Below are 57,671 nucleotides of genomic sequence, written 5' to 3'. Positions count from 1 at the left end.
TCCAGAAAACCGGCAAGCGCGTCATCGAAACGGCCGAGCTGGAGCTGGGTCAGACCGAGATTGTAGAGTGCTGCGCCATCCCAGGGATTGACGGTCAGCGCCCTGGCACAGGCGACGAGGCTTTCGGTGAACTGGTTGGTGACGGTCAGGAAGCGGCAATAGGCATCGAGCACCGGCAGTGAATATGGCCGCGACGCGAGCGCACTTTTCAGCAGGGCGTCCGCATCGTGCTCGGCCGCAGCACTTTGGGCCGGATCGTACCAGTTCATCTGCACTCCGCGCAGGTGCAGCCCGGCAAGGGCGATCTGCAGTTCGACATCGTCGGGATCCCCGGCAAGGTATTGTTCAAGAATGGCCCGGGCGGTGCCGAAGCGTTCGCGCGTCGTCTGGTTGATCGATGCGACCGCCTGCCGAATGGCGACATCGGATGTAGCCGCCACCCGTCCGTCGGGCTCCTGAAGGCCACTCAGCCGGACGCCCAGCGGGTAACCGATGCCGGCTGCGAGGCGCTGGACGAGACGTTGCCGGTCGGTTTCGCCCGCACTCGTCTCGACCTCGGCAACCGCTTTGATCTCCTGGTTTTGGGCATCGATGAGCCGGGCCTGGAGGACCCAGCTGCCCCGGCCGCGCTTCAACGCGCTCCGCATGTCCAGTCCTGCCTGGCCTTGCCGCGCCGCTTCGACCTCCGGCACGATCAGATCGATACCGTCGATCCGGGAAAACCCCTTGACCAGTTCCGATGTGAGGTCGCGCGCGAGCGCCACACCCTCAGGACCTGCCTCCACAGTCGCAACCGGCTGCAACACGACCACCAGCCGTGACGGCGTAGAGAGACGGCCGCCACGAAGCGCAAGGCCGGCTACGGCAATGACGACAAGCAGGAAAGCCGCAGCCGCGACAAGGAGCCGCCCGGTGTGCGATCTGCGATCGTCCTGCGTTTCCGGCTTCTGCGGTCCAGCTATACCGCCGACAACGTGTTCGCTGGTGACATCAAGGGCAAAAAGATAGCCGCGCCCCGAGACCACGCGAACCATCTCTCGCCTGGTATCGCCGAGGGCAAGACGGATTTCGCGGATACATTGGAAGAGGCTGTCTTCACCGACATGGATGCCGGGCCAGATCGCCTCCATCAGCTCCTCCTTGGTGAGGACACGATGGCTGTTTTCTGCCAGGAGCTTGAACAGCTCAAGGGTCTTGGGACGCAGATGCGTCACGGATCCGTCGGCGTGCCGCAACTCGGCGCGGTCCGTATCCAGAACGAAGTCCGCAAAAACGTACACGGATCCCCCGAACCCTGCCATCGAACGCAGCGCACCATAGTGAGCGCACGCCCGGGCCGTCAACAGAATGCTGAAACACCAGGCACAGCCCGGCGACGCGCTTCAGAAAAATATCAGAAAACTTTAGAACCCAGCCGCATAGCCTTCAGGACGCACGCCATCCCAGCCGGTTATCCATTCGCATGGATACCCCGAGGACGAAAGATGCTGACCGAACTGGCCGTGACGAAAGACGAAACCAAGGAAAGGGTCGATCCGCCGGCTTTGCATGCACCGGCGGCTGGCGCCGACCGCCTGATGGCGGCCCCGACCTTCCCGGACGCGGTCGGGTTCCTGGCGCAGAGTTTCGTCGCCGGATACGAGAGCGCGCCCCGGGCGTCGGCCCTCTTTGCCACGCAACAGCGCTGGCTGCTCTCCCTTGCGGCGCTCTCCGGGCATTATGGCGCCGACGGAGCGGGCATGTCCCGACGGTCCATCGCACAATCGGCGCTCAAACATCTGATCGCCAGCCGCAACACGGCCTACGCCTTCTTCGACGAAATCCTCAAATACGGCATCGTCCTTCCCATGGCCGGAAGAGACCTCTCGAAGGAGTTGGTCGTCATCCCCTCGCCGGACGCGCTGGCGATCCTCGTTCAATGGTGCGACATGCATCTCGCCGCCCTCGACCGCGTCGACGCGGGCACGCGAAGCGAGCGGTTTCGCGCAGCGCCCGATCGGCTGCTTCCCCTATTGATGCCGCCGCTCAGCGAGGGGCTGCTGGCAAACCCGCATGTCCGCATGCCGGGACCGCTGTATCGCATCTTCGCCTGGACCGATGCAGGCGGGCTCCTGATGGACCGGCTCGTCGCCGGCATCGACCGGCAGACCCCGTGGTCCGGCGGCTATCTGACGGATGTCGTCACGATCGCGCAGCTCGCCCGCGCATTCAGCCTTTCACGGGCGCATACCAGCCGCAAATTCGCCGAGGCGGAAGCCATCGGCGGCGTCGGCTGGAGCGGCCGCCGCGGCTACTCGCCCCTGTGGTTTTCGCACGGCTTCTTTTCGGAATACGCGATGATGCAGGCGCGCAAGCTCCTCATTTTCCAAGCCGCTTTTGCAGCAGCAGAGGCATAGCAGTCAAAAATGGACGGCGAAAATCACGGTCCGGCACGTTAAAAAACGCACGAATTCCCGAACGCGCATTGCCTGAAGACGAAATGCCGGGGCCTGTCCCCGCATCAGGCGCGCGAAAGGGCCAACCTGGTTTTACCCCTATCACGACTGGCCCTCTGGCCTATTCGGGAGGCTATAATGAGCACGAGCTTTACCAGACAGGACGTCAGCCTCGACGCCTATCCCGACGACCTTGCTATTGCCGACGTGAATGGCGACGGCAATCTCGATCTTGTCATAACCGCCGCCAGTTCAACGAACGAATTTCTGGTGCTTCTGGGTGACGGCACCGGCAGTTTCACGACATCGACCGCTCTTGATTTGACGAACACCGGCTCCAGCAGCGGATTGGCGACATTGGCTGACCTGGACGGTGACGGCGATCTCGATGTCATCTATGCGAGTTATTACGACTCTGTCGTAAGGGTGCTCACCAACAATGGTGCGGGTGGATATCAGGCCGGAAGCCCGCTCTACGTCTATCCGGGTCAGGTATCGATGACCACGGCCGACGTGAACGGCGACGGCCACATGGATGCGGTGTCGGTCGGCAACAACTTCTCGATCACGGTCTTTCTGGGGAACGGCCAAGGCGGTTTCCAGTCCATCACCACCAATACATCCCTTTCAAGCCTCTATTTTGGGTCTCTCGCGCTTGGCGATATGAACGGCGACGGCAAGCTTGACCTCGTGACGTCCAGCAGCGGCCATTCCGCAGTGTTCGTGCTGCTGGGGGATGGTGAAGGCGGTTTCTCGACCGAATCGGGCTACGATCTCGATCCGTGGAACTATCCGAACGTCGTCACCCTCGCGGATGTCAACGGCGACGGCAAGCTCGATGCGCTGACCGGTAACTATAATACTGTGTCGGTATTGCTCGGCGACGGCACCGGTCATTTCACGTCGGCAACGCATGTCAGCGTCGATAGGGATCCCAAATCCGTCGTCGTGGCGGATATCAACGGCGACGGCAAGCTGGATTTGATAACCGGGAACTCCTTTTCCAGCAGCGTTTCGGTTCGTTGGGGCGACGGCACCGGCGGGTTCTCCGGCGGGATGGATATCGCCGTCGGCTATCGCCCCGAAACCCTTAAGGTGGCCGATGTCAACAAAGACGGAAAGATGGACATCGTCGTCACCAATCTGAGCGGTCGCTCCGTGACCGTCCTCCTGGGTGGCGAGAGAACCGCCGCGACGGAGATCTCCGTCAGCACCGATCACACCGGCACGCTGAAGATCGGCGACAAAATCACGTTCACGCTCTCCACCGAACTGCCCGTCACCGTGACAGGCGAGCCGGAACTGGTGCTGAGCAACGGTGGCCGTGCCGTCTTTGCCGGGTTCGACACGAATGGCCGACCGACATTCGTCTATACCATTGCGGAAGGCGATGGCGACACAAGCGACCTGTCCGTCACCGGTGTCGACACGACCGACGGGACGGTGGACGGGCGTGATGCTGAACTGAGTTTCGGGACGCCGACAAGTGTCGATGTCGGTTCTTCTCCGGGCTCGGTCAGAGCGGTCGATGTGAACGGCGATGGCAAACTCGACCTCGTGACAGCGAACTACAGCAGCGGCACTGTCTCGGTTCGGCTGGGCGACGGCGAAGGCGGCTTTTCCGGTTCGACCAATATTGCTGGGGGAAACGGTCTGCGCTCCGTTGTCGTTGCCGATGTAAACGGCGACGGCAAGCTGGATATCCTTACGGCAAATTTCAACAGCAGCTCCGTATCCGTCCGCCTGGGTGATGGTGACGGCGGCTTCTCCGATGCGACCAATATCAACGTCGGTTACGGTCCTTTTTCCCTCTCCGTAGCCGACGTGAACGGCGACGGCAAGCTCGATCTCCTGACCCCGAATTACGACTATACGATCTCGGTGCGATTGGGTGACGGCACGGGCAACTTCTCCGGTTCGACCGAGATCCCCATCGGCACGGCGCCGTCTATCTGCATTGCTGATGTGAATGGCGACGGCAAGCTCGACATCCTCGCTCCAAATATGGAAACCGACACCATTTCGGTGCGGCTGGGCGACGGCGCTGGCGGGTTTTCCGGCTCGACCGAGGTCGTCGTGGGCAGTGATCCGTATTCGGTTGCCGCTGTCGACATGAACGGCGACGGCAAGCTTGACATCGTGGAGGTGAACCAGGCCGGCGCCACCGTTTCGGTGCGGCTGGGCGATGGTGCCGGCGGCTTCTCCGGCTCGACGGAAATGAGCGTGGGCGGCGGTCCGATTTCCGTCGCGATTGGTGACATGAACGGCGACGGTAAACTCGACGTCGTGACGGCCAACCAGACCGGCAAATCCGTCTCCGTCCTATTGGGCAACGGCACGGGTGGTTTCTCCGGTTCGACGGAGATCGCCGTGGGCGGCAGCTACCAGGTGTATTCCGTCGCCGTTGCCGACGTGAATGGTGACGGCAAGCTCGATATCCTCGCAACGAGGGCGAACGCCTCCGTCGCGGTCCTCCTGAACACGTCACACGGCAGATCGCCTTTCGACGGCTCGACGGTTTCCACCGCCGACGGCGCGGACACCGGGCGCGGCGTGGATGCGACCCGGCCGGCAGCGCCAACGGTCGTGCTAACCCACGACAGCGGCACATCCTCATCGGACGGCCTGACCAATGACGGCTCGCTGACGATAACAGGCGTGGAAGACGGGGCGACCCTGAGCTACATCGTCAATGGCGGCGAAGCCTCGAGCACCTACGATTCGAGCACCTTTGACGACGGCGACTATGTCGTACAGGTCCTCCAGACGGACGCGGCCGGCAATGTTTCCGAAGCCGGCACCGTTTCCTTCACATACGACCTCACGATCGGCTCGCCGGAGCCCTACCTCGCCAATGACAACGGCAGCGCCTCAAACGACTTTGTGACCAATGACGCCACGCTCTCGCTCGCGGGCGTGGAGGACGGCGCAACCCTGAGCTACATCATAGACGGCGGCGCAGCGACGGCGACCTATGATCCGACCGCACTCAGTGACGGCGAGCATACGATCAAGATGAAGCAGACGGATGCAGCCGGCAACGTCTCCTTCTTTTATGGCACCATCACCTTCACCCTCGACCGAAGCAAACCGACGACACCAACACTCACCTTGACCTCTGACACCGGCAAGTCCGCCACCGACAAAATCACCAGCAATGGTGCCTTGACGATCACAGGCAAGGAAAGCGGTGCGACGCTGAGCTACATCGTCGACGGTGGAACGGCATCGAGCACCTACGATCCGAACACGCTTGCCAACGGTAGCCATACGGTAAAGGTCCTTCAGACCGACACGGCCGGCAACGTCTCCTCGGCCGGCAGTCTCACCTTCACGCTCGACAAGTCCATCGCAACGCCGACGCTGGCCCTGACCTCCGACACCGGTAAATCCGCGACCGACAAGATCACCAGCAACGGTGCTCTGACGATCTCGGGCAAGGAAAGCGGCGCAACGCTCAGCTACATCGTTGATGGCGGAACGGCCTCGACCACCTATAACCCGAGCGCGCTTGCCAATGGCACCCATACGGTGCAGGTCATCCAGACCGACGCGGCCGGCAACGTTTCCACAGGCAGCATCACCTTCACGCTGGACCGCGCCAAACCCGCCACGCCGACGCTCGCCCTGACCGCCGACACCGGTAAATCCGCGACCGACAAGATCACCAACAACGGCGCCCTGACGATCACGGGCAAAGAAACGGGCGCGACGCTCAGCTACATCGTCGATGGCGGCACGGCATCCAGCACTTACAATCCGAACGCTCTCACCAATGGCAGCCATACGGTAAAAATCCTCCAGACCGATCTGGCGGGCAATGTTTCCTCGGCCGGTAGCCTCACCTTCACGCTGGACAAGGCCGCGCCGACGGTGACCAAGATCACAACGTCAGGTCCAGGCATCAGCGGCGGTTCCGGCACGCTGACGACGGGCGAAACTGCACGGTTCAGCATTGCCCTGAGCGAAGCGGTGACGATCACCGATGCAAGCAAGCTGGTGCTGACGCTCGGCAATGGCGAGAAGGCCGTCTACGACGCGGCCGCCTCCACCGCCACGAAGCTGGTGTTCAGCTATACGGTCGGGCTGGAGGAGACGTCGAGCGATCTCACCGCCAGGGGGATCAGCCTCAATGGCGCGACCATCCGCGATACCGCCGGAAACAATGCCAATCTCAGCGGCGCCATCGTCAATCCGACCGGCATCCTGGTCATCGACGGCTATACCGGCACGTCGGGCGCCGATGCCTTCAAGGGCACGGCCGGCGCCAACACCTTCCGCGGGCTCGGCGGCAACGATACCTATGTCGTCAACCACAGCGGCGACAAGGTGATCGAGGCGGAAAAGCAGGGCACCGACACGGTCTTCGCCTCCGTCTCGCATACGCTTGCCGCCAATGTGGAAAACCTGACGCTGACCGGCTCGAAGGCGATCAACGGCACCGGCAACGGCCTTGCCAATATCCTCACCGGAAACGGGCTCGCCAACATCCTGAAGGGTGCCGATGGGACCGACACACTGAAGGGCGGCGCCGGCGACGACAAGCTCTATGGCGGGCTCGGCAAGGACCTGCTGGTCGGCGGTTCCGGCAAGGATACATTCGTATTCGACACCAAGCTCGGCACGACGAATATCGACACGATCGACGACTTCTCCGTCAAGGACGATACGATCTTCCTCGACAACGACATCTTCACAAAGGCCGGCAAGGTCGGGGACCTCTCGGCAAAGGCATTCTACATCGGCAGCCAGGCGCATGCGGAGACGGACCGGATCATCTACGACACGAAGACCGGTAAGCTCTGGTACGACGCCGACGGGTCCGGCAAGGGCGCGGCCATCCAGTTCGCCACGCTCGATACCGGCTTGAAGATGATGGCGACGGATTTCGATATTATCGGGTGACGGACGCAGGCCGGGAAGCACCCCGGCTGCCGCTTAACCCGATGAAGGCAGACAGTATTTCGGGCAGGTACTGGGATTTTACACAACAGCGCTCATCATGGAGGACATCGTCATGAAATATGCCATCCTTATCGCCACGCTTCTGGCCGCCGGCACCGCACAGGCTGCGGAAGTCAAGTTCCCGGCCGATGAGCCGGTTGCCTCGATCACCATTCCCGATGGCTGGAAAACCACCCCGACAGAAACCGGCATCGAGGTCCAGGCCGACGATGACTCGGTCTATTTCGCAATCGACGCCCAGGACGGCAAGGATACGAGCGAGACAATCAAGGAAGCCGTCGAATATCTGGCAAGCCAGAATGTCACGGCCGACGATTCGACCAAGAAGGAAGAGGAAGGCAAGCTCAACGGCATGCAGGCCTACAATGTCTACTGGTCGGGCAAGGACAGCGACGGCCCCGTGACCATTGGTTTGACTGCTCTGGTGGCTGGCGCCGACAAGACCCTGGTCATTACCTATTGGGGCGGCACCGAAGAACAGAAGGCGCATAGCGGAGAGATCGGCGCGATCTTCAACTCGCTGAAGCCGATCGCCCAGTAAAGTTGGTTCGACCATCTTGAAGGTTTCGCGGCGCGTCCCGGCTTGGGCGACGTGCCGCAAACGTCCCCTCGTGGAGCCCGGTCACATCGTACGCAGTCCTTCCCGATAGCGTGTCGGATCGGGGATCGGGACAGCGGCCATCAGGTTGCGGGTATAGTCGTCGGCGGGGCTTTCGAACACCTGTCGGCGCGTGTCCATCTCGACGATGCGGCCACCGCGCATCACGGCCACATGATGCGACATCTTCTCGATGACGGCCATGTCGTGCGAAATGAAGAGATAGGCAAGGCCCATCTGCTCCTGCAATTCCAGCATCAGGTCCAGCACGCGGGCGCGCACGGAAACGTCGAGCGCGGCCACGCTCTCGTCGGCGACGATCAGCTTCGGCTCCAGCGCAAGCGCCCGGGCAATGCAGATGCGCTGGCGCTGGCCGCCGGAAAATTCGTGCGGATAACGGCTGCCTGCATCCGTCGACATGCCGACGCGGGTGAGCAGGGCCGCCACCCGATCCTGCCGCTCGGACGCATTGCCGACATCATGGATGACCAGCGGCTCGGCAATCGCCGCACCGACCGTCATGCGCGGGTCGAGCGAGGCATAGGGATCCTGAAAGATCATCTGCGCCATGCGGCGGACCGGCCGCATGGCCGCCGGCTTCAGGCCGGCCGTTTCCCGCCCGTCGATCTCGACGCTGCCTTCGAAGGGAGTGAGGTTCAGCACCGCCTTGCCGGTGGTCGATTTGCCCGAGCCGCTTTCACCGACGAGGCCGAGCGTCTCGCCCGCCTTGATGGAAAAGGAGATGCCGCTGACCGTTGCCGGCGCGGCAGGCGACCGGTTGAACCAGCCGGTGCGCGCGCCGTAGGTGACACTGAGGTCGTTCACCACCAGCACCGGCTTTTCGGCGGCAGGCGCTGCGGCCTTCGTCAGGCGCGGCGGCGCATCGGTGCCGGCATGCGCACCAAGGCGCGGCACGGCGGCCAGAAGTTCGCGCGTATAAGGCTCGGTCGGGCGCGCAAAGATGTCAAGCGCATCACCCTGCTCGACGATCTTGCCCTGCTGCATGATCGCCACCCGGTCGGCCATCTCCGCGACGACGCCCATATCGTGGGTGATCATCAGGATGGACGTGGAGAATTCGCGCCGCAGCTCCCGCATCAGCGTCAGGATTTGCGCCTGCACCGTCACGTCAAGGGCGGTCGTCGGCTCGTCGGCGATAAGCACCTTCGGGCGGCAGGAGAGCGCCATGGCGATCATCACGCGCTGGCGCATGCCGCCCGAAAGCTCGTGCGGAAACTGCTTCAACCGGCGCGCCGGCTCGCTCATGTGCACAGCGTCGAGCATGGAGCGGGCAATGTTCTCCGCGCCCTCGAAAATATCCTCGCGATGCTCGCGGATCGCCTCCACCATCTGGTCGCCGATGGTCATGACCGGGTTCAGCGAGGTCATCGGTTCCTGAAAGATCATCGCGATCTCGCCGCCGCGGATTTTTCTGAGCGCGCGATGCGGAATGCCGAGAATGTTGCGGTCTTCCAGCCGGATTTCACCGGAGGAGACCTTCAGCGACGCTTTCGGCAGTAGCCCCATGATGGCCAGCGAAGTCACGGATTTGCCCGATCCCGATTCCCCCGCAAGGCAGAGCGTCTCGCCGGCGGCGAGATCGAAACTCACCCCGTCGAGGATGCGCTTCAGCCCTTCGGGCGTGCGCGCATCGACGCAGAGGTTGCGGACAGACAGAACCGGGGCGGCATTGCTGGAAGTCACGCGAAGACGATCCTCGGGAAGTAGAAGGAGACGACCCAGTTCGGCATGTCGACGATCTCGCTGATCCTGAGATCGCCACAGACCGAGCAGAGCATATAGGCGTCGACGGGGCTGTAGCCGTGTTCGGCGACGAGGAGGTCGATCATGCGCATCAGCGCCTCGCGTGCGCCCGTCATCAGGTCGGGGCCGATGCCGGTCGTCACCTCGTAACCTGCGCCATCGAGATGGCGCGTCACGGGTTCGGTCGTGGTAAAGCGCGGCGTCTGGAGATTGGCGCCCTTCACGAGGTCGAGCGTCAGTTCGACATTCATCTGGCTTTCGATGGCCGTGCCGCAGACCTCGCCGTCGCCCTGCGCGGCATGGGTATCGCCGACGGAGAACAGCGCGCCCTCCACCTCGACCGGCAGATAGAGCGTCACACCGGCCGTGAGATCACGGATATCCATGTTGCCGCCGACGCGGCGCGGCGGCACGACGGAATGCAGGCCGGCTTCGGCGGGAACCACGCCGATCGTGCCCGTAAAGGGTTTCAGCGGCACGCGACCGCCGGGGCCGAAGGCCGAGGGCGCCATGGAGGCGGTGTCGTAGGACCAGATGTGCAACGCCGGGTCCTTGAACTGGTCGGCGAGCAGGCCGAAGCCGGGAATATTCGCCGTCCAGCCGTGGCCGGAGGGATGAAACTTGCGGATCGTCACCTTCAGCGCATCGCCGGGTTCGGCCCCCTCGACATAGACAGGACCGGAGACCGGGTTCACCTTGCCGAAATCGAGCTCGGCCAGCGTTTCCAGCGTCGCATCCCTGCCGAGCTGGCCGCCGGAGGAATCGAGGCATTCGAAGAAGATGGTTTCGCCGGGCTTGGCCGTCAGCGCCGGCGGAAAGTCGCGGTTCCAGCCGAAATTATGCTGCGCGCGGTGGATGGTATGGGTGCAGGCGACGCACATGAAAGCCTCCCGTCGTTTGTTGTTCTTGGAAGGCTCTCCCCACCGAAGCAGGGAGAGCGATATCAAAGGCTTACGGCTTCACGAAGATCGCGTCGTAATTGATGACGCGCGTCGGATCGATATAGATGTTGTCCGGCCCGCCCATGCGGAGCGACTTTGCCACGACGCGGCGCTCGTTGATGACGGGCACCCAGGGAGCATCCGCCATGACATCCGTGAAGATCTTGCCCCAGGCCGCCTGGCGTTCCGCAGCCTTCGCCGGATCGGACATGGCGTCGGCCTCGCCGGCGCGCTTGTCGATCGCCTCGTTGCAGTACCACGGCCAGTTCCAGCCGCCCGATACGGCACCCGAGCAACCGAGGATCGGACCGTAGAAGTTGGACGGATCCGGGAAGTCGGCGATCCAGCCCATACCGCCGGACCAGATCATCGGCGCTTCGCCTTCCGTGCCGCCGGCGGCGATCACGTTGCCCTGCGCCAACGCGCGGACCTCGGCCTTGATGCCGATCGCGGCGAGGTCCTGCTGGATCGCCTGGGCGATGCGCGGCTGCGGATCGGTGTTCGTGGAATAGAGCACCGTCTCGAAACCATCGGGATGGCCGGCTTCGGCGAGCAGCGCCTTGGCCTTCTCCACATCATAGGTATAGCCGGTGAAGGCCTTGTCGTAGCCCGGCATCAGCGGCGGCAGGATCTGGTTTGCGGCCGTCGCTCGACCGTTCAGGATACGCGTGATGCGCTCCTTGTTGATCGCCATGTTGACGGCCTGGCGCACCTTCACGTCGTCGAAAGGCTTCACCTTGGTGTTGAGCGTGATGTAGCCGGTGTGCAGCTGCTCGCCGTCGACGATCATCGCCGCCCCCTCGGGCGAGTTCTTGATCTCCAGGAACTTCGCCGGGGGAATGCCATCACCGGCAATATCCACCTCGCCCTTCTGCAGGCGCAACAGCGCGACCAGCGGTTCCTGGCCGACCTCGACCGTCACCTTGTCGATATGCGGCACATCCTTGACGAAGTAGTCGGGATTGCGCTCGAAGACGAGCTTCTGGCCGATCGTCCAGTCCTTGAGGATGAGCGAACCGGAACCAACAGGCTTCTTGCCGAAGTCGCCGGCCGCCGCCTCGACGGCCTCCTTCGGCACGACGGAGGCGAAGTTGATCGCCATGACATGCAGGAAGGTCGCATCCGGACGCGAGAGGTTGAAGACGACGGTCTGATCATCCGGCGTCTCGATGCCCGAGAGCAGCTCGGACTTGCCGCCCGTCAGGTCGTCAAAGCCCTTGATGGCGCCGAAGAAGCCGGCGCCGGGGCCTTGGGTCTTCGGGTTGACGGCGCGCTCGATGGAATATTTCACGTCGCCGGCGACGATCTCGCGGCCGTTGGTGAACTTCACGCCCTTGCGCAGCTTGAACGTATAGGTGAGGCCGTCGGGCGCGACCTCGAAGCTTTCGGCGAGCGACGGCACCAGATTGGCGGTGCCCGGTTCGTAGTCCATCAGGCGCGAAAACAGGCTCTTGATCATCGACCAGTTGACCCAGTCGTAACCGATATGCGGGTCGAGCGTGGTTATGTCATCCTTGTAGGTCACGACGATCTCGCCGCCCTGGGCGGGCGTTTCGGCATGGGCCAGCAACGGAGAAAAGGCGAGCACGGCCGCCGTCGTGGTGGTCAAAATCCAGCGATTGAACATTTTTAAAGTTCCCCTTTTTGGTTTCAATGCGAACGGATGCGTGGATCGATCATCGGCGCGATCAGATCGGCGACGAGATTGCCGACGATGATGGCAAAGGCCGAGGTGAGCGTGACGCCCATGATGATGGGAATGTCGACCTGCTGGATCGCCTGCCAGGCCAGCTGGCCGATGCCCGGCCAGCCATAGACCGCCTCGACCACCACGACGCCGCCCATGAACTGGCCGATATCGATGCCGATCATCGCGACGATGGGCAGGATGGCGTTGGGCAGCGCATGGCGCAGCACGACGCGGCGGCCGGAAAGCCCCTTGGCGCGGGCGGTGCGGATGAAATCCTGGTTGAGGACGTCTATCATCGCCGAGCGCGCCATGCGCGCATACCAACCGGCCCCGAGAATACCGAGCGTCATGGCCGGCAGCACGACATGGGCCGCCGTGCCGTAGCCGCTCATCGGGAACCAGCCCAGCGTGGCGGCAAAGACATAGAGCAGGAGCAGCGCGACGACGAATTGCGGGGCGGAGACGCCGACGAAGGCGGAGGCCATGACGATGCGGTCAAGAGCGCCGCCACGGTTCAGCGCCGCGACGATGCCGAAGGTGAGGCCGAGCAGCACCTCGACGAAGATGCCGGCCGCCATCAGCGTCAGCGTCGCCGGCAGGCGGGCGGCGATCAGCGTCGCGACCTCGGTCTTCTGGGCATAGGAGCGTCCGAGATCGCCCTGGAGGAGATTGCCGAGATAGTGCAGGAACTGCGTGAGCAGCGGCTGGTCGAGGCCGAGTTCTCGGCGGATGTTCTCCACGGTCTGCGCGGTCGCGCTGCGGCCGGCCAGCATGCGCGCGGGATCGGCCGGCAGTGCATAGAGCAGCACGAAGGTGATGGCCGCCACGCCGAGCAGGATCAGGCAGGACTGCACGAGGCGTTTTGCCAGCAGCGTCGCCATCAGCCGCGGCCCCGCTGGGTCGGGTCGAGGATGTCGCGCAGCGCATCGCCCACCAGGTTGAAGGCGAGCGCCGTCAGCAGGATGACCGCGCCAGGGAAGAAGACGAGCCACGGAGCAGCCTGGAAATAACTCTGGCTCTCGAAGATGATGTTGCCCCAGGACGGCTGCGGCGGTTGCACGCCGATGCCGAGGAAGGAGAGCGTCGCCTCGAGCAGCACTGTCGTGGCGATGCCGAGCGTGCCCCAGACGATGGCGGTCGGCACGAGATGTGGCAGGACATGCAGCAGCACGATACGGGCATTGCCGGCACCGAGCGCCCGTTCGGCCATGATGAAATCCCGCTCCACCAGACCGCGCGTCTCCGTATAGACGATGCGCGCCACCTGCACCCAGTTGACCAGCGCGATCACCATGGCGACGATCCACAGGCTCGGCTTCAGAATGGCGGCGAGCACGATGGCGAGCAGCAGCGCGGGGAAAGCCATCATCAGGTCTGTGAAGCGCATCAGCAGCCCGCCGACCCAGCCACGCATGTAACCCGCGATGACGCCGACGAAGAGACCGATGGCAACCGCGATGCCATTGGCGACAAGACCGATGATCAACGAGGTACGCGCGCCATAAAGCAGGCGCGAAAGCAGGTCGCGCCCGAGCGTATCCGTGCCGAGCGTGAACTGTTCGCCGGGCGGCATCGGCGCACCTTCCAGCGTCAGGCCGTCGAACATCTGGTTATCGGGTTCGTAGGGCGCGAGCCATGGCGCGGCGATGGCCGCGAAGACGACAGCGAGCACAATGATCAGGCCGAAAACCGCGGCGGGCTGGCGGCATAATTCCTTCAGGACCCGCATCAACCGACCTCGCGCAGGGTTTCGGAACCGCCGAGGAAGACGGCGGCAAGCTGTTCGATGGGCATGCGGCGGCGCATGGCGCCGTCACGCAGGATGGCATAGGCCTTCTCGTCATCGATGTGCCGCTCGGCCTTGAGACGGACGATGGCAGCGAAGACGATGGGCCTGAGCTTCAGCCGCTCTTCGAGATGGGCGATGCGACGGCTTGCTTCCATCCGCTCGGCATGGATGGAAACGGCAAGCACCAGCGCCGGATAGACGGCGGAGGCCGCGACCGGCTTCGGGATGATCGCGCCGGCACCGTGGCGCAGCGCAAAGGAGATGCGGCCCGGTGCTTCCGACCCGAGCAGCGCCACCACCGGGCAGGCCGGCGCGGCATCGGAAAAGGGCAGAAGCTCGTCCCAGCCGCGATCGGCGTCGATCAGGACCAAATCCGGCAGGTCGGCCGCCGCAAGCGGCGTCCACTGGATGGAGACTGATATGCCGAGCAGACCGAGCTGGCGGCGCAGGCGATCCGTGTTGCTATCCGCCTCGCTGAGGATAACGGCGCGCCAGCCGGTGAAATTCGGGGTCCTCGTCGTCATGACACGACCCTCAAGCGCGGTGCCGGCTTGCTGGATGTACCCGTCAGATAGGGGTCGGCGGCGAGTGCCGGCGTGGAGGCGATGACATCGAAGCCGCGGCGATCGTTGATACGGCCGAGCAGGAAGGGAAGTGCCGCATGATTGGTCGCCGCATCGACCCGCATGGCGCCGAACAGCGACGGCCAGTCGCGGGCGAGAACTTCTGTGCGCACACGCTCCGGCGCATCGGAACCGGCGGCCTCGATGGCGGCGATGCACAAGCTGACGGCCGTATAGGCGCTGGCAAAAAGGCTGGAGACGACACGCTCGCCGCCGTTCCAGGCCGCCAGCCGAGCCTTGAAAGCCTTGTTATCAGGCGTGTCGAGCGTATCGAAATAGGAGGCGGCGCAGAGCTGGCCGAGGGCGGCACCGTCTCTGATATCGCCGAGTTCGCATTCCTGCAGGTCGCAGCTGGCGACCGGGCAGTTTTCCGGCAGGAAGGCCGGGTCGCGCTCGCCGAGTTCGCGCATCGCGGCGAGGAAAGCGTAGCTCGACGGTCCCACGAGATTGTTCAGCACGAAGCTCGGCCGCTTCTCGGCGATATCGGCGACGATGCGCTCGACGGCGGTTTCCTCCAGCGGCAGATAGCGCTCGCCGAGCACCGTGCCGCCGGCATTGTGGATGAGCTCGCGCGCCAGCCGGTTCATCTCCCAGCCCCAGACATAGTTCGCGCCGACGAGATAGGGCCGCGCGCCATGCCGCGGCAGCAGATAGTCGAAGAGCGGGATCAGGTGCTGGTTCGGGCAGCCGCCGATATAGATGACGTTCTCGTTCGCCTCGAAACCCTCGTAAGGGCACATGTACCAGAGCAGGCCATCGTGCTTCTCGACGAGCGGAATGACCTCCTTGCGCGCCGAAGAGGTGATGGTGCCGACGATATGCCGGCAGCCATGATCCCGAATGAGGCTGCGCGCGCCCTCCAGATAGGCCGAGAGATCGGCGCGCGGATCGAAGAACACCGGCTCGATCTCGGACCCGCCACGGGCACGATAATCGTGAAAGGCGAATTCCGCGCCGGCATGCGCATCCCGCCCCATCGCCCCATAGGGTCCGGAGGTCGAATAGAGGATGCCGATCTTCACGCTTTCCTGCATCAGCCACCAAAACGAAAAGCCCACAGCGGGAAGCCCCGGAAACCGGGCCGCTGTGGGCGCTATTGCCCTTCGACAAACGAAGTCATGTGAGACGGCGGGATAACAATTCCCGCATATTGCAAAGGATTGAAATACGCTCGGTCGGTCTTTGTCAAGAACCTGTCAGGCACCAAGCGGCTGGCCGAGCAGATGCGCCCCTATCCTGCCAACGGTGCTTTCGAAAACCGCGAGCACCGGCAGGCCTTAAAATCACGGCGCTCGGAACATACACTCCAAAAGCACTGCGACGACCACTGCAGGCCAATACAAACGGTGATGGCAGGCGAAAATACCTGAAATCACGACAAAAACTTGAGCACTTGAAACGCACCGAGCCGCATCATTTTTTCAATCGCTGCGCGGGCGACGAAACCTCGCAAGTGTGCTACCGTTCATCTTAGCCTCGTCGTCCAAGGCCCGGTTCTGCGTGTGGAGGCCGAAACCTCAGGAAATCTCTTTGCCGTCCGATGAAAAGCGGGGACGGTTCGCCCCATCTAGCCGGCCAGCGAGCCCGGCATCCTTGGCGTGCTGGCAAGGAGTTTCCTGGTATAGGGATGCATGGGGCGGGCAAGGATTTCCCGGGTCGGGCCTTGCTCGACGATCCTGCCTTTTTCCAGCACCACCAGTCTTTGGCACAGCAGAGCCACGAGGGCGATATCGTGCGAAACGACGATAAAAGTCATTCGTTCAGAAAGCGCGCGCAGCAGATCGATGATGCGGGTGCGCGTGGTCAGATCCAGGGCACTCACCACTTCGTCGGCGATGATCAGGTCGGGTTTCGCGACGATTGCCCGCGCGATGGCGATCCGCTGGCGCTGGCCGCCGGAAAATTCGTGGGGGTAGCGCACGGCGGCATCGGCGGGCAGATCGACATCCTTGAGGGCCTGCATTACCGCCGCGGCGATGTCGGTGTCGACCTTGAGGGAGCGCAGCGGCTCCGCGATGATGTCAAAGACACGCTGGCGCGGATCGAGCGAGGAATAGGGATCCTGGAACACCGCCTGCACGTTGCGCCGGAAGCCACGCATGAAGGCGCGGTCGGACGTATCGAGGGAATTGCCGCGAAATGCGATCGCACCCGTGGAGGCACGCTCCAATCCGAGCAAAAGTTTCAGCAAGGTCGTCTTGCCGGAGCCGGATTCCCCAACGATGCCGAGATTGTCGCCGGCGGTCACGGTAAGGTCGATACCATGCAGCACCGGCTTCGTCTTCGTGTAGCCGAAGGAAACACTGGAGAGGTCGAGCAGCGTCACAGGGTGGTCTCCAGGGCTTTGTCAAAGGCGCGAGCGGCCGCGACCAAACCTTGCGTATAGGGATGGGCGGGATGCTCGAAGAGCGGACCGACCAGGCCGGCCTCGATCAGCTCGCCATGGCGCATCACCAGCGCCCGCTCCGCGATGGTGGCGACGACCGGCAGGTCGTGACTGATGAACAGAAGCCCCATACCCTCGTCACGCACCAGCCCCTCAAGCAATTTTAGCACCTCGGCCTGGGTAGTGACGTCGAGCGCCGTCGTCGGCTCGTCCGCGATCAAAAGTTTCGGCCGGCAGGCAAGCGCCATGGCAATGGCCGCGCGCTGACGCTGCCCGCCGGAAACGCCATGCGGATAGGCTCGTGCGATGCGCTCGGGCTCCGGCAGAGCGACACGGTCGAGAAGCGTGAGGACACGCGTTCGCACCTCGCTCTTTCTCAGCCTCTCGCCATCGCGGAAAGCACGGCGGCGCACCACCTCTCCGACCTGATCGCCGATCCGCATCAAGGGGTCGAGCGCGGTCATCGGCTCCTGGAACACGGCGGCGATGCTGACGCCGCGCAACGGCACGAGATCGCGGTCGCGCGCGCCGATCACCTGATGCCCGTCGAGGCGGATCGAGCCGCCGACGCGCATGGTGTCCGGCAAAAGGCCGAGCACGGCGAGCGCCGTCAGCGACTTGCCGGAGCCGGATTCGCCGATCAGACCGACCCGCTCCCCGGCGGCGATCGAGAAGGACACGCCGGAGACGAGCGTGCGCCCGGCGGTGCGGATTTCGAGGTTCTCGAGGGACAACAAGGCGCTCATCGGCTTTTCCTGCGGGTCGGGTCGGCGACGTCGCGCAGGCCGTCGGCGAACAGATTGAGGCCGATGACCAGCGAGACCAACGCAAGACCGGGGGCGATGGCGCCGAAGGGAGCGGTATAGACGGAGGCCTGCGCCTCCTGCAGCAGCCGTCCCCAGGAGGCATTCGGCGGCGGGGCACCCAGACCGAGATAGGAGAGCGACGCCTCGGCGATGACGGCAAGCCCGAACTGAAGCGCGAAATTGACGATCAGCGTCGGCCAGATATTGGGCAGGACATGAATGCGCACGATGGCGGGCCAGGAGGTGCCGGAAATCCGCGCGGCGGTGATGTAGTCCATCGCAAGAATGCGCTTGGCGAGGATACGCGTCAGCCGGGCGACGATGGCAGACCCGGCAATGCCGATGGCGAGGATCGCAGTACCGAGGCTTGCACCATCGCTGGAGGCGACGATCAGCATGGCGAGCAGCAGCGTCGGGAAGGCGATGAGAATGTCGAGGGCGGCGGCCAGCACATCGTCGAGCGTGCGCGTGGCAAAGGCGGCGAGCACGCCGACGGTGACGCCGATCAGCGCGCCGAGCACAACTGCGCCGCCGCCGACGACGAGCGCGATACGCGCGCCGATCATGATCTGGGTCATCAGGTCACGACCGAGCCGGTCCGTACCGGCCCAATGAAGGAACGACGGCCCCTCGAGCCGGCCGCCCATCATGTCGCCGACGCCATAGGGCGTCCAGACGAGCGAGAGCAGCGCCACAACGACATGAAGCCCCACCAGCAGGCCACCAACGACGAGCGGCCAGGGCAGCGCGGACTTTTGCGGCACGCGTGTGCCAAGCGTTTTGGGCACCGTCATGCCGCACCTCCGGCCATGCGGCCACGCAGGCGCGGATCGATCAGGCGCTGGAGGAGATCGGCGGCAAAGCCGAGCAGCAGGACCAGCAGCGTCGAGATAAAGAGCACGCCCTGCACATTGGGATAGTCGCGCTGCTCGATGCCGAGCAGCAGCATGGAGCCGAGGCCCGGCAGCGCAAAGACCCGCTCCACCACGACCGCACCGAGCAGCGTGGAGGCCAGCTCGATGCCGAGCACGGAAATCACCGGCACCGCGCCATTGCGGATGCCATGACGGATCAGCGCCTCGGAAAAGGTCGCTCCGAGCGCACGCGCCGTGCGCAGATAATCGCTGCCGAGTACGTCCTGGGTCGCCGAGCGCACATATCGGATCAGCGAAGCCGACATGACGATGGCGATGGTCGCGACCGGCAGGACGAGGGCCTGCAGGGCGGCGCCAGGCGATTGCCAGCCGCGCGAGGGAAATCCGCCGGAGGGGAAGAGCCGCAGATTGACCGCGAAGAGAGTGACAAGAAGGATGCCGATCCAAAACACCGGCACGGCGATACCAAGCTGCGAGACGACGGAGATCAGCCCGCCATACCAATGGTTCTGGCGCACCACCGAGAGGATGCCGAGCGGCACGGCGATCGCGACAGCAACGACGAAGGCGAGCAGCGTCAGCGGCACGGTAACGATAAGGCGCTTGCCGATCTCGGCCAGAACGGGCGCGCCCGAGACGAAGGAATTGCCGAGATCGAAGCGTGCCAGGCTGCCGACAAAGCGCAGGAACTGTTCATAGAGCGGCAGGTCCGAGCCAACCTGCTTGCGCGCCGCCTCGATCTGCGCCGCATCCGCACCGACGGAGACCAGCGCGTTCGCAGGATCGCCCGGCAGGAGGCGCAGCAGCACGAAGAGGATGACGGCAGCAATGACGACCGACAGCAGCAGAATGGCCGAGCGGCGGATTATGTAGGAAAATATGGTGGTTACCTCTCACAAGCGCGGACGCCGCCTGAAAATAGGTCAGGCGGCGTCCGGTGTCGAGCTTGCCCTTGCGGGGCCGCTTATTCCGCCTTGGTAATATCGTAGGCGAAGAACTGCGAATTGAGACCGTTCACCGGGTAACCGCTGACCGTCGCCTTCGACACGACGATCTGCGGATAGAGGTAGAACCAGTTGCTGGCCGCATCTTCCGCGATGAGCGTGTTGGCTTCCTTCAGCTTCTCGGTCTGCTCGGCCTCCGTGGCGCTCGCTTCGGCCTGCTTGATCAAGTCGACGACCTTGGGATTGTTGTAGCCCCAGTAGAAGTCGGGATTGCCGTAGAAGACGATGTCGCGATGGTTGACGTGTTCCTGCAGCGTCGCCTGGAAATCGTGCGCCTTGTAGATCTTCGTGTACCACTCGTTGGCGGTGATCACGTTGATCTCGACCTTGACGCCGATCTTGGCCAGTTCGCTCTGGATGAACTGCGCGGCGATCGGGTGCGGATCGTAGTTCGGCGTATCGATGGTGAAGGTGAAACCATCGGGATAACCGGCTTCCTTCAGCAGGGCCTTGGCGCTTTCCGGGTCATAGGCGTCGGTCTTGGTGAGATCGGCATACCACGGATCGGTCGGCGGCACGAAGGAGCCGATCAGCGTGCCGTAGTCGCCCCAGACGGCCTTCAGCAGCTTCTCGTCGTCGATGGCGCGGGCGAGCGCCTTGCGCACCTTCACATTGTCGAAGGGAGCGACGCGGTCGTTATAGGCGAGCAGCAGCTTCGTCGTCGACTTGCCTTCGCTGACGGTGAATTCCGGGTTGTCCTTGAACTGCGCCAGCGAATCCGGGCTCTGCACGGAGGTGATGATATCGACCGAGCCGGTGAGCAGCGCATTGTTCAGCGCCGTTGCCTCGGTGAAATACTGGAAGACGACCTCGCCATTCTTCGGCTTCGCGCCCCAGTATTTGTCGAAGCGGGCCAGCGCCAGCGACGAGCCGCGGCGCCATTCCTGCAGCGCATAGGGACCGGTGCCGTCTTCCTTCGCCTGGAAATCCGTCGCCTCGTCATTGGCGATCCAGACATAGCTGAGGTTATAGGGCAGCGAGATCGAGCGGGACGCGAGCTTCACCACGACCGTCGCGTCGTCAGGCGTTTGGATGCCGGCGATGGACTTCAGGCTGTTCTTGCGCGAGCTCTTGGAGGCCTCGGCCGTCACGCGTTCGATGGAGAATTTCACGTCCTTCGCGGTGAGCGGCGCGCCGGAATGGAAGGTGACGCCCGGCTGCAGCGTGAACGTATAGGTCAGGCCGTCCTCGCTGACCTTGGTGTCCTTGGCAAGAACCGGCTCGACCGCGCCCGCATCCGTCAGGCGGAACAGCGCTTCATAGACATTGCCGTTGAAGGCTTCGTTGATGCCCTGGCCCGCACCCGCCGTGTTGTCGAGGTTCTGCGGCTCGTAGAGCGAACCGATATTGATCGTGGCGTCCGGATTGGCCTCCTGGGCCAGCGCGGGGCTAAGGATCCCGGCGGCAAGGACGGCGGCAAGCGCCGTCGTCAGCGCCCGGTTGCGGATTTTGGAACCGCTCATGTCATTCTCCTGTTTGGCGATCGCCGTCTGCCGGCGTTCTGATGCCGATTGTAGTTGCCCTTGCGGGAGCATGACATCCTCGCCCACTCCAATTTGCGGAAATTAAAGGGAATTGTCTTTCAACGAAGGCTAAATCCATGGATAGTTTTCGCGCCCGCGATGCGGCCATTACATAAGAGCATGAGGACGAAATGAGCGAGATCGATCGCGCAAGAGCGGAAAAGCTGCTGGCAGCGGAAGGGCTGGAGGGCATGGTCCTCTTTCGGCCGGAGGCGTTTCGCTATGCAACCGGCCTTGCCGCCGGGGTCGCGACGATGTGGGGCCGTGCCGGCTCGGCCATCGCGCTGGTTCCCGCCGATGCGGACGCGCCGCTCGCCGCCGTCATGAGCGACCATGCCGCCGGCAATGCCCGCCCCATCGATATCCGCACGCACCGCATCTGGATCGACGGCATCACCGTCACGAACGCCACATCCATCGAGCAGGTCGATGCCGCCTACCGCGCCGTCGGCAACACCGGCCCCCGGCCGGAGACGTTTGACCAGGACACCTGTTTCCACCTGCTCGCCGATCTGCTTGCCGAACGCGGGCTCTTGCGCGCCACGCTCGGCGTCGATCTCGATTTCATGCCGGCCGCCGATTTCGCGCGATTGAAGAGCCTGCTGCCCGATATAGACTGGCAGGATGCTTCCGACGTACTGCGGCGGTTGCGCCTCATCAAGAACCCGCGCGAGATCGAACGGCTGCGCCGGGCAGCCGCCTGCGCCGAGGCCGGGTTGGAAAACCTCGCCCAGGCTGCCCGCCTCGGCCTGCGCGCCGCCGATCTTTCGGCCGCCTGGCTTTCCGGCGCGCGGAACGAAGCGGCGCGCAACGGGCACGCGCTCTCGGGCCACTGGGACTACATTTCCGTCGGCGCCGACCTTCAGAATGCCGGCGCGGCGCTCGGCGACGGAGACCTCATCAAGGCCGATGTCGGCACGCTGGTCGATGGCTACTCCTCCGACGGCGCCCGCACCTTCGTCTGGGGCAAGCCCTCGCCGCTTGCCGCCGATATCTACAAGGCGCTGCTGGAAACCTTCCTGGCCGGTGTCGAGACCTTGCGGCCCGGTCGGCGTTTCGGCGAGGTGCACGAAGCCATGCTCGCCACCATGCGCCGCCACGGCTTCAAGGAATACTATCGCGGCCATTTCGGCCACTCCGTGGGTGCTGCCGCCGGCATCGAGGAATGGCCATTCCTCTCGCATGGCAATGCCATCGTCATCGAGCCCGACATGGTTCTGGCATTGGAAGCACCTTTCTATGCCAATGGCATCGGCGCGCTGATGATCGAGGAACAGTTCCTCATCACGAAGGACGGCGCTCAGACCATGAACAGGCTATCGCGCGAACTCGTCTCGCTCGGCTAGGGCCGTTCCCACGCGACAGCGAGGACATCAGGACGCCGGTGCGTGCAAACGACGGGCTTGCGTTTGCATCCGGCTTCTTTACCCTCTGCCTTGACTAATATGCGTCAGGGGTTGGTCGCCCGTCACAGCTCCCAGGAGTCCGGTCCTCGTGAAGCTCGTCTATTTCTCTCCGCACTTTCCCACCAACGGCACCGATTTTTGCGATCGCCTGCATCAGGCCGGTGCGACGGTTTTCGGGATCGGCGATGCGCCATACGATCATCTGGCCCCAAGACTGAAAGCCGCGCTGAGCGAGTATTATCGCATCCCCGACATGGAAGATGGTGATCAGGTGCTGCGCGCCATGGGTCATTTCATCCATCGCTGGGGCCGTATCGACCGCTTCGAATCCCTCAACGAACACTGGCTGGAACAGGACGCCGCGATCCGCACGGATTTCAACATCCCCGGCATCCGCAGCGAATTCGTCGAGAATCTGAAGCACAAGTCCAAAATGAGCGCCTTCTTCAAGAAGGCGGGCGTCCAGACGATCCGGCAGCACAAATATGTCGACCGCGCCGGCGTGGAAGCGTTCATCGCCGACATCGGCTACCCGATCGTGATCAAGCCGGACCAGGGCTCGGGCGCCAGCAACACGGTGAAGGTATGCGACGACAGGGACCTCGACGCCTTCGAGACAACGAAGCTGCCGGGCGTGACCTACGTCGCAGAAGAATTCATCGACGGCATCGTGCTCACCTATGACGGCCTGGTCGACCGCGATGGCCAAGTCGTCTTCGCCGCCAGCCATCGCTTCGAACAGAGCATTATGGAGGTGGTCAATACCAACTCCCATCTCAACTACTATTGCCTGCCGTTCGTCGACCCCGAAGTGGAGGCCGCCGGGTGCGCGGCGGTGAAATCGTTCGGTATCCGGGAAAAATTCTTCCATATCGAATTCTTCCAGACCCGCGCCGACAACCGCATCGTGGCGCTGGAGATCAACATGCGTCCGCCGGGCGCCTGGATGACCGACGCCATCAACTATTCATACGACATGGACATCTATCGCGCGTGGGCGCAGATGGTCGTGAACAACAAGGTCGGCGGACCGTTCACCGGGCGGTACTATACGGGCTATGCCAGCCGGAAAAACCATATCCGCTATGTGAACGATCATCAGGCCATTCTCGCCGCCCATGGCGACAGGATCGTGCATTTTGCGCCGATCGAGGACGTGTTCAGCCGGGCCATGGGCAATTTCGCCTATCAGTTCCGCTCGGAAGATTTTGACGAGGTGAAAGCCATTGTGCGCTTCATCCAGGATGTGGAGCGTTAAGACGTGCAGGTCGAGTATCACAAGCGTTTCAGCCATCATCTCGGGCGCGATATGGAGTTCAAAACCTACGGCCATGCCGGCCGTCCGGTGCTGGTCTTTCCGACCTCCAACGGCCGCTTCTACCAGTACGAGGATTCCGGCGGCGTCAATGCGCTCGCCGACCGGATCGAAGCCGGCGAACTCCGGCTCTGGACCGCGGATGGCATCGATGGCGAGAGCTTCTTTTCCAACGGCCATGACCTCGCAGCCAGGATCGGAAGGCACGAAGCCTATTTCCGCTACATCAACGAGGAATTGCTACCGGAGATCCTTGCCATCGGGGAACGCGCGCCCATCCTGTCGGGCTGCTCGATGGGCGCCTTTCACGCCAGCAATTTCCTGTTCCGCTTTCCCGACCGCGCCGCAGGCGTGATCGCGCTGAGCGGGGTCTATTCCACCCGGCATTTCTTCGGCAGCGCGCTGGATGGCCAGATCTACTTCAACTCGCCGGTGAACTATCTGGCCGGCTTGCCGGATAGCGACCTGCTGGACCGGATCCGATCGCGCCGCCTGTTCTTCTGCTGCGGTCAGGGCGCCTGGGAGGAGCCGATGATCGAAGACACGCGCCATCTGGAGGCTGTTCTGCGAGAGAAAAACATTCCCGCCTGGGTCGATTTCTGGGGCACGGATGCCAGCCACGACTGGCCCTGGTGGCACAAGCAGATCGCTTATTTCTTCGACAAATGGCTTGAGGACGACCGGTTCAGGCCGCTTTAACGGCACCTTTGCTTAGACGTCGCCCCGATCAATCGCGCTCAAGCGCCCTTGCCCTTGAGATGCCCGGTCGGGAGGGCCGTCGTGTATTTGATCTGGCTCAGCGCAAAGCTGGACCGGATGTTGGCGACGCCGGGAATGAGGGTCAGAAAATCGACCACTAGCGCCTGGAATTTCGCAAGGTCCTCGACGACGACGCGCAGCATGTAATCCGCTTCGCCCGTCATCAGATAACATTCGACGATCTCGGGTTTCGTGCGGATCGCCGCATTGAAGACATCGAGGGACTGCCGGTCCTGCTGCTTCAGCGAGACCTGCACGAAAACATTGACGGCAAGACCGAGCGCCGGCGCATCGACCAACGCCACCGTTCCCTTTATGACGCCGCTCTCCTTCAACTCGTTGACGCGTCGCCAACAGGGCGAGGCCGATAGCCCGACGGCCTCGGCCAGATCGGAAATGCTCATCTCGGCATTGTCCTGCAACAGGTCGAGAATGCGAATGGAGGCGGGATCGAGTATGGACTTGGAGGCAGGCATGATTGACCGGAAAAATAGAGAATATCGGTAATTTCATTCGCAATTTCCGCAAAGGCCGTCAACTGAGATCAGATTTTCCCGGAAAGCCGCGTTAATTTACCTGCCAATGCAGTGAGGAGGAGACGCTGATGACGGAACCGGCTTTGACGCCAGAAACCCTGGCCCGCCTGAAGGAGCTGGAACGGCAGATCCTGTGGCATGCCTGCTGGATGATCCACAATGCCAACCACCTGCGCGAAAAGGGCGAGGTGAAAGTCGGCGGCCATCAGGCCTCCTCGGCGTCGCTCGCCTCGATCATGACCGCGCTCTACTTCCATGTGCTCAGGCCGGAAGACCGCGTCGCCGTCAAGCCGCATGCCTCGCCGGTCTTCCATGGCATCCAGTACCTCATGGGCAACCAGACGCGCGAGAAACTGGAAAACTTCCGCGGCTTCGGCGGCGCGCAATCCTATCCGAGCCGCACCAAGGATATCGACGACGTCGATTTCTCCACCGGCTCCGTCGGGCTGGGCGTGGCGATCACCGCCTTCGCCTCCATCGTGCAGGACTACATCGCCGCGAAGTCGTGGTCGAAGGATCGGCCGCAGGGCCGCATGATCGCGCTGGTCGGCGATGCCGAACTCGACGAAGGTAACATCTACGAATGTCTTCAGGAGGGCTGGAAACACGACCTGCGCAACACATGGTGGGTGATCGACTACAACAGGCAGAGCCTCGACGGCGTGGTGCGCGAAGGCCTCTGGCAGCGCATCGAAGGCATTTTCACCGCCTTCGGCTGGGACGTGAAGGTGCTGAAATACGGCGCACTGCAGGAAGCGGCCTTCAGGGAGCCGGGCGGGACCGCATTGCGCGACTGGATCGACCGCTGCCCGAACCAGCTCTATTCGGCGCTGACCTTCCAGGGCGGCGCCGCCTGGCGCAAGCGGCTGACCGACGAGATCGGCCACGAACCGGGTGTTGCCGGCCTTCTCGCCGCCCGCAGTGACGAGGCGCTTTCCGACCTGATGAACAATCTCGGCGGCCATTGCCTGGAAACGCTGATCCGTACCTTCGAGAGCATCGATCACGACCGCCCGACCGTCTTCGTCGCCTATACGATCAAGGGCTGGGGCACGCCGCTCGCCGGTCACAAGGACAACCATGCCGGCCTGATGACCAAGGCGCAGATGGAGCTGTTCCAGGGCCGCGTCGGCGTCGCGCCCGGCCGGGAATGGGAGACGTTCGGCGCAATTCCTTCGCCTGAACCGGCGAGGGCGTTCCTGAAGACCGTGCCATTCTTCACCAGGGGCACCCGGCGCTTCGCCTCCCCCGCTTTGCCTTCCGCAGGCCCCGTCTTCCTCGACGATCGCGAATTGTCGACCCAGGCCGGTTTCGGCAAGGTCCTCGATGCACTGGCAAAGCGTGACGATGCCCTTTCGGCCCGCATCGTCACCACCGCACCCGACGTCACGGTCTCGACCAATCTCGGCCCCTGGGTCAACCGCCGCGGCCTCTTCGCCCGCGAGCGGCAGGCCGACACGTTCCGCGACGAACAGGTGCCCTCGGTCCAGAAATGGGAATTCGGCCCGGCCGGCCAGCATATCGAGCTTGGCATTGCCGAGATGAACCTCTTCCTGCTGCTCGGCGCCGCCGGCCTTTCCCATCAGCTGTTCGGCGAGCGCCTGCTGCCGATCGGCACCGTCTACGATCCCTTCGTGGCGCGCGGCCTCGATGCGCTGAACTATGCCTGCTATCAGGATGCGCGCTTCATGATCGTCGGCACGCCCTCGGGCGTGACGCTGGCGCCGGAGGGCGGCGCGCACCAGTCCATTGGCTCGCAGCTGATCGGCATGAGCCAGGACGGGCTGGCGAGTTTCGAGCCCGCCTATCTCGACGAGCTGTCCGTCATCATGGACTGGTCCTTCGACTATATGCAGCGCGACGGCGAAGGCACGCATGACACGCGCACCTGGCTGCGCGACGGCACCGGCGGCTCGGTCTATCTGCGCCTGACGACCCGGCCGCTGGAGCAGATCGCGCTGCGCCGCGAGGATCCCGCCTTCCGGCAGGGCGTGATCGACGGCGCCTACTGGCTGCGTGCGCCCTCCGCTCGCACCCGCATCGTTCTGGCCTATCAGGGCTGCGTCGCGCCGGAAGTGCTGATGGCGGCCGGAAGACTGGCCGAGCGTCACGGCGACATCGCCGTGCTCGCCGTCACCTCCGCCGACCGGCTCAATGCCGGCTGGACGGCCGCGCAACGCGCCCGCCGGCAGGGCGACACCACCGCCCGCAGCCATATCGAGGCGCTGTTTAACACCGTCTCGCGCAGCGCGAGCCTGATCACCGTCACCGATGGGCACCCCGCGACGCTCGGCTGGCTGGGATCCGTGGAAGGGCACCGGACGATCTCGCTCGGCGTCGAACATTTCGGCCAGACCGGCACGATCGCCGATCTCTACGCGCATTTCGGCATCGACACCCAGGCGATCATCGAAGCGGCGGAGTCCGTCGCGCGGCGGGACGCCGGCCCGCGGCAAGCCAGCGCCGGCTGAAACGGCCGGAAACAACGACGAAAAGGGCGGTGTCCACGGCACCGCCCTTTTTCGTTCGGGTCAGGTCTCGTCGAAGAGATAGACGGGATTGAGCTTCACGCGCTGCGCCACCGTGATCGAGCGGTAGGTCTTGATGATCGGGCACCGCCGCATGAATTCGCGGGTGACTTCGCGGAATTCGTCCATGTCGGCCACGGTGATGCAGGCGAGGATATCCGTATCGCCGGTGATCACGTCGCAGCATGACACATAGGGCGAGGTTCTCAGCACCTCGATGAGCTCGTTGAACATCTTCAGCTCGTGCGATGAGAGCGAGATCTCGATCCAGATCGCCATGCGGCGCTCGGCATAGGCGGGATTGACGAGCGAGACGTCGCCGGCGATCACGCCGGCATCGCGCAGCCGGTGAATGCGGCGATGGCAGGCCGGCTGGGATATGCCGACCTTGTCGGCAAGCTGCTGGAACGTGGACATGCTCGACTGCTGCAACAGGTTGAGCAGCTTGCGATCGATACGATCGAGGCTCACTTTCGACGAGGACATCACGCGCTCCAAACAACGGACCTGCTCTAAAGCATTTTACCGCCAAGTGAAATCACCTGGCGCAGGACAAATGCGGCAAACGGAAAGATAGCCGCGATCCCGTTTCCTGTGCCCCGAAATCCCGAAACCGACCGTTTCGAACGGGTGAGAGTTTTATGCGCAAAAGCCGTCGCGCGGTTATAAATTTCTCATCCAGAGCCGTGAGAACGAGAAATCCATCACCGGCAAGGGTGCCATACTCGCCTTGAAAACAGGATTGTCAGAGCGGCGATCCGGCTCCTTCAGGCTTGGTCACGGCTCCGCATGCGTCAATATATTCCCGATACGATCCTCGCCCAGGGCACCTGTCACGACCCGGATTCGACGGGCGCCGTCATTCCGCCGATCCATCTCGCCACCACTTTCCTGCGCCCACCGGAAGGCTACTCCGCCACGGGCTGGAGCTACAGCCGCTATGGGTATCCAGGGCTGGAGCAGCCGGAAACCACCCTGAAGGCGCTGGAAGGTGCTGCGGACTGCCGGCTGTTCAGCTCCGGCATGTCGGCCATGACCGCCGTGATGCTGGCGCTGAAGCCCGGCGCGCACTGCATCTTTCCCATCGACATGTATCACGGCATGCGGACCTGGCTGAAACGCTACGCCGCCCATTGGGGCATGCGGATCGAGCATGTCGACATGACAGACCTTGACGCCGTGCGCGCCGCGGTCGTTCCCGGGATAACCGCCATCGTCTGGGCCGAGACGCCGTCCAATCCACACTGGTATCTCTACGATCTCGCGGCCCTTGCCGACATCGCCCATGCCGCCGGCGCGCGGCTGGTGGTGGACAACACGGTCGCGACGCCGCTCCTGACGCAACCGCTCGCCTTCGGCGCCGACATCGTCGTGCACTCCGCCACCAAATATCTCAACGGCCACAGCGACGTGCTGGCCGGCGCGGCGATGACGGCGGCGACGGACGAATTCTGGGAGCGCGTCTGCTTCAACCGTGATTATCACGGCGGCATTCTCGGCCAGTTCCCCGCCGCGCTCCTGATGCGCGGCATGCGCACGCTGCACCTGCGCATCGAGCGCGCCAGCGAGAGCGCGATGGCCATCGCTAACGCCTGCCTCGATCACCCGCAGGTGGAGACGGTCTATTATCCCGGCCTACCCTCGCATCCCGGCCACGCGCTCGCCCTTTCCCAGATGACGGGCGGTTTCGGCGGCATGGTGTCGATCGTCGTCAAGGGCGGGCTGGAGGCAGCCGAGCGCGTGATGACGCGCACACGCATCTGGAAGCCCGCCACCTCGCTTGGCGGCGTCGAGAGCCTGATCGAGCGGCGCGCCGCCATCGAGGGCGCGGACTCGCATGTCGAGCCGGGCCTGCTGCGCCTTTCGGTCGGTGTGGAGGCCGTAAGCGACCTGATCGATGACTTGAAATCCGCGCTCGGTTGACGCGGCCGCCGCAAACCGGCACCTGCGCCGGGCGAACGGCGTCACACAAATTGCCTCGGCGGACCACCCGCCAACGGAACAGATGACAACGGGAGGAATGGAATGAAACGGATCGGTCAGCAATCGCGGCGCGATTTCTTGAAGGCGGCGGCGGCCCTCGGGCTTTCCGCCACGGCCGCGCCCTACATGGTGCGCTCCGCCTTCGCGCAGGAGACGCCCAAGAAGGGCGGAACCCTCAGGATCGGCATGCGCGGCGGCAGCACCACCGACACGCTGAACCCGACCTCCTACTCCAATGCGGTGCCGCTCCTCATCGGCTATGCCGTCATGAACGGCCTGATCGAGATCGACGAAAAGGGCGTGCCGCAGCCGGAACTGTTCGAAAGCTGGGAAATCGGCGCTGCGGCCAAGGAGTGGGTCTTCAACGTCCGCAAGGGCGTGACCTTCCACAACGGCAAGGACATGACTGCCGACGACGTGATCTATTCCCTCTCGCTGCACACCGGCAAGGACAGCAAGTCGCCCGCCGCCGGCGGCCTGAAGCATATCAGCGAGGTCCAGAAGCTCGGCACGCACCAGATCAAGATCGTGCTGTCGTCTTCCGACGTCGATCTGCACTATGCGCTGGCCGACTACCACCTTCTCGTCGTGCCGGAAGGCTTCACCGACTGGGCGAAACCGGTCGGCACCGGGGCCTTCACCGTCGAGAGCTTCGATCCGGGCGTGCGCTGCGTGCTCAGCAACACCGGTAACTACTGGAAAGCCGGCCGTGGCAATGTCGAGCGCATCGAGATCACCGTGGTCAACGACATCGTGCAGCGCATGAACGCGCTGGTGGCCGGCCAGGTCGACGTGATCAACGACGTCGACAAGCGCGCCGTCGATCTCTTCCGTGCAGCCCCCGGCATCGAGCTCGTACAGGCGCCCGGCGGCTGGCACACCATCATGGCGATGCAGAGCGACGTCGCGCCGTTCAACAATCCGGACTTCCGTCTTGCGCTGAAATATGCTTGCGACCGCGAGCAAATCCTTAACGCTCTGTTCAACGGCTTCGGGCGGATCGGCAACGACCATCCGATCCCGGTTTCGGACCCGTTCTTCAATGCGGCCCTGCCTCAGCGTGCTTTCGATCTCGACAAGGCGAAGTTCCACCTGAAGAAATCCGGTCTTGCCGACACCACCATCACGCTTTCGGCCTCCGACGCTGCCTATGTCGGCGCCGTCGACATGAGCGTGCTGTTCCAGGCCTCCGCCGCCAAGGCCGGCCTGACGATCGATGTGAAGAAGGAGCCGCATGACGGCTTCTGGAGCAATGTCTGGCTGAAGGCGCCGTTCTGCACCTCCTACTGGGCCGGCCGCGCCTCGGCGACCGACATGCTGGCTTCCGCCTACTATTCCGGTGCAAGCTGGAACGAGACGCACTGGAAGAACGACACCTTCGACCAGCTTCTCGCCGCCGCCAAGGCCGAAGTGGACGAGGCCAAGCGCAAGACGATCATCGGCGACATGCAGACCATGCTGTCCGACGATGGCGGCGCACTGATCCCCGTGTTCTCCGACTGGCTCGATGCGCATCGCTCGCATGTGAAGGGGCATACGCCGCACACGCAGTTCGATCTTGCCAACGGCCGGCTGTGCGAAAAGGTCTGGCTCGACGCCTGATCCGGCCGCGCCGCATAACAGGCCGTACAACAAGAAGGGGGAACCGTGCTCAATCTCGTGCTCAAACGGGCGGCACTCGGGCTGATAACCTTGTGGGCCGCATCCGTGCTGATCTTCGCCGGCACCCAGATCCTTCCGGGGGATCTGGCCCAGGCGGTGTTGCAGAACAATGCGACCCCCGAGAACGTCGCCGCGCTGCGCGAGGAACTCGGCCTCGACCGGCCGGCCGTGGAGCGCTACGCCGAGTGGCTCGGCAATGCGGTGCACGGCGATCTCGGCACGTCCCTCGTCAACCATCGCGACGTGGCGCAGGATCTTGCGCCGCGTCTCTACAACACGTTCTTCCTGGCGCTTTACGCCGCGATGATTGCCGTTCCACTGTCCGTCGGGCTCGGCGTGCTTGCCGCCGCCTGGCAGGGCAGCGCCTTCGACAGCGCGGCCAATGCCGTGACGCTGCTTGCCATCTCGCTACCGGAATATTTCCTCGGCTACCTGCTGATCAAATGGGTGGCGGTGCAGTGGGGCCTCTTCCCGGTGCTGGCGAGCGTGACACCCGAGACATCCTTCACTGAACGGCTCTACATGACCTTCCTGCCGATGCTGACGCTCGTTCTGGTCATCATGGCGCATATCATGCGCATGACGCGCGCCTCGGTGATCTCGGTCATGTCCAACCCCTATATCGAGATGGCCGTTCTCAAAGGGCTGGCGAAATGGCGCGTCGTGGTCGAGCACGCCTTGCCCAATGCGCTGGCGCCGATCATCAACGTGGTCGCGCTCAACCTCGCCTATCTCATCGTCGGCGTGGTGGTGATCGAGGTCGTGTTCGTCTATCCGGGTCTCGGCCAGTCCATGGTGGACGCCGTTTCCAAGCGCGACGTTCCGGTCGTGCAGGCTTGCGGCCTGATCTTCGCCGCCGTCTTCATATCGCTCAACATGATCGCGGACATCCTGGCCATCGTCAGCAATCCGCGCCTGCGGCATCCGAGGTAACACCCATGCGGCTTTTCGGTCATAAGATGCCGCTCAAGGCGCAAATCGGCCTTGCCATCGTCGTCATCAACGCGCTTGCGGCCCTCCTCGTCCCCGTCATCGCCCCCTATCCGGAAGCGGAAGTGGTCGGGCGCGCCTGGGCAAGCCCCACCGCCGCCCACTGGCTCGGCCTCGACAATCTCGGGCGCGACGTGCTCTCGCGCCTGCTCTACGGCGCGCGGCTTTCCATCGGCCTTTCGCTGCTGATCACCGCGCTCTCCTTCTCGCTCGGCGTGTTCGGCGGCTTTTCCGCCGCCGTGCTCGGTAAGACGGCGGACATGGTGCTCTCGCGCATCGTCGACCTGCTTCTGTCGATGCCCGCCCTGATCTTCGCCATGGTCGTGCTCTCGGTCCTCGGCACCGACCTCGTCGTGCTCGTCGTGACGATCTGCCTGCTCGACGCCACCCGCATCTTCCGCGTCAGCCGGGCGCTGGCGATGAATATCGTCGCGCTGGATTTCGTCGAGGCCGCAAGGCTGCGCGGCGAAGGCCTGTGGTGGATCGTGCGCCGGGAAGTACTGCCCAATGCCGTGCTGCCGCTCGTCGCCGAATTCGGGCTACGCTTCTGCTTCACCTTCCTCTTCATCTCGGCCCTGAGCTTCCTCGGCCTTGGCATCCAGCCGCCCAGCGCCGACTGGGGCAGCATGGTGAAGGACTATTCGGCCATGATCATGCTTGGCGTCCCCACGGTCTTCTATCCGGCTGGTGCCATCGCCCTCCTGACCATCGGCATCAACCTCGTGGTCGACTGGCTGACCTCGAAAACCGCAGCCGAACATTGAGAACCGCTATGAACGACAGGCAACGGGATACGACACTGCTGGACGTGCAAGGCCTGCGCATCGAGGCGGCCACCTCGTCAGGTGCCGCGGTTCTGGTCGAAAACGCCAGCTTCACGCTGAAACGCGGCGAGGTTCTCGGCCTCATCGGCGAATCCGGCGCCGGCAAATCGACCATCGGCCTCGCCAGCATGAACTATACGCGAACCGGCTGCGCAATCACCGCCGGGCGGATCCTCTTCGACGGCCGCGACATCCTGGACCTCTCCGAACGCGAGGGACGCGCCCTGCGCGGCGCGCGGATCGCCTATATCGCGCAGAGCGCGGCTGCTTCGTTCAATCCGGCGCTGACCATAGGCCGGCAGGTCTGCGAGGTGGCGATACGCCACAAGCTCCTGGGCAAGGCCGAGGCCAAGCAGCGCGCGACGAACCTGTTCCGCGCGCTGGAGCTGCCCGACCCGGAAACCTTCGGCAACCGCTACCCGCACCAGGCCTCCGGCGGCCAATTGCAGCGCGCCATGGCCGCGATGGCGATGATCACCGAACCGGACCTGCTGGTCTTCGACGAACCCACCACCGCGCTCGACGTCACCACCCAGGTGGAAGTGCTGGCCGCTTTCCGCAAGCTCATCCGCGACCGCGGAACCGCCGCGCTCTACATCACCCACGACCTCGCCGTCGTCGCCCAGATCGCCGACCGCATCATGGTGCTCCGGCACGGCAAGACGGTCGAAACGGGGACTGCCGACGATATCCTGCAAAACCCGCAGGAGACCTATACGAAACAGCTTGTCGCCGAGCGCGCCGCCGCCATGACCGGGCATTTCATTACCGATAATCACGCGGGAGAAGCGCCGGTCCTCAGCCTGAAAGCCGTCGTAGCGAGCTATAGCGGCCTGAACCGTGCCGTCAGCGATGTCAGCCTTGAGCTGAAGCGTGGCGAAACACTGGCCATCGTCGGCGAATCCGGTTCCGGCAAGAGCACGCTGGCGCGCGTCGTCGTGGGCCTGCTGCCGCGCGAAAGCGGCGACATCCACTTCAAGGGCCAGAGCCTGCCGCCGGCGCTGCACGAGCGCTCGCGCGATACGTTGCGGCGCATCCAGATGATCTACCAGATCCCGGATCTCGCGCTGAACCCGAAGCAGACCCTGCTGGAGATCATCGGCCGGCCGATCGAATTCTATCTCGGCAAATCGAAGGAAGAGGTGCGGGAGCGGGTGCTGGCGCTTCTGCGCCAGATCGAGCTTCCGGAAAGCTATCTCCTGCGCAGGCCGCCGGCCCTGTCGGGCGGCCAGAAACAGCGTGTCTGCATCGCCCGGGCACTTGCAGCGGAACCCGATGTCGTCATCTGCGACGAGGTCGTCTCGGCGCTCGATCCGCTGGTCGCTGAAGAGATCCTCAACCTCTTGCGCAAATTACAGGAAACACTCGGCCTCGCCTATCTCTTCATCACCCACGATCTGGGCACCGTGCGGCGCATCGCCAACCAGGTCGCCGTCATGCGCAAGGGCGAAGTTGTCGCCTATGGCGAGACGCAAAAAATCTTCTCGCCACCCTATCATCCCTATACGGAACTACTGCTCTCCTCCGTCCCCGAGATGCGCTCCAACTGGCTCGACGGGCTCCTTGCGGCGCGCAAGCAGACGTCCAATGCCTTATGAACAATCTCCGCTCATCCGGAGTTTGGTCCGTGCAACGGCTTTTAAATATGCCGTGCGACACCAGCAACTCAGAGAAGGCACGCCAAGTGAAGCTTACAGCTCGAATCCTTCGGCGACACCAAGCTTATCAGCCGTTCGAAAGCGCTAGTAACGGTGGCCTTCATTAACAAGTTTGAAACAAAACACTGCAGAAACGACTTCGCCGTTCGACCTGACAGGGCCTTATTTCGCGTCGGTTACAAAAGGAAATCATCTGTCTTTAGATTAAGCGCAACGTCGATATGCAGGACGAAATCAGCTTTGCCGTTGCCATCGATATCTCCATAGACATAGGTGTCAGCCTTCGTCTTTTCGTAGCGGAGTTCGCCGGCGGCATTTGAGAACTTGGCTGCGCCGATGAAGGTGAAGGCCTGGTCTCCCGCCTTGTTCAGGTTCGCATCGATCGCGGTAAAATCGATCAAATCCTTCTCCTTCTGCGAGAAATCGAAGAGCGTGTCCGTCACCGTTTTCGACGTGCCGAGTTCCTTGACCGACCGGAAGACGAATCGATCGCTGCCGGCGCCACCATAGAGGCCGTCGAAGCCGAGCCCGCCGGTCAGCCGGTCATTTCCCGCCCCGCCCGAAAGCACATCATCACCCGCACCGCCGTCGATGACATTGGCCTTGGTATCGCCCGTGAGGCGGTCAGCATAAGAGGAGCCTGTCAGGTTCTCGATGGACGAATAAGTATCCCCCTTGGCGTCGCCCGTATTTATCGAGGGTTTGGCGAGGCTTGCCACGACCCCCGCCTTTGCGCCAGCATAGGAAGCGATGTCGATGCCATTGCCGCCAAGGAGACGGTCGGCGCCGGCCCCGCCGATCAGCACGTCATTGCCGTCGCCGCCTTCCAGGCTGTCGTTGCCGGCATAGCCATGGAGTGTGTCGTTGCCGGCAAGCCCGACGATCCGATCCATGCCGATACCGCCCTTGAGCACCTCGCCCTTCGCCGTACCCGTGATCGTTTCCAGAATATCCGTAACCGTGATGGTGAAAACCTTCGTCACCTTGTGCAGGCCGTCGAAGACCTCGATCGTCACCGTGTCCTTCTGCATCTTCTCGTAATCTATCGCCTTTGCCGTCACCAGCTTGGAGCCCGAAAGCTTGAAGAGGCCACCTGCCGTATCGAGAAGCTTGTAGCTCAGCGCCTTGCCGTCCGGATCTTTCGACGCAAAAGTTCCGACAAGGGTTCCGGTCGCGACGTTCTCCTTGACGGCAGTGCCTGAGAGCGTAGGCACCGTGGGCGCCTCGTTGACATCTTTCACGCTCACCGCGAGCGCCTGCGTATCGATCAGTCTCCCGTCGCTGACCTGTACGATGAGGTCATAGACATTGTTCTTTCCGCTGTCCTTCGGGGTCTCATAATCGGGCGCGGCCTTGAAGACGAGCGCACCGGTTCGGGCATCGATGGTGAAGAACGCCTTGTCCGCGCCGCCGACGATGGAATAGGTGAGCGTTGCCGCCTCCTTGTCCGTTGCCCGAACGGTCGTGACGGCCTTCGTGTTTTCAGCAATTGTTATTGACGCAGTCGCACCGCCACCGTTGGAAGTGATGACGGGGTTGTAATTCGCCGTATGGGTGACGAGATCGTAGGTGAGGTTGGAGAAGGTGACGGTCGTCAGCCCCGTGATGCCATCGACACCGGCGGCGACGAACGCTTTAAGCTCGGTATAGGTCAGCGCCTTCAACTCATTCGCGGTCATATCGATTTCGACACGATCCACGCCGGCGGCATGCAATGCGCTGCCCGTTGCCTTGGAGAGCGTTTTTGCCTCGGCATAGCTGATCTTTACCGTCACGGTATCGGCGGCCGTGAAACCGATGCCGGCGTTGACATAAGTCTGAGCGGCGGCAAGCGTCAGGGTGAGCTTGTTGTCGGAGGCATCGATCCGGTCGACATGAATGGCCGCCAGCCCGATGAGATCGAGCGTATCCGGGTCGCTCAAGCTCGCCGAGGATGCGGTGACGACAATGGTGTCCGCTGCGGCGAAGACGATTTCCGAGGCCGCAAACTGGTTTGCCTGCGCAAGGGTGAGCGTCACGGCGCCGTTGGTGACATCGACTTCGCTGACGCTCCTGCCTGCGAGATTGGCGATGTTGGCAAGTGACAGACCCGCAATGACGCTGCCGCTATCGACCAGCCGTAAACCATCGATCCCCATCTCACGATAGCTGGAAACGTCCTGGAAACTGAGCGAAAGAAGGTTTGCAGCGGTATCGGCGATACGGGCAGTGAAGTCCGAATCCAGCGACAAGCTCGCGCTTCTCACCCTCTCCGCCGTGGCGACGGCGAGGTCCAGACTGGACTGTGTCGTGGTAATTGCAGCAACGCCAAAAGCCTTCGCCAGGGCAAGATCACTGGCACTCGTTGCTGAAAGCGATGCGGCCGTTACGCCCATGACGACCCGGTCGTCGCTGGCGAAGTTCGCATCCGCCGCCGCATAGGCCTTGATCGCGGCAAGCGAAAGCACGACCTTGTTGTCGGTCACGTCGAGTATCGTGATGCCAAGGGCGGAAAGCCCGGCGATCGCATCGGCTGCGAGCGCGGCGAAATTGGCACCGGCATCGTGGACCGAAATGATCCCGTTGAGGGATTGTACGTCGATACCGTGCTCCGCATAGGCAGCGAATTGCGAGACGGTGAGCGCCAGGGCCTGCTCGACGACCACCTTGGAAACGCCGACCGCCGCGAGATCTGCAATGTCGCCGGCACTGAGGCTGGACAGCGCCGCGACACCGTCGGAGAGATGAACCAGTTCATCCGCGGCGAAGCTGATCCCACCGGCAGCGAAAGCCTTCACCTGCGCCAGGGAGAGAACGGCCGGTTCCGTTTCCGCGGCATTGGTATCGATTTTCGTGATACCCCATTCGGCCAGTTCGGCGATTTCCGCCACGGTCAGATTGACGATGTTGAACTTGTAGTCGGTCAGCGTCAGCACATCCGATGCCGCAAAGCGCACGCCGATACTGTCGAGATAGCGGTATCCAACCAGGCCGAGGGTGATCTCATTCTCTGTGAGGTCGATGATCTTCATGCCGAAGGCTACCAGCGCGTTGATATTGCTATTCAGCGCTACGAGCTCAAGGAATGTCATCTCGACCGTCGCCACATCACCGCTGGCCAGCGTGATGCCTGCGTCGAGGTAGGCCATGGCCTGATCCAGGGACAGTGTGATCTTGTTATCACTGACCTCGAGACTGGTCACGCCGAGCGTCTTCAGCGCGACGATATCGGTGACCGATAGCGCTTCAATCCCGTGTCCCGTGTCCATCAGCGTGACGGAGCCCGCCCCGGTGATCTTGAACCCCTCCATCGCACGCATTTCGGTGAGAATGGCCTTCGAAAGCCTGACGTCGCCGCCGTCGCTGACCTTGAAGGTTTGCACGCCCAGCTCGGCAAAGTTCGCAATATCTGCAAGCGTCAAGCCGTTGACGGCGCTGGCGGTACTCTTGAGCGACACCTTTTCCGTGTCGTGCGCAAGCCGCAGGGACAGCACGCTGGATCCATTCGAAGAGTCGGAAAGCCAGGTGATGAGAATATCCGCATTTGCCAGAACGGTTATGCTGGGTTCCCGCTGCGCGTTCGATTCCGTTCCGACCCGGATGGCGTCGCCGATCTTCCCGCCATCCCGACCGAATATCTGAAAATAGGCGTGGCTCTCGCCACTGTCGGAGTTTGTCGCCCATGCCACGGCGAAGCCGCCATCCGGCAATGCGGTGATTTTCGGTGCATACATGTCGTCCGGCGTCGGCGCAGCAACGGTGAGTTCGCCGCCCACCGGATTTCCCTGCGCGTCATATTTCTGCGCATGAAGTGAAGTGACGGAGGTTGCCGGTTTGAAGGAAAGCCAGGTTGCGACGAAACCGCCATCCGCGGTGGCGGCGATCGATATGTCGGCCTGGCGGTCCGTGGTGTCGGTGTTGGCCGTCTGCGTGTCGCCGATCCTGTTGCCTTGACCGTCGAACATCTGCCAGCGCACATCGCCACTCTGCCCGATGGCCGCATCCTCCCAGGTCCAGGCAAGGACGAAGCGGCCGCCCGACAGGGCGGTGACCTCGGGATAATAGCCTTTTTCGGAGCCCGCGGTGACAAGGGAGCCGACGATGGTTCCGTCGGCCGCGACGATACGGGCCTCGACCCCGAGATCCTCGGTCATCCAGGTGAAGACGAAACTGCCGTTGGAGAGCGCTTTGACGCTGAAAGACCGCATGCCCTCTTCATAGAGATGCGCGCCGAGCGTGAGTTCACCGCCGACAGGTTGGCCATTGGCCCCGAAAACCTGGGCCGTGGCGCTCCAAAGATTGGAACCGTAGGATAACCACGTAACGGCGTAACCGCCGCCGGCCAAGGCCACGATCGTGGGATGCTGCTGCTCGCCTGTTGTCTGCGTGTTGACCAGCGTCTCGCCGCCCAAACGGTTGCCGTCGGCATCGAAGCGCTGCAGATAGACACCCGCGCCGTTGGAATCGCGCCCTTGCCAGGCAACGACGAAGCCGCCATCCGATAATGCGGTGATCGTCGGATCGGTTTGCTGACGGGTGACATCGGCATGTACCGTGAAGTCGCCGCCGCGCTTGTTGCCATCCGTGTCGAAAAGCTGGACGTGGACGTCGCCCTGATTGGCGGAAGAGCGCCACGTGACGACATAGCCTTCGTTTGCGAGTACCACCACCGACTGGTCTGCCTTGGGATAGAAGGAGCCGATGTTGTTGACGAGCGTTGCCGCTTCCTGCGTCGAAGTCACGCTTTCATAGCGGGTGGTAACTGAAAGACCGCCATTGGCGATGGCGTTGATCTGCGAAAGGTCGAGTTCGAGGCCGCGGTCTGTCGCCACAAGAGACGCGGCCCCCATGGTTGCAAGTGAAGCGATGCCGTTGGCATCGACCGCCTCTATGTTCTCCGCCGCATCAAGGATGGTTATGGCGTCGCCTGCTGCGAAATGCACGCCCGCCGCAACGAGCTGCGCTGCCTCAGCCACCGTCAGTAAAGCTTTGTTGTCACCCAGATCGATTTCCTGCGACGGCAGGCCGGATTGGATCTTGGACTGGATTTCGGCAAACGTGCTCATGTCGGCGCTTCCTGGGATTCGTATCGAATGCGCGGCACGGGCACTTACAGGCCACGCCGCATCGAAGGCCGACGTCGCTGTCGCGTCGCCGCCTGGAGAGTAGGATCTTTCTGTCCGGGGTCCGAATGACGAGGCCATGCTTTGCCTGCAGACATTCGGAGGTCTGTTTCACATCAGCAATGCAACGGCGGCGCCCGAAGGCGGTAAATAACTGATTTCATGGAATGTCCTCAGAACCTGCTTCCTCATAGCCAGTGGAGAGGGGCAGGATCAACACAAGAACCGGCGCACGAGCGGATGAACCCAAAATTGATTCACATTCCGATAGAAACAGAGTTCATGGTGCGAGAACGCATGACAATTCGACCTTGGCACGGAAAGACGAATTTGATCCCACGATGCTGGACGAGCGGGCAGTATCGTTTGCGATCGACCATTGCGTCATCGGCGGGGTGTCGTGGGCTTGGCAAAAGCCATGCGGCTGCTCGAAACCTATTCCGGCAGCAGCCTTCTCCTTCTCGAAAAGGAAGATGCGCTCGGCCGGCCCCAGACCGGCCACAACAGCGGCGTCATCCATGCCGGCATCAATTATCCGCCCGGTAGCCTGAAGGCGGAACCGTGTTGCAAGGGTGCGGAGGCCACCAAGGCGTTCTGTCCGGAAAACGGTTCCGCTTCGAGGTCTATGGAGCGCCCTTCCTCACTTTGCGAGATATCCGCCGTCAGCTTCAAAGCATGCGCCGGTGACGAAGGACGCGGCATCGGAGAGCAGGAAGAGAATGACATTGGTGATCTCGTCCGCCTGCCCGACCCGCTGCATCGGATGAAGGGCGGCTGCGGCGTTGCGCTTTTCGTCGCTCAGATGGCCGAGCAACGGCGTGTCGATGAAGCCCGGCGCGACGGCGTTGATGCGGATGCCCTGTGCTGCATGGTCTAGGGCGGCCGCCTTGGTGAGGCCGATCACGCCATGTTTGGCCGCGGTATAGGCCGGCTGGCCAGGAAAACCGCGAAACCCCATAATGGAAGAAACATTGACGATGGATCCGCCGCCACGCGCCAACATGGCCGGAACCTGGTGCCGGACGGCGTTGAACACGCCGGTCAGGTTGACCGCGATGATCCTCTCCCATTGCTCAGACGGATAAGACGCCGTTTCGCAGCGCGGCAGGTCGATGCCGGCGGAATTGACGGCGAGATCGAGGCCACCGAAATGGTCGACACCACGCACGACGGCGTCCTCCACACTTGCGATCGCCGTGACGTCGACTTCGACCGCCAGCACGTTCTCCGGTGCGAGTGTTTCGGCAAGAGCGTCAAGACGTACCTTGTCCCGATCGGCGAGAACGAGCTTTGCACCGAGATCGGCCAGTCTGTGGGCGGTTGCAGCGCCGATGCCCGAAGCAGCGCCGGAAACGAAGGCGACCTTGCCCGAAAATGCCGCGGGGTCGAAAAGGGAAGATGCCATGCGTGCCCGCCTGCCGTGATCTACTTGTAAACGCCGACCCAGATGATGATGGTCGGTTCGGTCTTCGAGGGATTGTGGGAGCGATAGGTCGATGAGCGGTCGAAGCGGTAGCTGTCGCCCTCGAAGAGTTCGAACTTTTCCTCGTCGACCCAGAGCTCCAGGCGCCCCTTGAGGATGTAGCCGTATTCGGCGCCTGCCGTCGGCACGTTCTTGGGTTCCGTTTCAAGACCGGGTTCGAAGGTCGACATCATGAATTCGACATCGGAATCGAGTTGCGGCGTCAGGAGTTCGGTTCGCGCGCCCCGATGCAGCATGAAGCGACGTTGCCCGCTGCGAACGACGACATCCTTTTCGCGCTCGGCCTCCGGCTGCTTCTCTTCCAGATCGACGAACCAGCTCATCGGCACGCCGAAGATCGTACAGGCCGCGTAGAGATCCTTCAGCGTCGGTTGCGACAGGCCGCGTTCGAGCTGGCTGACATAACCCGTCGAGCGATTCAGCCCTTCGGCAAGCTGCTGGATGGTGATGCGCCGCGAGCGTCGAAGCTCACGCAGCGTCTTACCCACATGATCGGGCGTCGGGACTTCGAAAACAGAATTGGACATCGAGCATAACCTGATAAATTCACTTGAATGATGGAATTGATCAAACACTTCATCGAAGTCAACGCCAGCCTTAGATTGCAATCACCGCCGGGTCGGTTGTCCCCATCTACCGGGTCATTTCAGCCAAACGTTCCCGCCGTGGTGCCGCCATCCAGCATATAGACCATGCCGTTGGCATAACTCGCCTGCGGCGACAGCAGGTGGCCGATGGCATCGGCCACTTCGTCCGGCCTGGCGAAACGGCCGAGCGGCACGCGGCGCTCGTAAAAGGCGCGGTCGTAGCCGCCGCCGCTTTCCTTAAGGAGACCGTCGGCCATGGGCGTGTCGACGAAGCTCGGGCAGACGACATTGCTGCGCAGGCCCTGGGAACCATGGTCGAGCGCCATGCAGCGGATCAGGCCAACCACGCCATGCTTGGATGCGCTGTAGGCGGCGTAGCCACGCGAGCCGCGCACGCCCGAGTCCGAACTGACCGCGACAAAGGCGGAGGACGGGTTGCGCAACAGGTGCGGAACCGCATGCCGCGCCAAAAGGAACGGGCCCGTAAGGTTCACGGCCAGCGTGATCTCCCAGGTCTCGTCGGTCAGCGTCGTGACATCGCCCTTTCGCGCGACGCCGGCTGCGGCGACTACGCCGGAGAGAAAACCGTGCGCCTCGATGGCTCCGCCGACCGCAGCGGCGACGTCGGCATCGGAGGCGGCGTCACCCGCCACCGCGACCACCGCCGCACCTTGGCTCCGGCAGGCACCTGCCACCTCCGCCATTGCCGACGCATTGCGGTCGAACAGGGTGAGCGCAGCGCCGCCTTTCGCAAGGCAAAGCGCAGTTGCCCGCCCGATCCCGGAGGCCGCGCCGGAGATCAGGATGGAGGTCTCGGCTTTTGACATGTTTCCTCCTGGAATCCCTGGTCAGGCGCCGAGATAGGCGGCTTTGAGATCGGGATCGTTGAGCACGTTGTTTGCGCCCCCCTCCACCGAGCAGCGGCCGGCATCGATCACATAGGCATAGTCAGCGATTTCCAGCGCCACCGCCGCGTTTTGCTCGACGACGATGAGGCTGATGCCGGACTTCGACAGCGTGATGATGATCTCGAAGATCTGGTTGATGATTTTTGGCGCAAGCCCGAGCGACGGCTCGTCCAGCATCAGGAGTTCGGGCGTCGCCATCAGCGAGCGGCCGATCGCCAGCATCTGCTGCTGGCCGCCGCTCATGCGGCTTGCCAGCGAATGACGCCGCTCCTTGAGGATCGGGAACATGTCATAGACCTGGGTCCGAATCTCGTCGAAGCTGCGCCCGCGGCCGGGAATGTAGCCTGCCAGCAGGTTCTCCTCGACCGTCAGCCGCTGAAGAATCTGGCGACCCTCGGGGCAATGGGCGAGACCCAGGCGGGTGATCTCTTCCGGCGGCAGGCCCCTGATCGGCCGGCCCTTGAATTCGATCTCGCCGGAATAGATCTGCGTCAGGCCGGAAATCGAGCGTAGCGTCGATGTCTTGCCCGCGCCGTTCGCGCCGATGATCGTGACGATCTCGCCGGCGCGGACTTCCAGATCAATGCCGAACAATACCTGCGTTCGCCCGTAGCCCGCCTTGAGCCCGGCGACTTTGAGCAAGCTTGCGGATGTCGTCGAGTTCTTCCGTGGTTCCAAGATAGGCCTCCTGCACTCTTTCGTTCGTGCGCACCAGATCCGGCGTGCCGGAGCAAAGCAGCTCGCCATAGTTCAAGACGTCGATCCGGTCGGAAATGGACATCACCATGTCCATGTCGTGCTCGACGAGGATGATCGCGCGGTCTTCACGTTTCAGGCCGGCGATCATCGCCGCCATGTCCTTTGTTTCGGTATGGTTGAGACCGGCCGCCGGCTCGTCGAGCAGCACGATCGGCGCTTGCGTGACGAAGGCGCGCGCCAGTTCCAGGATCTTCTGGCGTCCGTACGGCAGGTCGCCTGCCAGAACATCCGCCACGTCCGACAGATGGAATTCAGCGAGGCAGGCATGGCAGATCTCGAGCCGCTCGGCCTTGCTCAGCCGTTTCGCACCGGTAAGGAAGGTCAGCCACGACTGCGGGAAGAAGCAGACCTCGAGATTTTCCAGAACCGTCATGCCGTCGAAGAGGCGGAGGTTCTGGTAGGTGCGCGACACGCCGAGCTGGGCGATACGGTGCTTGGGCAACCGGTTGAGCGCCGTCGCACCGAGCCGGATCGTGCCTGACGTCACAGAGTAGGAGCCGGCGATCATGTTGACGACGGTCGATTTGCCGGCACCGTTCGGCCCGATGATCGAGTAGATCGAACCGACGTCGAAGGACAGCGACAAGTTCCGGATCGCGACGAGTGAGCCGAAATGCTTGCTTACGTTTTCGAGGGCGAGAGCCATAGGGTCCGGACCTTTCGAATGATGAAGCCGAGGTTGAAGCGGGGCGAAACGAGGCCGCCGGGGCGAAGCACGATGACGGTCACGAGCACGACGCCGTAGATAAGCAGGCGGTATTGCGCGGCGAAATGCAGGACTTCCGGCAGGATCACGAGCACGATTGCCCCCGCGATGACGCCGACGATATTGCCGACGCCCCCGATGATGATGATCAGGACGACGAGTAGCGATTCCTGGAAGGTGAAGCTTTCCGGGCTGACGAAGCGCTGGAACGAGCCGAAGATCACCCCACCTGCCCCGCCGATCGCCGCACTGAGCGCGAAGGCCAGCAGCTTCAGCGTCGTCGTGTTGATGCCGAGACCGCGCACCACATCCTGGTCCTCGCGCAGCGCCCGCCAGGCTTTGCCGAGGATCGAGCGTTCCATGTAGTAAACGCCGGCGCAGACGATGACGGTCAGCGCGAGCAGCAGCCAGTAGAAATGCACCGGGCTGGTCAGCGGCAGGCCGAAGAGGTTTGCCCGGTCGAGGCCGGCAATGCCCTGCGGACCGTTGGTCAGCTCATCGGCATTGTTGATGGCGATGCGGATGATTTCACCGAAGGAGAGCGTGACGATGGCGAGATAGTCGCCGCGCAGCTTCAGCACCGGGAAACCGAGAAGGACCCCCGCTATGGCACCGGCCGCCGCCCCTATGAACAGGATGACGATGAACGGCAGGTGGATGTCGAACTGCCCGCTGGCGAGCAGGGCATAGGCATAGGCGCCCACCGCGTAGAAGGCGATGAAGCCGAGATCGAGCAGACCCGCATAGCCAACCACGAGGTTCAGACCGACGGCGAGGATGATGTAGATCAGGATACTGTCCACGACGCGGACGTAATAGGACGGAAGGTACGGCACCAGCGCCAGCAGAACCACGCAAAGCGCGAGAACTGCGAGAAGGCCGAGCCGCCGGGCGATCACCGAATTCCCCATGGGTCAGTAATCCTTCTTTGCGACGGTCGTTTCTTCCGAGACGGTCTCGCCGAGCAGGCCGGCGGGCTTGAACAGAAGAACGAGGATGAGGACGGCGAAGGCGAAGACATCGCGATATTCCGTGCCGATATAGCCGAAGGAGAGGATCGGCAGGAAGGCCGTGCCGAAGGTCTCGATCGCGCCGAGCAGGAAGCCGCCGAGCATGGCGCCGGGAATGGAGCCGATGCCGCCGAGAATGGCTGCCGTGAAGGCCTTCAGGCCGATGACGGAGCCCATGGTCGGCTGCATGATGCCGTAATAGGAGGCGTACATGATGCCCGCCATGGCGCCCAGCCCGGGGCCGATGAAGAAGACGAGGCTGACGGCACGGTTGACGCGGATGCCGAGCAGGCTCGACGTCGTCCAGCTTTCCGACGCCGCGCGGATCCAGATCCCGAGGCGCGTGCCGTTGACGAAGAGCGTCAAGCCCACCATCAGCAGGACAGCGGCAGCGAGGATGCCGAGCTGCACCGTCGTCACCATGCCGCCGAGCGCATCGATCGGCGTGCTCGGCACGATCGCCGGGAAATGCACCGGCTGCGGACCGACCGTCACACGCACCGCGCTCTGCAGCACGATGGACATGCCGAGCGCACTCAGCATCGGCGCAAGGCGGCCATAGGCGCGCAGGGGCCGGTAAGCGAAGCGCTCGATCGCCACGCCAAGCAGGCCGACGATCACGAAGCTCGCGACGATGGCAATGGCGGAGTCCAGCACCGGGGCCAGGCCACCGAGACCAAGGAGACCGCTGAAGAGGAACGTGTAGATATACGGCCCGAGCATGAAGAACTCGCCATGGGCGAAATTGATCAGGCGCATCACGCCGTAGACCATCGTGTAGCCGAGGGCGATCAATCCGTAGATCGCACCGATAGCGAGCGCGAAGATCAGCTGTTGAAGAAAATAGTCGAACAAGGGAATCGCCTTTGTGACGACGGGCCGGCACGGACTGCGCCGGCCCCGTTGAACAAATGTCCGGCTGATTACTGCTTGATCAGCTCGAACTTGCCGTCCTTGACGACGTAGAGGTACATCGGCGCGGTGGTGTTTTCACCATTCTCATCGAAGGCGACCGGGCCGAGCAGAGTTTCGACCGTCACGCCATGCAGCTGGGCGAGAACGCCTTCGCGGTCAAGGCTTTCGGCCTTTTCGACTGCAGCGGCCATCACCTGCGCGTTGGCGAAGCCAAGCGAGGCATAGGGACCGGGTGCGCGGCCGAAGCGGGCCTGATGGCGATCGGAGAAATCCTTCAGTTCCGGCGAGGAATCATAGGGCGGAAGCTGGAAGGTCATGAGCGCGCCCTCGGCGGAGGCCGCACCGACCTGCGTGATGAAATCGACGGTGAAGCCGATATCGGGGCCTATGAACTGGGCCTTCAGGCCCTGCTCGCGCATCTGCTTGAGGAACAGAGCAAGCTGCGGCATGCCGGCACCCATATAGACGACGTCGGGGTTTTCCAGCTTGATCGAGGCGATGAGCGCCGAGAAATCGACGTCCTCGGGGTTCGTGCCGTAGATGCCGGAGACCTTGCCGCCACCAGCTTCGAAATTGTCCTTGAACACGCCGGCAATGCCCTGGCCGAAGACGGTCTTGTCATGCACGAGCACGGCATTCTTCAAGCCGAGCTTTTCGGTGACGTATTTCGCCGGCAACGCGCCCTGCACGAAGTCGTTGGCAACGGGGCGCACGACGGTCTTGAAGCCCATGCGCATGAGTTCCGGGTTCGTGGCGGGCACGACCTGCGGCATGCCGCATTCCGAGTAGATGTCGAGGGCCGGCATGGTGACGCCGCTGTTCATGTGGCCGATGACGCCGATGACGGCGCTGTCGTCGCAGAACTGCTGGGCGACGAGCGTGCCCTGGCGCGGGTCGGCGCGGTCGTCGAGCGGGCGGAAGACAATCTTGTTGCCCTTGATGCCGCCCTTCTCGTTCAGCTGGTCGAAATAGAGCTGGGCGCCGTCGATCTGCGACTGGCCGAACTCGGCCTGCGCGCCGGACATCGGCGCACTACCGCCCAGCACGATATCGTCCGCCAGCACCGGCATGGCGCCGGAGGCGAAGAGGAGGGCTGCGGCAGAAAGAAGTATACGGGTTCTGTTCATTTTGGTTCCCCTTTTGCTCGTTGAGATTCGTTGCACGGAACTCCCGTCCGGGCAACGCATGCGTGAAATTATTAGCTACATTCTTCACGATAGTGACCAGGCGCACGACTACCTGAAGTTTCCCGTCGCCCTCCTCATTTCGCGAGATAACCGCCGTCCACCGCCAACACATGGCCGGTGGTCATTGCCGAGGCCGGTCCGGCCAGGAAAATCATGGCGGAGGCCACTTCGTCCGGTTCTGCCAGGCGCTTCAGCGGCGTCAGGCTGCGGATCTTTTCCATCTGCGCCCCGTCGATCATCAAATGATCGATGAGCGGCGTACGGACCCAGGTCGGCGCCACCGCATTGACGCGAATGTCGTTGTCGGCCCATTCGACGGCCAGCGTCCGGGTGAGGTTCACCACGCCGGCCTTGGTCGATTGGTAGGAGACGTTCGGATGGAGACCGCCGCCCGAAAAGCTCATGATCGACGCCGTGTTGATCACCACGCCGGGAATGCCGCGGGCAATCCAGGAGCGGGCGGCCGTCCGCGAGCACAGGAACATGCCCGTCAGGTTGACCGAGACGACGCTGTTCCAGTCCTCGATCGCAAGTTCGGTCGAAGGGCGGCGGATCGAGATGCCCGCATTGTTGACGAGGATGTCGAGGCCGCCGGCCTCCTGTTCCGCCGCGGCGAAAACAGCGAGAACGTCGGCCTCGTCGGTCACGTCGAGGGCGAGGGCCGTCGCCGCACCGCCGGCCTCCCGCACCTCCCGGCAGACGGCTTCCGCCGCCGTCCGATCCCTGTCGAGAACCACCACATGCGCCCCGAAAGCGGCGAACATCAGCGCCGCAGCGCGGCCGATGCCTCCACCGCCACCGGTGATGAAGACCCGCTTTTCATCGAGTCTGAACATCTTTTCGGGCGCTTTTGCACACATCATGTGTACGGTTCCCTGTTAATTCCGCCTCAGCCGACGATCTTGCCGAAGCCGAGGACGAAGTTGGCGACGATCATTTCCGCGCCGACGATCTCGCGGATCTGGAAATCGGAGAACGGATCGCTGGCGCTGCCGCCGACCTTGATCTCGGCCGTGCCGAGAGCGTGGCGAAGCGTTTCGGACTGCCCGAGCGAGTTCTCGATGATCTGCGTTTCGACCGCCGCACTTTCCGGCGAGGGAATGATGCGGGTCTGGAAACGCGGATGCAGAGCCGGCTTCTCGAAGGCCGGGCCATCGGCCTTGAAGTCGATCTCGATCAGCGAGGTGCCGCGGCGCGAGAGCTTGGCCGTGACTGCCGTATCGCTCGCCTTCCACGCCACTTCGCCCATCTTCTTCGGATAGCCCCAGACCTCGCGGCCGACCGCCATGGAGTCGTCATTGGTGACGATCTCGTACAGCACGTGACCGCCCGGGCGACCCTGGTAGCTCATCGGCACGACGATGCCGCCTTCCGCATAGGACCCAAGCGCGCCACCGGCCGGCACGTCCATGATGAAGAATTCGATCACGTCCCCCCGAACCTCGAACTGCGCCGGCAGAGCCGCGCGGATCGCCGCTTCGTCAACGCGGCAGAACACACTGACCTTGCTGAAGGCTTTGTAGTCGAAGGGCGGCGCCTGATAGAGGGGCGCGCGCTGCGGGAGGGCATAGGCGTTCTGGGACATGGCGGAGAGGGTCTTTCCTGTGCGTTCACTTCAATGTCGAATTCACACCAATGAAAAAATGAAGTCAAGATTTCATTTTGATGATTTTCACAAATTCGTTTGTGAAACGAACTTGACCGTTTGGAACGTCTCCAGCGCCTCGGGACCGCCCTCGGAGCCGTAACCGGAATCCTTCACGCCATTGAAGGGAACCTCCGCATAGGCAAGGCCGTAATCGTTGATCGAAAGCATGCCCGTTTCAATGTCTTCGGCGAAACGCTGCGCATGTCTCTGGGAGCGTGTGAAGGCATAAGCAGCCAGGCCGAACGGCAGCCGGTTCGCCTCGGCGATCGCCGCATCCACCGCCGCGAAACGGTTGACGACCGCGACAGGCCCGAACGGCTCCTCGTTCATGATCGCAGCGTCCAGCGGCACGTCGGCCAGCACCGTCGGCTCGAAGAAGAAGCCGGCGTTGCCGATGCGGTTGCCGCCGGTCAGCAGGCGGCCGCCCTTTGCGACGGCGTCGCCGATCAGCCGGTCCATGGCGTCGAGCCGGCGGGCGTTCGCCATCGGCCCCATGTCTATGCCGTCGGAAAGCCCATCCCCTACCCTCACGGCCTTGGCCGCATTGACGAAATCTTCGAGAACATTGTCGAAGACAGGCTCTTCCACGAGCACGCGCGTCGGCGCGATGCAGACCTGACCGGCATTGTGGAACTTGTGGCCGGCCAGCATCGAAACGGCGGACGAAAGGTCCGCATCGGCGCAGACGATGTACGGCGCATGGCCGCCGAGCTCCATCGTCACCCGCTTCATGTGGGCGCCGGCGAGCGCGGTCAGATGTTTGCCGACCGGCGTCGAACCGGTGAAGGACACCTTGCGGATCACCGGATGCGGAATGAGGTATTCGGAGATGTCCGACGGCACGCCGTAGAGCAGGTTGATCGCGCCTTCCGGGAAACCGGCATCGGCAAAGGCGCGGACCATGGCCGCACAGGAGGCCGGGGCCTCTTCCGCGGCCTTCAGGATGACGGTACAGCCGGCGGCAAGGGCCGCGCAGATCTTGCGGATCGCCTGGGCGACCGGATAGTTCCAGGGCGTGAACGCGGCGACGACGCCGATCGGCTCCTTCATGACCATCTGCTGCACGCCGGGCTTGCGCGCCGGGATGATGCGGCCGTAGGAGCGAATGGCCTCTTCCGCGAACCAGCGGATGACATCATCGGCGTTGCGCAGTTCCGAGCGGGCTTCGGCGAGAGGCTTACCCTGCTCCATGGTCAGGATGGGCGCGATGTCCTCGATGCGGGCGCGCAAATTGTCGGCGGCTGCATGCAGCAGTTTTGCACGCTCGCGCGCCGTCGTCTTGCGCCACTGTTCGAAGGCTTTGGCGGCGGCGGCAAGCGCGCGATCCATGTCTGCGGTCGTCGCTTTCGCAACGCGGCCGATTTCACCGCCGGTCGCCGGATTGAGCACCGCGAGCGTTTCGCCGTCCGTGCCGTTCGTCCATTCGCCGGCGATGAAGAGTTGGGTATCGGGATACATGATCTGTCTCGTTCGATTTCGTCGGTCAGCGGTCGAAGCACACAAGCGTGCGGGCAAGAACGCCCTGCTTCAGCCAGCGGAAGGCCTCATTGATCTGTTCCAGCGGCACGCGTGCGCCGACCTGGCGGTCGAGGTCAAAACGGCCCGCCCGGTAAAGGCCGAGGATGCGTTCGAAATCACGCTCCGGAACCCCGCCGCCATAGTTGCTGCCGATGATGCGCTTCTGGGTATTGGGCAAGGTCGAGGCCGGCAGGGAGACCATCTCGCCCTTCGCCGCGATGCCGACGGAAATCACCGAACCGCCGAGCCGAACGCTGTCATAGGCAAGCGCGATGGCTGCCGGCCGTCCGGTGCAGTCGATGATGCTGTCGGGTCCGCGGCCACGGCTCAGCGCCTTCAGTTCCGCGGTGACATCCTGCGTTGCCGAATTCAGGAAGTGCGTCGCGCCGAACGAGCGGGCGACCGCGTCCTTGTCCGGATTGATATCGATGGCGACGACCGCTTCCGCCCCGGCGACCGACGCCGCATGGATGGCGTTGATGCCGACACCGCCGACACCGATGACGCCGACGATCTCGCCGGGCTCGACGCGCGCATCGTTCACCACGGCACCGAAACCCGTCGTCACCGCGCAGCCGACGAGGGCTGCGACCTCGAAGGGAATGTCGTCCTCGATCTTGGAGCAGCCCGCTTCCGGCACGACCGCAAGCTCCGCAAAACTCGAGACGCAAGTGAAATGATTGACCGGCTTCTGCGCGCTGCCAAGCCGGCGGGCACCCTTCCAGAGCGTGTTGCCGCCTGCAGCCTCGCCATAAGTATCGCACATGGTCGGCAGGCGCTTGTGGCAATAGAAGCATTCGCCGCAATTGGGCGCCCAGGAGAGGATGACGTGGTCGCCCTTCTTCACCTTCGACACCGCCGAACCGGTGCGCTCGACAATGCCGGCCGCTTCATGGCCGAGGATAACCGGCAGCTTGGGGCGCGACTTGCCCTTTGCGGCGCTGAGATCGCTGTGGCAGACGCCGGTCGCGATGATGCGCACCAGCACTTCGCGATCGCCGGGATCGGCGATCGGCACATCCTCGATGACGAGGTCTTCGTTGAACGTGTAGAGAACGGCGGCCTTCATTCTGACTGTCTCCCCTTGGGGTATGCGGTTTCGTGCGTATCGGGACCGGACCTTATCGGCCGGTGCGCTGCTGCCTGTCCCAGCTGCCTTCGACGGATGCGGGCAGCCGGTGTTTCATGATGCGCTGGCTCGGCGTGCGCTCGAAATCCTCGACTACGGCGAGGTAGCGCGGGTTCTGGAACGGCGCCAGACGCTGGGCAAGCCAGTCGGAGAAGGTCGGATAATCGATGGCGGCCCCTTCCTTCGGCTTGATGAACAGCTTGATCTCCTGTTCGCCGACCTCGGCTTTGACGCCGATCAGCGCACAATCCTCGACCATCGGATGGCTGCCGGCGACATGCTCCACCTCGAAGGCCGAGACGTTCTCGCCCTTTACCCGCACGCTGTCCGTCAGGCGGCCGAGGAAATAGAGGTTGCCGTCTGCATCGATCATGCCGAGGTCGCCGGTGTGGAAACCGTCCGGCCGCAGCGCCTTGGCGGTCGCCTCCTCGTTGCGGAAATAGCCGGCGAAGACCGCGCCCGCCTGACGCGGATGGACGACGATCTCGCCATGCACGCCCGCCGCCACGGGCGCACCCTGTTCGTCGAGAATCTCGACGGAAAGCCACGGCACGGGCGTGCCGACCGAGCCGAGCACGCCGGCCGCGTTGAACGTGGTGATGCTGGAGGATTCCGTCATGCCGTAGCATTCGCGCAGCGGCGTGCCGAAGCGCTCCTCGAAGGCGCGCCAGATATCGCGCGGGCACCCGCCGCCCCAAGCGACGCGAACCTTGTGGTCACGGTCGCGCGCACTCTCCGGCTGTTTCAGGAGGATCTGCAACACGCCGCCAAGATAGTGGATCTGCGTCGCGCCGCAGTCGCGCACCTGATCCCAGAAACGGCTGGCGCTGAAGCGCTGCACCATGGACAGCGTGACGTCGCGCAGCAGCGGGATCGGGATGAGCTGCGCGCCGCCGATGTGATAAAGCGGCTCCCAGACGAAGAAGACATCGCCATCGCGCGCATCCGAGCAGAGCATCGCACCCTCCGCCGCATAGCGCAGCATGCGATGGGTGACGCGCACCCCCTTCGGACGGCCGGTCGTGCCGGACGTATAGTTCAGCGCGAAGAGGTCATCGGCAGACGGCAGCGGCTCGACGAAGGCATGATCGCCACTGGCAAGCCGGTCGAGCGACTCGGTGTCGCCCGCCTCCGCGACGAGCTGGAACACCGAGGTGTCGGCACCGCACTCCAAAATATTCTGGAAAAGATCGCGATCGGCGAAGACGACGCGCGGATCGCAATGTTCCAGGATGTATTTCAATCCATCGCCGCGCAGCTGCACATTCACCGGCACCCACACGGCGCCGCACTTGGCGATGGCAAACAGCACGGCGAGGCTGTCGGGGCTGTTGCGCAGCATCAGCGCAACGCGATCGCCCTTCTCCACACCAAGGCGACGAAGCGCGACCGCAACACTGTCCGACTTGCGATGAAGATCGGCAAAGGTGATCGGTTCGCCGTCGAACGTCGCATAGATGGCGTCGGGCGAAGCGGCGGCCCGAGCCGGCAGGCGAGAAATGAAACCTTGGTCTTCCACGCTACAATCCTGAAAAGTCATTGATCTTGAAAAGCGGAGGGCAGGCGCGGCTCAGCCGGACTTTGCCTTGGATTTGGCAGCGAGGAACTGTTCCATCATGCGGTTGGGCTCGCCATCGCCATAGGCGATGCGCTGGTTGCGCACGCCGGCTGCAAGCGCGTCGCGGAAACGGGCTTCGGTGACTTCACGGAAGCGCTGTTTGTTGAGCTTCATGGCAAGCCGCGGCTTGGCGGCAAGCTGTTCGCCAAGTGCCAGCGATGCTTCGAGCACCTCCTCGCGCGGGACGATCCGGTTGATGAGACCGATGGCGACGCATTCCGCCGCCTCCATCATGCGACCGCTGAGGGTCAGGTCGGTGGTGCGCGCAAGCCCGATCATTTCCATCATGATCCATGGGCCGGTCGTGCTGGCGATGCCGGAATTGATCTCTGGCTGCCCCATCTTCACGCCATCATGGCCGATGCGGAAATCGCCGAGCAGGGTCACCTGGAAGGCCGAGCCGGCGGCTAGGCCGTTCAGCGCCATGATCAACGGCTTGGAGAGGCTGCGGATACGATCGTAGAGCCTTTCCCATTCGCCGATCCAGAGTTCTGCGCGATCGGGGTCGAAAGTCTTGGTCTCGTTGAGATCCTGCCCTGCGCCAAAGGCGCGTTCGCCCGCCCCGGTGATGATGATCGCACCGACGGCGGCGTCTTCTTCGGCCGCCTCCAGCGCCACCATGAGATCAAGACGCATCTGGGAATGCCAGGCATTGAGAACCTCGGGACGGTTCAGCGTGATCACGCGGCAGGCGCCACGCTGCTCTGTCAGAATGAAATTTGTCATGCGATCCATCGTATTGTATTGTGATACACAGTATCGTATTTCAATACATGAAATTGTCAACGGCCTTTTTCACGGCGCAAAAAATCATTCACCGGCAGGCCGGCGAAGGCTTAAAAGTCGTCTTTGAAGACGTCAGAAGGTGGAGGATGCCTGCGAGATCGAACGCGTGGCGGCGACGACGAGCGGCGCGAATGTCTCTTCCGCCTTTTCGGGCGTGTAGCGCGCGTTGGAAACGCCGATATTGACGGCGGCAACCGGACGGCCGGTCTGATCGAGCACTGCGGCGGCGACCGAGAGATCGCCGGGGAAGAATTCGCCCCAGGTCGTGGCATAGCCGGCATTGCGTGCGGCATCCAGCCGCTCGACCAGAGCATCGACGGTGTGCACCGTCTGCGGTGTGAAGGCCTGCAAGGGCGACCGCTCGATGAGCGACAGGGCTTCCGCGGCCGGCAGTCGGGAGAGGATCGCCCGGCCCGGCGCCGTGCAGAAGGCCGGCATGCGGGTGCCGACGACGACATCGGTGTTGAGCATATGCCGGCTCATGAAGCGGGCGGCGAAGACGATCTCCGTACCGTCAGGCAACGTCAGGTTCACCGCCTCCTCCGTCTCGCGGCTGAGATGGAGAAGATAGGGCATCGCCTGGTTGACCAGCGGATTGGCGGTGATGAAATGGCGCGCCATTTCGAGGCTGCGCAGGCTGAGCTCGAAACGCTTCGTCACCGGGTCCTTTTGCAGGTAGCCCAGTTTGTTCAGCGTATGGGTAAAGCGTTGCGCGGCACTCTTGTCGAGGCCAACATTCGCGCCGATCTGCGCAAGGCTGAGGCTCCGGTTGGTACCGTCGAAGGCCTCCAGGACCCGGAACGCCTTTTCCACCGACCGCACCATGAGCGGATCGGTATCGTCGGCACTCTTCGGGTCATCGGAGGACAAGTTCGTCACCTTGGCAATCGCTTCGTCGCCACGGGGCGGCATCGCAGAACCTGTCTCGTGTAACCCGGCCTCCCGGTATCGGCAAGCCCGCCGGATTTCAACAGGTCGCCCGCCAGATCAGGCGGAGCCCTTGAAGAGCAGGTCGCGCACGCGGTCGGAATCGTGTGCGACGTGCTGGCGCATCAGCGCGCGGGCTCTTTCGCTGTCTGCGGAGAGGATCGCATTGGCCAGCGGACGGTGATCCACCGCTTCCGGCACTGGTGAGGGGGCGCTCTGATTGCAGAAATACCAGAGCCGGAGGGCGAGGTTGAAATTCTGCGTCAGCATGGCCGCCAGATAATCGTTGCGTGCCATCCGGTAAATGCGCCGATGCAGTTCGGCATCGCCGGCGATCTGCAGGGAGATGTCGGTCTCTTCGACAAGCCTATCGGCCAGTTTGGCGAGCGCCTGCCGCTCCTGCGGTGTGGCGCGCATCGCCGCCAAAGCTGCCGCCAGCCCCTCGATTTCCAGCCGTATCTCCTTGATCGACTGCTGGTCGCGCAGGCCGATATCGGCGGCGAAGATGCCCCGGCGCGGATAGATGACCACAAGGTTCTCGCCTTCCAGCCGCCGCAGCGCCTCGCGGATCGGCGCGAGGCCGATCTCCAGTTCCACCGTGAGTTCTCGCTCGTTGAGGGGTTGCAGCGGCTGATAGTGCAGGCGAACAAGGCGATCGAGCAGGATGCCATAGACCTTGTCGCTGAAACGCTCTTCCGATTTCGCCGCCTTCTCGCTACCGGAAAGCATGGCCGCGCCGGCCGCGATCGTCACCATCTTACGTCCTTCATATGCCTGCACCTTCAAAGCCGCCCCGCCGCTGTCACCCGGCGCAGGAAGGACTGGGTCGCCGGCTCGCGCGGGGCTGAGAACACCTGTTCGGGCGGCCCCTCCTCCAGAATCCTGCCGGCATAGAGAAAGCACACTTTATCGGAGATTTCCCGCGCAAAACTCATCTCATGCGTGGTGAGTAGCATCGTCATGCCCTGCTTTGCCAGATCGCGCACCAGATCGAGCACTTCCATCACCAGTTCAGGATCGAGCGCCGAGGTGATCTCGTCGAGCAGCAGCACGTCCGGCTGCATGATCATGGTGCGGGCAATGGCGACGCGCTGCTGCTGGCCGCCGGAAAGCTGGTCGGGAAAGGCACCCGCCTTGTCGCGCATGCCGACGCGCTCCAGCATGGCAAGCGCCCGCGCCTCGGCCTCCTCCCGGCCGCACGAACCGGTCGTGACCAGCGCGACGGTGCAATTGCCGAGCACCGACATATGCGGAAAGAGATTGTAGCTCTGGAACACCATGCCGATGCGGCGACGTAGCGCCACGTGATCGATGCCGAGGCCGGAAATCACCTCGCCGTCCAGCCGGATCTGGCCTTCCTGGATATCCTCCAGCCCGTTGAGGCAGCGCAGCAGCGTCGATTTTCCCGATCCGGACGCGCCGATCAGCGACACGACCGAATGGCGCTGGATATCGAGGTCGATGCCGTCGATGACGCGGAATTTGCCGTAGGACTTGCCGATGCCCTTGAGTTCGATGAGCGGTTTTTCCATCTCAGCGGCCCTCCTTGCTGTCGGCGCGAGCGACGAGATAGTCGACAAGCCGGGTCTGCGGAATGGTGATGGTGATGAACAGGATGCAGACGACCGTGACGGACGACAGGTTGTAATAGTTCGCCGAATAGATCTTGGCCTGAGTAAAGGCATCGACGATGCCGACGATGTTGACCAGCGCCGTATCCTTCTGGAGCGCGATGAAATTGCCGAGCATGGGGCCTGCGATGCGACGCATCGCCTGCGGCAGCACGATGAGGCGCAGCACCGCGCCGGGCGGGATGCCGAGCGACTGGGCAGCGGAAATCTGGCTGTGATGGATGCCCTTGAGGCCGGCGCGGAACTGCTCGCCATTATAGGCCGCATAGGTGAGCGATAGCGCGACGATGGCATAGAGCATCGGATCGCCGTCGCTGAGAACGGGAATGCCCATCAGCGGCACGCCGAAGCAGACGAGATAGATGATGACGATGGCCGGCAGGCTGCGGAAGATATCGACGTAGAAGACGCAGACGGCGCGCACCAGCACGAAACTCGATCCCTGCAGGGAACGCCCGATCGCCAGCATCAGACCGAGCAGCATGGACAGGACCTGGGCGGCGACAGCAATCGAGATATTGGTGCCGAAGGCCTTGGTGACGTCGATCAGGCTGGCGAGGATGACGTCGCCGCGCAGGAAGGTCTTGTAGACCACCGCGTCGTTGATGGTGAGAAAGGTGGCGATGGCCAGCACCGGCAGCAGGAAGCCGCCGACGCCCATCGCCGTGAAGGCATGGTGGCGCGCATGGGCGGCCGC

General features: G+C 63.1%; 46 protein-coding genes and 1 pseudogene (1 of these 47 running past the window's edge). 13 read left to right on the top strand and 34 right to left on the bottom strand.

Translation table 11 applies throughout. The features are described from left to right. Positions 1-1,235: the 5' portion of a winged helix-turn-helix domain-containing protein gene (locus AC27VQ_RS08290; RefSeq protein WP_488715910.1), read on the bottom strand. Its footprint begins 355 nt before the window's first position; the window shows 1,235 of its 1,590 coding nt (coding positions 1-1,235); it begins with the start codon at positions 1,233-1,235; the stop codon falls past the left edge of the window. Here AC27VQ_RS08290 and AC27VQ_RS08285 point away from each other — a divergent pair. The 3 genes from AC27VQ_RS08285 (at position 1,155) to AC27VQ_RS08275 (ending at position 7,941) form a co-directional block, all read left to right on the top strand. Beyond that, positions 1,155-2,396: a hypothetical protein gene (locus AC27VQ_RS08285; RefSeq protein WP_488715909.1), complete on the top strand. Its 1,242-nt coding sequence runs from the start codon at positions 1,155-1,157 to the stop codon at positions 2,394-2,396. The two genes, AC27VQ_RS08290 and AC27VQ_RS08285, sit on opposite strands and share 81 nt — an antisense overlap. Positions 2,397-2,573: 177 nt before the next feature. Beyond that, positions 2,574-7,340 (top strand): beta strand repeat-containing protein, encoded by a 4,767-nt coding sequence (locus tag AC27VQ_RS08280; protein ID WP_488715908.1) that lies wholly within the window; start codon positions 2,574-2,576, stop codon positions 7,338-7,340. Positions 7,341-7,452: 112 nt separating this feature from the next. Further along, entirely contained in the window at positions 7,453-7,941 is a 489-nt protein-coding gene (locus AC27VQ_RS08275) for a histidine kinase (RefSeq protein WP_488715907.1), read from the top strand. Between the two features lie 81 nt (positions 7,942-8,022). On the opposite strand, the gene AC27VQ_RS08270 is transcribed toward AC27VQ_RS08275, so the two are convergent. From AC27VQ_RS08270 to AC27VQ_RS08215, 12 genes are all read right to left on the bottom strand, one after another. Next, positions 8,023-9,702: an ABC transporter ATP-binding protein gene (locus AC27VQ_RS08270; RefSeq protein ID WP_488715906.1), complete on the bottom strand. Its 1,680-nt coding sequence runs from the start codon at positions 9,700-9,702 to the stop codon at positions 8,023-8,025. Continuing rightward, a complete protein-coding gene (locus AC27VQ_RS08265) occupies positions 9,699-10,643 on the bottom strand; it encodes an acetamidase/formamidase family protein (protein WP_488715905.1) in 945 nt (314 codons plus the stop codon). The genes AC27VQ_RS08270 and AC27VQ_RS08265 overlap by 4 nt, the downstream gene beginning before the upstream one ends. Positions 10,644-10,713: 70 nt before the next feature. Then, entirely contained in the window at positions 10,714-12,330 is a 1,617-nt protein-coding gene (locus AC27VQ_RS08260; protein WP_488715904.1) for an ABC transporter substrate-binding protein, read from the bottom strand. 23 nt (positions 12,331-12,353) lie between these two features. Then, a complete protein-coding gene (locus AC27VQ_RS08255) occupies positions 12,354-13,274 on the bottom strand; it encodes an ABC transporter permease (protein ID WP_488715903.1) in 921 nt (306 codons plus the stop codon). Continuing rightward, entirely contained in the window at positions 13,274-14,122 is an 849-nt protein-coding gene (locus tag AC27VQ_RS08250; protein WP_313527544.1) for an ABC transporter permease, read from the bottom strand. Before AC27VQ_RS08250 ends, AC27VQ_RS08255 begins: the two co-directional genes overlap by 1 nt. Beyond that, positions 14,122-14,706: an ANTAR domain-containing response regulator gene (locus AC27VQ_RS08245; protein ID WP_488715902.1), complete on the bottom strand. Its 585-nt coding sequence runs from the start codon at positions 14,704-14,706 to the stop codon at positions 14,122-14,124. The genes AC27VQ_RS08250 and AC27VQ_RS08245 overlap by 1 nt, the downstream gene beginning before the upstream one ends. Continuing rightward, positions 14,703-15,839 (bottom strand): transporter substrate-binding protein, encoded by a 1,137-nt coding sequence (locus tag AC27VQ_RS08240; protein WP_488716160.1) that lies wholly within the window; start codon positions 15,837-15,839, stop codon positions 14,703-14,705. Before AC27VQ_RS08240 ends, AC27VQ_RS08245 begins: the two co-directional genes overlap by 4 nt. Positions 15,840-16,372: 533 nt before the next feature. Continuing rightward, the gene (locus AC27VQ_RS08235) at positions 16,373-17,131 is read right to left on the bottom strand and encodes an ABC transporter ATP-binding protein (protein WP_488715901.1); all 759 of its coding nucleotides are present in this window, start codon (positions 17,129-17,131) and stop codon (positions 16,373-16,375) included. Next, positions 17,128-17,937: an ATP-binding cassette domain-containing protein gene (locus AC27VQ_RS08230; RefSeq protein ID WP_488715900.1), complete on the bottom strand. Its 810-nt coding sequence runs from the start codon at positions 17,935-17,937 to the stop codon at positions 17,128-17,130. Before AC27VQ_RS08230 ends, AC27VQ_RS08235 begins: the two co-directional genes overlap by 4 nt. Then, on the bottom strand, positions 17,934-18,791 hold the full coding sequence (locus AC27VQ_RS08225) for an ABC transporter permease (RefSeq protein WP_488715899.1): 858 nt from the start codon (positions 18,789-18,791) through the stop codon (positions 17,934-17,936). The genes AC27VQ_RS08230 and AC27VQ_RS08225 overlap by 4 nt, the downstream gene beginning before the upstream one ends. Beyond that, entirely contained in the window at positions 18,788-19,738 is a 951-nt protein-coding gene (locus AC27VQ_RS08220) for an ABC transporter permease (protein WP_488716159.1), read from the bottom strand. Before AC27VQ_RS08220 ends, AC27VQ_RS08225 begins: the two co-directional genes overlap by 4 nt. 98 nt (positions 19,739-19,836) lie before the next feature. Next, complete coding sequence (locus tag AC27VQ_RS08215; RefSeq protein ID WP_488715898.1) at positions 19,837-21,339, bottom strand: ABC transporter substrate-binding protein; 1,503 nt, start codon at positions 21,337-21,339, stop codon at positions 19,837-19,839. Between the two features lie 191 nt (positions 21,340-21,530). Here AC27VQ_RS08215 and AC27VQ_RS08210 point away from each other — a divergent pair, with 191 nt between their 5' ends. The 3 genes from AC27VQ_RS08210 (at position 21,531) to AC27VQ_RS08200 (ending at position 24,819) form a co-directional block, all read left to right on the top strand. Further along, positions 21,531-22,745: a M24 family metallopeptidase gene (locus AC27VQ_RS08210; RefSeq protein WP_488715897.1), complete on the top strand. Its 1,215-nt coding sequence runs from the start codon at positions 21,531-21,533 to the stop codon at positions 22,743-22,745. A 148-nt stretch (positions 22,746-22,893) separates the two neighbouring features. Then, the gene (locus AC27VQ_RS08205) at positions 22,894-24,063 is read left to right on the top strand and encodes an ATP-grasp domain-containing protein (protein WP_488715896.1); all 1,170 of its coding nucleotides are present in this window, start codon (positions 22,894-22,896) and stop codon (positions 24,061-24,063) included. A gap of 3 nt (positions 24,064-24,066) precedes the next feature. Beyond that, entirely contained in the window at positions 24,067-24,819 is a 753-nt protein-coding gene (locus AC27VQ_RS08200) for an esterase family protein (RefSeq protein WP_488715895.1), read from the top strand. A 38-nt stretch (positions 24,820-24,857) separates the two neighbouring features. On the opposite strand, the gene AC27VQ_RS08195 is transcribed toward AC27VQ_RS08200, so the two are convergent. Beyond that, complete coding sequence (locus tag AC27VQ_RS08195) at positions 24,858-25,355, bottom strand: Lrp/AsnC family transcriptional regulator (protein WP_488715894.1); 498 nt, start codon at positions 25,353-25,355, stop codon at positions 24,858-24,860. 128 nt (positions 25,356-25,483) lie between these two features. Between AC27VQ_RS08195 and AC27VQ_RS08190 the strand changes: the two genes are divergently transcribed. Continuing rightward, entirely contained in the window at positions 25,484-27,886 is a 2,403-nt protein-coding gene (locus AC27VQ_RS08190) for a transketolase-like TK C-terminal-containing protein (RefSeq protein WP_488715893.1), read from the top strand. Positions 27,887-27,946: 60 nt separating this feature from the next. Here the strand turns inward: AC27VQ_RS08190 and AC27VQ_RS08185 are convergent, their stop codons facing one another. Next, on the bottom strand, positions 27,947-28,429 hold the full coding sequence (locus AC27VQ_RS08185; protein ID WP_117369771.1) for an Lrp/AsnC family transcriptional regulator: 483 nt from the start codon (positions 28,427-28,429) through the stop codon (positions 27,947-27,949). A 303-nt stretch (positions 28,430-28,732) separates the two neighbouring features. Between AC27VQ_RS08185 and AC27VQ_RS08180 the strand changes: the two genes are divergently transcribed. From AC27VQ_RS08180 to AC27VQ_RS08160, 5 genes are all read left to right on the top strand, one after another. Then, a complete protein-coding gene (locus AC27VQ_RS08180; protein ID WP_488715892.1) occupies positions 28,733-29,866 on the top strand; it encodes a trans-sulfuration enzyme family protein in 1,134 nt (377 codons plus the stop codon). A gap of 102 nt (positions 29,867-29,968) precedes the next feature. Continuing rightward, positions 29,969-31,528: an ABC transporter substrate-binding protein gene (locus AC27VQ_RS08175; RefSeq protein WP_488715891.1), complete on the top strand. Its 1,560-nt coding sequence runs from the start codon at positions 29,969-29,971 to the stop codon at positions 31,526-31,528. 45 nt (positions 31,529-31,573) lie between these two features. Beyond that, positions 31,574-32,521, top strand: a complete 948-nt coding sequence (locus AC27VQ_RS08170; RefSeq protein WP_421590342.1) for an ABC transporter permease — start codon at positions 31,574-31,576, stop codon at positions 32,519-32,521. A gap of 5 nt (positions 32,522-32,526) precedes the next feature. Further along, on the top strand, positions 32,527-33,342 hold the full coding sequence (locus AC27VQ_RS08165; RefSeq protein WP_488715890.1) for an ABC transporter permease: 816 nt from the start codon (positions 32,527-32,529) through the stop codon (positions 33,340-33,342). A gap of 8 nt (positions 33,343-33,350) precedes the next feature. Then, on the top strand, positions 33,351-35,000 hold the full coding sequence (locus AC27VQ_RS08160) for an ABC transporter ATP-binding protein (RefSeq protein ID WP_488715889.1): 1,650 nt from the start codon (positions 33,351-33,353) through the stop codon (positions 34,998-35,000). A 236-nt stretch (positions 35,001-35,236) separates the two neighbouring features. On the opposite strand, the gene AC27VQ_RS08155 is transcribed toward AC27VQ_RS08160, so the two are convergent. Further along, positions 35,237-40,105, bottom strand: a complete 4,869-nt coding sequence (locus AC27VQ_RS08155) for a M10 family metallopeptidase C-terminal domain-containing protein (RefSeq protein ID WP_488715888.1) — start codon at positions 40,103-40,105, stop codon at positions 35,237-35,239. Between the two features lie 398 nt (positions 40,106-40,503). Here AC27VQ_RS08155 and AC27VQ_RS08150 point away from each other — a divergent pair. After that, positions 40,504-40,772: pseudogene (locus AC27VQ_RS08150) on the top strand (FAD-dependent oxidoreductase); the annotation flags it as partial. A gap of 30 nt (positions 40,773-40,802) precedes the next feature. Here AC27VQ_RS08150 and AC27VQ_RS08145 read toward each other — a convergent pair. The 18 genes from AC27VQ_RS08145 to AC27VQ_RS08060 form a co-directional block, all read right to left on the bottom strand. After that, positions 40,803-41,567: an SDR family NAD(P)-dependent oxidoreductase gene (locus AC27VQ_RS08145; protein WP_488715887.1), complete on the bottom strand. Its 765-nt coding sequence runs from the start codon at positions 41,565-41,567 to the stop codon at positions 40,803-40,805. A gap of 20 nt (positions 41,568-41,587) precedes the next feature. Further along, complete coding sequence (locus tag AC27VQ_RS08140) at positions 41,588-42,172, bottom strand: helix-turn-helix domain-containing protein (RefSeq protein ID WP_488715886.1); 585 nt, start codon at positions 42,170-42,172, stop codon at positions 41,588-41,590. A 119-nt stretch (positions 42,173-42,291) separates the two neighbouring features. Beyond that, positions 42,292-43,059, bottom strand: coding sequence for an SDR family NAD(P)-dependent oxidoreductase (locus tag AC27VQ_RS08135; RefSeq protein ID WP_488715885.1), 768 nt, complete (start codon positions 43,057-43,059; stop codon positions 42,292-42,294). A 21-nt stretch (positions 43,060-43,080) separates the two neighbouring features. Then, entirely contained in the window at positions 43,081-43,782 is a 702-nt protein-coding gene (locus tag AC27VQ_RS08130; RefSeq protein ID WP_488715884.1) for an ABC transporter ATP-binding protein, read from the bottom strand. Further along, positions 43,721-44,545 (bottom strand): ABC transporter ATP-binding protein, encoded by an 825-nt coding sequence (locus AC27VQ_RS08125; RefSeq protein WP_264222795.1) that lies wholly within the window; start codon positions 44,543-44,545, stop codon positions 43,721-43,723. Before AC27VQ_RS08125 ends, AC27VQ_RS08130 begins: the two co-directional genes overlap by 62 nt. Beyond that, positions 44,521-45,516, bottom strand: coding sequence for a branched-chain amino acid ABC transporter permease (locus AC27VQ_RS08120; protein WP_488715883.1), 996 nt, complete (start codon positions 45,514-45,516; stop codon positions 44,521-44,523). The genes AC27VQ_RS08125 and AC27VQ_RS08120 overlap by 25 nt, the downstream gene beginning before the upstream one ends. A gap of 3 nt (positions 45,517-45,519) precedes the next feature. Beyond that, the gene (locus AC27VQ_RS08115; protein WP_313530592.1) at positions 45,520-46,470 is read right to left on the bottom strand and encodes a branched-chain amino acid ABC transporter permease; all 951 of its coding nucleotides are present in this window, start codon (positions 46,468-46,470) and stop codon (positions 45,520-45,522) included. Between the two features lie 68 nt (positions 46,471-46,538). Then, entirely contained in the window at positions 46,539-47,657 is a 1,119-nt protein-coding gene (locus AC27VQ_RS08110; protein ID WP_488715882.1) for a branched-chain amino acid ABC transporter substrate-binding protein, read from the bottom strand. A 134-nt stretch (positions 47,658-47,791) separates the two neighbouring features. After that, complete coding sequence (locus AC27VQ_RS08105; RefSeq protein ID WP_488715881.1) at positions 47,792-48,553, bottom strand: SDR family NAD(P)-dependent oxidoreductase; 762 nt, start codon at positions 48,551-48,553, stop codon at positions 47,792-47,794. Between the two features lie 53 nt (positions 48,554-48,606). Further along, positions 48,607-49,302 carry an acetoacetate decarboxylase family protein gene (locus AC27VQ_RS08100; protein ID WP_313530600.1) on the bottom strand — a complete coding sequence of 232 codons (696 nt, stop codon included), beginning with the start codon at positions 49,300-49,302 and terminating at the stop codon, positions 48,607-48,609. Positions 49,303-49,389: 87 nt separating this feature from the next. Beyond that, a complete protein-coding gene (locus tag AC27VQ_RS08095; RefSeq protein ID WP_488715880.1) occupies positions 49,390-50,823 on the bottom strand; it encodes an NAD-dependent succinate-semialdehyde dehydrogenase in 1,434 nt (477 codons plus the stop codon). A 25-nt stretch (positions 50,824-50,848) separates the two neighbouring features. Then, a complete protein-coding gene (locus tag AC27VQ_RS08090; RefSeq protein WP_488715879.1) occupies positions 50,849-51,952 on the bottom strand; it encodes a Zn-dependent alcohol dehydrogenase in 1,104 nt (367 codons plus the stop codon). A gap of 52 nt (positions 51,953-52,004) precedes the next feature. After that, positions 52,005-53,531, bottom strand: coding sequence for an AMP-binding protein (locus AC27VQ_RS08085; RefSeq protein WP_488715878.1), 1,527 nt, complete (start codon positions 53,529-53,531; stop codon positions 52,005-52,007). A gap of 51 nt (positions 53,532-53,582) precedes the next feature. Then, positions 53,583-54,356 (bottom strand): enoyl-CoA hydratase/isomerase family protein, encoded by a 774-nt coding sequence (locus AC27VQ_RS08080; protein WP_421590364.1) that lies wholly within the window; start codon positions 54,354-54,356, stop codon positions 53,583-53,585. 132 nt (positions 54,357-54,488) lie between these two features. Continuing rightward, positions 54,489-55,328: an IclR family transcriptional regulator gene (locus AC27VQ_RS08075; RefSeq protein ID WP_421590366.1), complete on the bottom strand. Its 840-nt coding sequence runs from the start codon at positions 55,326-55,328 to the stop codon at positions 54,489-54,491. 75 nt (positions 55,329-55,403) lie between these two features. Then, the gene (locus tag AC27VQ_RS08070) at positions 55,404-56,099 is read right to left on the bottom strand and encodes a GntR family transcriptional regulator (RefSeq protein ID WP_313530613.1); all 696 of its coding nucleotides are present in this window, start codon (positions 56,097-56,099) and stop codon (positions 55,404-55,406) included. Between the two features lie 26 nt (positions 56,100-56,125). Beyond that, on the bottom strand, positions 56,126-56,875 hold the full coding sequence (locus AC27VQ_RS08065) for an amino acid ABC transporter ATP-binding protein (protein ID WP_488715877.1): 750 nt from the start codon (positions 56,873-56,875) through the stop codon (positions 56,126-56,128). Between the two features lies 1 nt (position 56,876). Next, positions 56,877-57,671, bottom strand: a 795-nt coding sequence (locus tag AC27VQ_RS08060) for an amino acid ABC transporter permease (RefSeq protein ID WP_488715876.1), incomplete at its 5' end; no start/stop codon positions are given.

The sequence above is a fragment of the Shinella sp. 20P9.1.1 genome (genome assembly GCF_057798995.1).
This window is presented reverse-complemented; position numbering and strand designations above follow the sequence as displayed.

Coding starts and splice junctions, on each gene's coding strand:
- AC27VQ_RS08120 (WP_488715883.1), bottom strand. CDS start 45,516: ATGGGGAATTCGGTGATCGCCCGGCGGCTCGGCCTTCTCGCAGTTCTC.
- AC27VQ_RS08135 (WP_488715885.1), bottom strand. CDS start 43,059: ATGTCAAAAGCCGAGACCTCCATCCTGATCTCCGGCGCGGCCTCCGGG.
- AC27VQ_RS08090 (WP_488715879.1), bottom strand. CDS start 51,952: ATGAAGGCCGCCGTTCTCTACACGTTCAACGAAGACCTCGTCATCGAG.
- AC27VQ_RS08095 (WP_488715880.1), bottom strand. CDS start 50,823: ATGTATCCCGATACCCAACTCTTCATCGCCGGCGAATGGACGAACGGC.
- AC27VQ_RS08285 (WP_488715909.1), top strand. CDS start 1,155: ATGGCTGTTTTCTGCCAGGAGCTTGAACAGCTCAAGGGTCTTGGGACG.
- AC27VQ_RS08245 (WP_488715902.1), bottom strand. CDS start 14,706: ATGACGACGAGGACCCCGAATTTCACCGGCTGGCGCGCCGTTATCCTC.
- AC27VQ_RS08225 (WP_488715899.1), bottom strand. CDS start 18,791: ATGACGGTGCCCAAAACGCTTGGCACACGCGTGCCGCAAAAGTCCGCG.
- AC27VQ_RS08065 (WP_488715877.1), bottom strand. CDS start 56,875: ATGGAAAAACCGCTCATCGAACTCAAGGGCATCGGCAAGTCCTACGGC.
- AC27VQ_RS08140 (WP_488715886.1), bottom strand. CDS start 42,172: ATGTCCAATTCTGTTTTCGAAGTCCCGACGCCCGATCATGTGGGTAAG.
- AC27VQ_RS08165 (WP_488715890.1), top strand. CDS start 32,527: ATGCGGCTTTTCGGTCATAAGATGCCGCTCAAGGCGCAAATCGGCCTT.
- AC27VQ_RS08125 (WP_264222795.1), bottom strand. CDS start 44,545: ATGGCTCTCGCCCTCGAAAACGTAAGCAAGCATTTCGGCTCACTCGTC.
- AC27VQ_RS08145 (WP_488715887.1), bottom strand. CDS start 41,567: ATGGCATCTTCCCTTTTCGACCCCGCGGCATTTTCGGGCAAGGTCGCC.
- AC27VQ_RS08250 (WP_313527544.1), bottom strand. CDS start 14,122: ATGCGGGTCCTGAAGGAATTATGCCGCCAGCCCGCCGCGGTTTTCGGC.
- AC27VQ_RS08070 (WP_313530613.1), bottom strand. CDS start 56,099: ATGGTGACGATCGCGGCCGGCGCGGCCATGCTTTCCGGTAGCGAGAAG.
- AC27VQ_RS08190 (WP_488715893.1), top strand. CDS start 25,484: ATGACGGAACCGGCTTTGACGCCAGAAACCCTGGCCCGCCTGAAGGAG.
- AC27VQ_RS08155 (WP_488715888.1), bottom strand. CDS start 40,105: ATGAGCACGTTTGCCGAAATCCAGTCCAAGATCCAATCCGGCCTGCCG.
- AC27VQ_RS08255 (WP_488715903.1), bottom strand. CDS start 13,274: ATGGCGACGCTGCTGGCAAAACGCCTCGTGCAGTCCTGCCTGATCCTG.
- AC27VQ_RS08275 (WP_488715907.1), top strand. CDS start 7,453: ATGAAATATGCCATCCTTATCGCCACGCTTCTGGCCGCCGGCACCGCA.
- AC27VQ_RS08175 (WP_488715891.1), top strand. CDS start 29,969: ATGAAACGGATCGGTCAGCAATCGCGGCGCGATTTCTTGAAGGCGGCG.
- AC27VQ_RS08100 (WP_313530600.1), bottom strand. CDS start 49,302: ATGTCCCAGAACGCCTATGCCCTCCCGCAGCGCGCGCCCCTCTATCAG.
- AC27VQ_RS08075 (WP_421590366.1), bottom strand. CDS start 55,328: ATGCCGCCCCGTGGCGACGAAGCGATTGCCAAGGTGACGAACTTGTCC.
- AC27VQ_RS08260 (WP_488715904.1), bottom strand. CDS start 12,330: ATGTTCAATCGCTGGATTTTGACCACCACGACGGCGGCCGTGCTCGCC.
- AC27VQ_RS08210 (WP_488715897.1), top strand. CDS start 21,531: ATGAGCGAGATCGATCGCGCAAGAGCGGAAAAGCTGCTGGCAGCGGAA.
- AC27VQ_RS08185 (WP_117369771.1), bottom strand. CDS start 28,429: ATGTCCTCGTCGAAAGTGAGCCTCGATCGTATCGATCGCAAGCTGCTC.
- AC27VQ_RS08240 (WP_488716160.1), bottom strand. CDS start 15,839: ATGCAGGAAAGCGTGAAGATCGGCATCCTCTATTCGACCTCCGGACCC.
- AC27VQ_RS08110 (WP_488715882.1), bottom strand. CDS start 47,657: ATGAACAGAACCCGTATACTTCTTTCTGCCGCAGCCCTCCTCTTCGCC.
- AC27VQ_RS08080 (WP_421590364.1), bottom strand. CDS start 54,356: ATGACAAATTTCATTCTGACAGAGCAGCGTGGCGCCTGCCGCGTGATC.
- AC27VQ_RS08195 (WP_488715894.1), bottom strand. CDS start 25,355: ATGCCTGCCTCCAAGTCCATACTCGATCCCGCCTCCATTCGCATTCTC.
- AC27VQ_RS08265 (WP_488715905.1), bottom strand. CDS start 10,643: ATGTGCGTCGCCTGCACCCATACCATCCACCGCGCGCAGCATAATTTC.
- AC27VQ_RS08280 (WP_488715908.1), top strand. CDS start 2,574: ATGAGCACGAGCTTTACCAGACAGGACGTCAGCCTCGACGCCTATCCC.
- AC27VQ_RS08180 (WP_488715892.1), top strand. CDS start 28,733: ATGCGTCAATATATTCCCGATACGATCCTCGCCCAGGGCACCTGTCAC.
- AC27VQ_RS08105 (WP_488715881.1), bottom strand. CDS start 48,553: ATGTTCAGACTCGATGAAAAGCGGGTCTTCATCACCGGTGGCGGTGGA.
- AC27VQ_RS08215 (WP_488715898.1), bottom strand. CDS start 21,339: ATGAGCGGTTCCAAAATCCGCAACCGGGCGCTGACGACGGCGCTTGCC.
- AC27VQ_RS08230 (WP_488715900.1), bottom strand. CDS start 17,937: ATGAGCGCCTTGTTGTCCCTCGAGAACCTCGAAATCCGCACCGCCGGG.
- AC27VQ_RS08160 (WP_488715889.1), top strand. CDS start 33,351: ATGAACGACAGGCAACGGGATACGACACTGCTGGACGTGCAAGGCCTG.